This is a genomic window from Chroococcidiopsis cubana SAG 39.79, assembly GCF_003991895.1.
Lineage (GTDB): Bacteria > Cyanobacteriota > Cyanobacteriia > Cyanobacteriales > Chroococcidiopsidaceae > Chroococcidiopsis > Chroococcidiopsis thermalis.
On the sequence record NZ_RSCK01000012.1, the window covers coordinates 57,672 to 114,928 of the forward strand.

Below are 57,257 nucleotides of genomic sequence, written 5' to 3' on the forward strand. Positions count from 1 at the left end.
GCGGATCGCGAGGATCGTCGGCATTGACAATTGAGGTGGGAACCCATTTATCTTTGTCTGCCTTGTTGGGATTCATGTAAGTTAATCCCTGTACCATACCCTGGGTTAACAGGCGTTGGAAAGGTTCGTCAAAGTTGAGTAAATTGCGATCGCCTTCAGTACCTCCCTTTGGGCGATCGCGCAAGACTTTGGTAAAGAACCGCGAGTACAATAAGTGTAAAATTGCGTGTTCGATTCCTCCAACATATTGATCTACGGGCATCCAGTCATTGACTCGTGCTGAATCGAAGACCAGTTTGTCATTTGTAGCATCGGGAAAGCGCAAGAAATACCATGACGAATCGATAAATGTATCCATCGTGTCTGTCTCTCGTTTCGCAGGCGTGCCACAAGTAGGACAAGGTACGTTAACCCAGCTTGACAACTGCGCTAAGGGCGAACCACCGCGACCCGTAAATTCTATATCTTCTGGCAACCTTACGGGTAAATCTGCTTCTGGTACGGGTACGATACCGCAGTTAGGACAATGAACGACAGGAATGGGTGCGCCCCAATATCTCTGACGAGAAATCAGCCAATCTCGGAGGCGATATTGAATTCTGGCTTTACCCCAGCCTTGTTTCTCGGCGTATTCAATGACCGCTTGTTTGCCTTTTACTGAATCTGTGCCATCAAAAGAACCAGAATTCACCATAATTCCTGGTTCCGTATATGCTTCTTGTAGAGGTGTTACACGTAACGTTTCTACATCATTGTTGGGTGGCACAATGACAACCTGAATCGGCAGATTATTACCTTGAGCAAACTGAAAATCTCTGGTGTCGTGGGCGGGAACTCCCATGACTGCCCCAGTACCGTATTCATACAATACGTAGTCAGCAATCCAAATCGGAATTTCTGCACCTGTAAACGGGTTAATTGCCATTCCACCTGTAGGAATTCCGCGTTTGGGTTTATCCTCAGCCGTGCGTTCTAATTCGCTTTCGGCTGCAACCTCTTGGATAAATGCTTCTACTGCGGCTTTTCTGTCTGGCGTTGTCACCTGACGAGTCAAAGGGTGTTCCGGCGCAAGAACAACATAGGTAACGCCGTAAACCGTATCGGGACGAGTGGTAAAAACGCCGATTTTCTCCGAACTACCAACTATGGGAAATTCTAAATATGCCCCTGTAGATTTCCCAATCCAGTTAGCCTGCATCAGCTTGACTCTTTCGGGCCAGCCTGTCAATTGGTCGAGGTCTTGCAGCAATTCTTCGGCGTAGTCGGTAATCTTTAAGAACCACTGTTTGAGTAATTTTTTCTCAACTTTTGCCCCGCTGCGCCAAGAACGCCCTTCACTATCAACTTGTTCGTTTGCCAATACTGTTTGGTCAACGGGGTCCCAGTTAACGGCTGCTTCTTTTTGGTAAGCAAGTCCAGCTTGCAAGAATTGTAAGAAGATCCATTGCGTCCACTTATAATAATCTGGCGAACAAGTGGCAAGTTCTTTATCCCAATCAATTGACAAACCCAGCCGCTTTAATTGATCGCGCATTTGGGCGATATTGCGTTGAGTCCACTTGGCAGGCGGAATATTATTTTTAATGGCAGCATTTTCTGCGGGTAAACCAAAAGCATCCCAACCCATAGGGTGTAGCACCCGATACCCTTGCATTCGTTTGAGGCGAGCAATTACATCCGTAATCACATAATTACGAACGTGACCCATGTGCAGGCTACCCGATGGATACGGAAACATGGATAGGGCGTAGAATTTAGGCTTATCTTGGTTTTCTTCAGTTTTGTCTATACCTTGTTCTACCCAGGTTTTTTGCCACTTTTCCTCGATCGCTGCGGGATTATAACGGGACTCCACGAATGAGACTCCTATTGATGCGTTCGTGTCTGTCTCAATATTTTAAATTACTGGTAATGGGTAATGGGTAATTGGTGATGGGGAAGTCAAAATTCAAAATTCACGCATTAATTCCGAATTCTTCCCACGCACCACTCATTACACCCCACACCCCACACCCCACACCCTACACCCTGTTCTCTGATGACAAATGACGAAATCATAAAAGTCTTTGTATATGGTACGCTCAAGCCTGGCGAGGCAAATTATCAACAGTTTTGTGCGGATTATGTAGTGGCAGCACGAGAAGCGCTCGCTTTGGGTCAACTATTCGATTTACCTTTCGGATATCCAGCCATGACTCCTGGTAGTTTCAAAGTCTATGGAGTTCTGCTTTCTTTTACCAATCCAGATGTTTTACAGCAGCTTGACTGGCTAGAGGATTACGACCCGCAAAGGGCGATCGCCGAAAACGAGTATTATCGGCAGCAAATAGAAGTCTACGATACTTCTCTAGCGCCTTTAGGTAAAGCTTGGACGTACTTGATGACCCTAGAACAAGCACGCACTTTTGGTGGCGTTCTTCTTCCTGACGGCTGGTGGAGCAGTCACAAATCAGTGACCAGTGACCAGTGACCAGTAACCAGTTATCAGTGGCTAGTGGCTAGATTCCTTTCCGATCGCTAGCCGCCAGTCAATAGCCACTCACAACTCACACTCACTTCAATTAAAATTCTTATTTTGTGGATGTTGTTGTGGCTCTATTGGTCGATTATTTTGATTTTGTCTTTCACCATTTGGTGAAGGAATCACGATCTTGGGGATTTCTACCACTGGGTCGTTGATAGCGACCATAAGTGGCTCAATTTTGGAGAGTCGGGCAAGTTGTGCGATTGGTGAGTTTGGTAGGGTAGCGATCGCGCCTACAAACACAGCTGCAATGGCAGTACCACCCCACACGATTGCCTGCCGTTGCGATCGACGGTGTATCCTTTGATAGACCTGTTGAATAGTTTGTTCTACAGGTTCTTGTGTCGGTACTGGCAGCGTTCCAATTCCTTGACGGAGGTTAAGCAAGCGCTCGTACAGCCGCTTGGTTTCTGGATCGTGTTCTAGCCATGTCTCTACCTCTCGCCTTTCGGCAGCGGTAACTTCCCCGTCCAGATATGCGCTCAGTAACTCGAAGCGATCGCGCTTCAACATATCCATAGCACCGATTAATTGATTTGCCTCAATAGTATGGTGTTTATCTATTTCCCCTGAGTCGGGGCGATTGTCGATCCAACGTTTTTCATCAGAGGTCATTTTAACATCATCACCCACTTATTCATAGATATGCCTAGATCTGTCTTTTCACCAAGCTACCGAGTTTGCTGATATTTCTGAAGATTTTAAAGATTTGAGTTAGAGTTTCGATCTACTTGCAAACGTATATTCTGGTGTCATTGCTGTCTATCTTCAGACTGATTGATTATTGACCGTTAAGATAGTTTTGCAGTTGCGATTGGAGTCTAGCTCTAGCTCTAGCAATTCTCGATTTGACGGTTCCTAAAGAAACGTTGGTAATTTCTGCAATTTCTTCGTAGGGCATTCCTTCAATTTCTCGCAGCACGATAGTTGTGCGAAATACTTCGGGTAGATCTGCGATCGCCTCTTGCAACTGCTCGTAAAACTCTCGCGTTGTCAACTCTTCTTCCGGGCTAGGATTATCTCCGGCGATTTCCCAGTCCATCTCTCCATCTTCGGCGACGCGGGGAGTATCTAGAGATAAGGGATGTTTAACTCGCTTACGTTTGCGTAATTCATCGTAGAAGATATTGGTGGCAATACGACTCAACCAGCCTCGGAATTTAGCTGGCTCATTTAGCCGCTTGATGTTGCGGTAAACGCGAATCCAAACTTCCTGAGCTAGATCGGCTCTATCTTGCCAATCAGGTGCTAAATGATACAACATGCGCTCTACATGGGGCTGATAACGGCGTAACAGCTCGGCAAATGCAGCCTTGTCTGGACGCAGCCCAGCCTGACAGCGCAAAATGAGATCGCGATCGGATAGCTTTTCTACTGTCACTGCCGCTGGAGTAACCGTTGCGTGAACTGTTGACCAGCATACAGGAATTGATTGACTCATAAATGCCAATGGCTCGAAAACATTCCCGATTCATAGACTGCCCCACTTTACAGAAGTTCCCTACAGCAAAGCGGAATCTGTCTCAAGTTAGAGACGTGAATCTGATACCAGTATGTTCCCGAAGCCGGGGGCTGAAATGGGGTGTGGGGTCTGGGGTATGGGTGACAAGGAAGACAAGGAAGCGATTCTATCCACTATTCACTATTCACTATCCACTAGCCACTTACCAATTACCCATTACCACTCCCTAAAAGCTAGTTGCTGTCGGAGATCGCGGGGAAATATGACCTTCATTAAGGAGGATTTAGGATTTTCTACGACCCGATAACTGGGCTTCGCAGGTTCGTGACCGATCGGTACACCGACTCCAAGCAACAACTTGACGCACATGGTAATTGCGATCGCTAACATCAGCTTTTCTAACATTGCCTTTGTCCCCCACAACCACTAGCTGTACTTCACTTACAGTCACAAAACCGAGCGCCGACTTGAAACAACTGAAATCTAATTGCCAGAATTCTTTAGATATTTCTAGTTTGCCTATTTCCATCCTAAGATAGAAGCAAATCATAATACTATCTTAATATTTTCTTGGCTTTAGATGAAGATAGATTAAACTTAGTTCCGTCAAGCGATTGACAAGACTAATTTGTCTCCCACGTTAACGGTGGAAGACAATCTACGCTCTGTCATTGGCAGTCTGTATATTTGTTTTTGGCAATTAGCAATTAGCAATGAGCGATTGGCTAAGAAATCTGTTGCTCGAAGTTAGGTGCGTAGGCTTGGAGTAGCATACTGACTTGTTTCACTACCTCTTTACCACCACTACTTTTACCGAGGGCTTGGCGTTCTGGGAAGAATTCGGGTCGGTCTAAGCTGCGGGCGATCGCTTCATCGATTTGTTGTACAATTAGCGCTGCCAGTTCTTCTTTTGCCCGCTGGCGCTGGTAATTAGCACCTTCTTCAGTCGTAGCATATAGGGGAGGAAGACGATTGAGTGCATAGGCAGCGATATCACCTACGTCTAGACTGTGACCACTGGTAACTTTAATTTCTGCTACCCGTGCGATAACTTCAGTCAGCACTAACTCTTCCATGACGTTGATAAATTGTTTGCGCTGCACCGCTACAACTTCGCCAGTCAAGAGCGAACCCATCAACTTATCTAACGCCATATACTCTTCTATGGAAAGCTCGGAAGCAGTGTCACAGATTCTACCCACCTCTGCTTCCATGGCTGGTGTTAAATAGCCATCTTGAAGGGCTTGCTCGACAATTTGTTGAATGCTCATAACGCTGCTTTACCTATTTTGCTTTCCTATAGTTAAACTAACCCTGGATTGATTTTGCCCTGCTACAGCACAAAAATTAGCACCCTAAGTCTAATTCATTCCTTGTTCCCGCCAAGTTGTCGGATCGACTGCTTCCCCTTGAACGTAAAATCCCCAATGCAAATGGGGTCCAGTTGAAGCCCCCGTCGAACCTACCGCGCCAATCGGTTGTCCGGCTCTAACAATATCTCCTTCTCTGACATAGATTCGGCTTAAGTGCAGGAAAACACTCGTTACTCCTTGACCGTGATCGAGTCCAATTATATTACCGTGAACTCGAAACCCTTGAGATTCTAAACCGATTAAGGAAACTCGCCCTGCGGCAGGCGCAACTACGGGAGAACCTACCGGACCTGCATAGTCAACGCCACGATGGTAGTAATCTTTAGCAAATTTGCCATTGTAATAGCGCCGCACTCCGTAAATCGTACTGACTCTGCCGCGATTGGGCTTAAGAAAAGGACCATTCCAAAATTTTTGCGGGGTAACGAGCGATTTAAAAGCTGCTACTCGACTCAGTTCGAGTTCGGTTGCTTCTAGCCCAGCCTTCCCGGGTCGAAAGTTGATTCTCTGCACGGGAAATTTACGATTTGCCACCCATACGGCTATATTTCTAACTTTACCTTCACTGCTGATCTGAATCTCTCTTTTTCCTACTTTTTGTAAAGGTGTGGTAGGAACAAAAGCGCGAAATACACCAGGAGCAATGACGAAAGCTGGATAAGTTTTGCGATTGACAGTCACGATAGGGCTGACGTTGATATCGGGGTTGTTTGGTCTGACGACTACCGACAGCGTATCGCCTAAATGAGGCTTAGTGGGAGCGACCCGTACCTGCAAAGCTTGGGCTGGTAAGGCTGAGACTAAGGCAATACCCAGTGAGAGTAAAAAGCAGTGGAGAACTGGTAGTTGGTAATTGGTAGTTGGTAGTTGGTAGCTGGTAGTTGGTTGACCGCTCCCTTGTCTCCCTTGTCCTTTGCTTTCCGGCTCCCTGCTCCCTGCTCTCTGCTCCCTGCTCCCTGTTAATTGATTCATATACTCGCAAAAGTCCAGACTGATTGACCAACTAGATTAACTTTATGGTCTCGATCCCCTATGAAAGCTGTATCGAGTTTTTACAAAAGTAGATATGTTGTAATCGCTCCCAAATAAACTTAAAACTTCTGTATGCTGAAGTTTATATACCTTAATAGTTCTTTTATAAGTTTGTGCAGGAAGATTTTAGATTAATAGTTGACTTGGTTTTGGTTTTGGCAGTAGCGGCAGGCGGCGGCTTACTGGCGGCGTTGTGCCGTCAACCAGTACTGCTAGGCTATTTGCTGGGTGGCATGGTTGTAGGACCAGCTGGACTAGGACTGATTAAGGAGTTAGTTCAAGTTGAAACTCTCGCTCAATTTGGCGTTGCCTTTCTGCTGTTTGCCTTGGGTGTAGAGTTTTCATTTGCTGAATTAAAAAAAGTGCAGGCGATCGCCCTTGGCGGAGGAGGATTGCAGATTGCTCTCACAATTCTGGTCACGGTGTTGGTCTGTGGAGTTGCAGGAGCTTGGGAAATCTTACCTGCTAAGGGCGTATTTTTGGGGTCAATTTTATCTTTATCTTCTACCGCTGTCGTCCTCAAGTGCCTGATGGAACGAAACGAAACGGCGAGTTCTCACGGACAGGTGATGTTGGGAATTCTGGTCGTCCAAGATTTAGCACTGGGATTGATGCTGGCAGTTTTACCCGCACTAGACCAACCGCCGCAGTTAATTGGTATAGCGGTAGTAACGGCACTGCTGCGAATTGGTTTATTTGCTGCCGGAGCTGTTGCCGCAGGAATTTGGCTGATTCCTCCTCTATTACGCCTGTTGGCACGAACTGAAAGCAAAGAATTATTTTTACTAGGAGTCGTAGCGCTGTGTCTGGGAATTGCTCTATTAACAGAGCATTTGGGGCTATCGATTGAAATGGGGGCGTTTGTCGCCGGATTAATGATTTCTGAAGTGGAGTATGCCGACCAGACTCTAACTTATGTTGAGCCACTGCGAGATATATTCGCGACGCTGTTTTTTGCCGCGATTGGAATGCTGATCGATCCCGTGTTTTTGTGGCAAAACTTGGAGTTAATTTTAGGGCTGGTGGCTTTGGTTTTTGTGGGTAAGTTTGCAATTGTCATGCCCTTAGTCATGCTTTTCCGTTACCCATTGAAAACAGCTTTGATTGCGGGATTAGGATTAGCTCAGATTGGAGAATTCTCGTTTGTATTAGCGAGTGAAGGGCGATCGCTCGGTTTGGTGTCCCGTCCCGTCTACCTGCTGATTTTGGGTACGACTGCCGTTACGCTCGTTCTTACGCCTTTCGTGTTGCGACTCGTGCCAAAGTTATTGGAATTACCTTGGTTGAAAAAATTCATCGAGGGGCAAGATTTACCACTCGAAATTTCAGCCAACACGCCTCAACAAAATCACGTTGTCGTCTGCGGTTACGGGCAGGTTGGGAAAAACTTAGTGCGCTTATTACAAGAACGCGATCGCCCCGTAGTCGTAATCGACCAATCAGAAAGCCGAATTCAGCAAGTCCGCGAGGCGGGCGTACCTTATGTATATGGCAATGCAGCTAGTTTACACGTATTAGAAAAGGCAGGGGTCGAACGAGCTAAGTCGCTGGCGATCGCCCTACCCGATCCGATGAGCAGCCGCCTGTGTCTGAAGCGGGCGTTGGAATTATCGCCCGATCTCGATGTGGTAGTACGGGCAACTAAGGATAAAGATATTGAATTACTCTATCAGTTGGGGGCGAGAGAGGTCGTACAGCCCGAGTTTGAAGCGAGTTTGGAACTAGCCAGTCATTTGCTAACACAAATTGGTTTAGCACCGATTTCGATTCAGCAAGAAATGCAGCAAATTCGCAATCATCATTATCTAGAGTTACGTCCAGAACGGACGGCGGCTCAAGTTTCGCGCGAATTGCAGCAGGCTACTCAAGATTTAAATAGCCGTTGGTACGCCTTACCAGCAGGTTCGCCACTCACGGGTATGACGCTAGAAGAAGCGGACTTGCGCTACTTGACGGGGGTGAGTTTGATGGCAATTAAACGGGCAAACGGGCAAGAGGTCGATTATCCCAATGCTAAGACGATGTTGGAAAAGGGCGATCGCCTATTGTTAGTGGGAGAAGCAGAAGAATTAGCCGCTTTAGAGGAATTGGCTCAAAGCGAGGCAACTGTACCAGAAGCCAATGCTGCTTGTCATTGGTTGATGGTAGCTGCTGATAGCCCCGCGATCGGTCAAACTCTAGGAGATCTCGACATTCGCCGTCGTTTTGGCATACAAGTCCAAGCCATTCGCCGCGACGGTAAATTTCTGCGGTTTCCCGATGGCAATATGGCTTTACGGGCAGGCGATCGCTTGCTATTGTGCGGCGGTTACTTGGCAATGACACAGTTGCAAAAATTGCTAGCCGTCACTTCAAGTCCGCTCTCCAGCGTACCAGTGGTGAAAGCTATAGAAGCAGAAGCTTTGCGGGAGTATTTGCCGTTGGATAGTTGGCGGGAGTGACTAGTAACTGGTGGCTAGTGGCTAGAATATCTAGTCACTAATCGCCAGCTGCTAACCACTTATTCGTCTCTTATTTCCCTAACTCTCGGTCTGAGGTAGGCGATCGCTTGTCGCCAAATTGTAGTGGAGCGATCGCTTTCATCAATTAGGCAAACGCAATTAGAATCTTGCCAGCCTAATCTACCCGTCAGCGAGTCGCCTGTCATGAGTTTCATTTCTACGACAATCTGACTTTTGATCAGAGATTGTACCTGCCGAATACTAGGTAATGCTGTATCGTAGTCGCTAGCCATGTTTATACTTAACTTTAATTCCTATATATTGATAGTTCCCTCGATTGGGCTTTCAGTTGTCATTGGAGAAGTCAAAAGTCAAAAGTCAAAAGTTAAAAGTTAAAAGTTAAAAATGGGGAGTCGGAAGTCAGGAATTGTTGACCCACTCCCTACTCCCTACTCCCTATTCACTGTTCTAAACATGACTATCGAATTTGTTAAATATCACGGGTTAGGTAACGATTTTATTTTGATTGACAATCGTGCCTCTAGCGAACCAATCGTTACGCCAGAGCAAGCTGTCAAATTATGCGATCGCCATTTTGGGATTGGTGCTGATGGTGTCATCTTTGCACTACCTGGAACCAACGGTGCTGATTACACCATGCGGATTTTCAACTCTGATGGCTCGGAACCGGAAATGTGCGGTAATGGAATTCGCTGTTTTGCCAAATTTTTAGCAGATTTAGAGGGAAGCACGAATCCTACCTCTCGCCTCCGCATTCATACTTTAGCTGGTATCATCGTTCCCCAACTCACTGCTGATGGTCAGGTCAAGGTAGACATGGGAGAACCAAGATTGTTAGCCGAGGAAATTCCGACAACTCTTGTCACTGCTGGAGAGAAAGTTATTAACCAATCTCTAAACGTTGCAGGTCAGACTTGGTCAGTTACCTGTGTCAGCATGGGTAATCCTCACTGTATTACCTTTGTTGATGATGTGGCTGCTATTCCCCTAGAGGAGATCGGACCCCAGTTTGAACATCATCCAGTTTTTCCCCAGCGCACGAATACGGAATTTATTCAAGTTACAGGCAGAGATTACTTGAAAATGCGGGTCTGGGAACGCGGTGCTGGGGCAACTTTAGCCTGCGGTACGGGTGCTTGTGCTTCCCTGGTGGCTGGAGTGTTAGCAGGAAAATGCGATCGCATTGCTACTGTAGAACTTCCAGGTGGCTGTCTGCAAATTGAATGGTCGCACGACCAAAAACTTTACATGACGGGTGCGGCAGAGCGCGTGTTTGCGGGGAAGATCGAGTAATCTGACCGCAAAAACCCAATCGCGTATCTCTATGGCTTGACATTACCAATAAGTGTATATACACTAAAAATATGTCAGAGCAAAACGCCCAATTCAATTTAGTTCAGTTAGGCAATGTTGCTAATACCTGTACCTGTTTTAATCTCCGCAAAGCCACTCGCGTTGTGACGCAATTCTTTGACGAGCAGCTCAAGCCGAGTGGATTGTTAATCACTCAGTTTACGATATTAGTAGCGATCGCTCAAGCAGGTTCAGGAACGATCAACGATCTAGCCGATCTCTTAGTTATGGATAGAACAACGTTGACGCGCAATCTGAAGCCACTAGAAAGAGAAGGTTTTGTTGCTATTCAGCCAGGTGAGGATCGGCGGATACGGGTTGTTTCTCTGACTGCAAAAGGTCGCAATGCATTGGCTGTAGCATTGCCTTTGTGGGAACGGGCGCAAACTTCTGTAATTGATGGATTAGGTCAACAACAGTGGAATTCCTTACTGATTGCTTTGAATGATACTGTTTCTTTAGCGTATGAGAACTAATTGTACCAAAAAGCACATGCGCTCGTTCTTTCTATTTAAGTGTATATACACTTAAATGAAAATACCACTTACATTTAGCATTCTATTCAACACAAGGAGTCTACATGAGTACGAAGAGTAACGTTAAGAACGAAACGACAGAACGCTGGTTTGTTTTAGTATTAACGATTTGGGGTGCCGCCGTATTTGTTACGGGATATTTTGGGATTCTCTCAAACATTAATACAATCTGGGTTCCACTGTTAGTGATAGCAGGTATTACTATTCCAGTTTTAGCGTACTATTTCAGTGAAGATTTTAGGTCGTATATTTGGTCTATTGACCTCAAACATCTCACGATTTATCATGTATGGCGAATTGTTGCAGCAATAGTATTTTTCGATTATGGAAGCCAAAATTTGCTGCCCAAACAGTTTATTATCGACGCAGAATTTGGAGATTTAGCAGTAGGTTTATTAGTACCAATTATTTTGTTCTTAAGAGAAAGTTACACTAAGTATCTTGTATTTCACATTTTTGGAATGTTAGATTTTGCGATTGCGGTTGGTACCGGTTTCACATTTAATGTTCTACTGAACGATCCTTTAATGAGGAATGTAATTACTTATCCGATCGTGCTTATTCCCCTCTATGGCGTATGTATCACGGGGGCGCTGAGCATTATGACCTTGGATAGGCTTTTGAAAAGCAAGTACTATTCTGAAAAATTGATAAATGATTTTCAAAAATAAGTGCATACACACTTAATACAATACCTGAAATTCAAGCGTAGAGTTGGTAATGCCCACTCTACGAAATTCAAGTAGAGAAGCCCTTACAATTGTTTTTTAACGAGAGGCGATCGCCAAAAACCTCTCTATCTTCTAAACTTATTTCTTGATATATTTGTTGAGTAAACTTTTCAAGAATATAATCTGTAATCAATGGACTCTGGATAAACTTTCCTCCATTTTTATCGATTAAACAACGACGGCAAAGAGAATTTAAAGTATTAACAAGCTGCTGTTTAGAGAGAATAGAAAGTAAATCGTCTTGAAGTTCTATTACCGTAACTGGTTCTCGCTCGATTGCCAGCCAATACATCACTTCCGCTTCTAAATCGGACAAGCGATTAAACTGAGAGTCTAGTAAATCTCGAATTCCATCAAGGATAAAAACTTCTGCTCTCCAGCATTGCAAAAACTGAGAAATATTACCGTCAAATAAACATTGAATAGCAGATGCAACTATTTTGAGGCTGAGCGGATTGCCACTGTAATAATCAACTAGTTGCCGCCATTCTTCAGGAGTTCCCCAGAAAGTATTAATCGTCTGATAAATAGCATTAATTTCAGTAACTTGTAGTCCAGTAAGTTGCAGCGATCGCACTGCAAGTTTTTCTCCTGAATAAGCGACAATTTCTTGAGGTGTTTCTCGGCTAGTGAGAATTAAGCAACTTTGATGAATTTCTGTACCCAAACGCTCGATTAACTCCCCATAACCTTCAAATCCTTCTCGACAACAGCCCAAGCGATCGTTGCTAGCCAGAATTGTTTCCCAACTATCTAAGATTAAAAGACAGCGTTGCTGGCGTAAATAAAAGAGTAAAAGTGAAATGCGATCGCTTAATTTTTCTGGAAGATAAAGCTCATGTCTTTGAGTCAGTACTTGAATTATGTCTGACAATAATTCAGACAGGGAAGGTGCGGATTGTAGCGATCGCCAAATCGTATAGTTACATTTATCCTGAATCTGAGCTATTAATTTAGCAGATAAAGCAGTTTTACCAATCCCACCCATTCCTACAATTGCTACCACACGACAGCGTGAACCTAAAATCCATTGTTTTAGTAAAGCTAATTCAGTACTGCGTCCGTAAAAAAGAGAAATATCAATTTCTAGTTCCAAGTTTTGGAAGTCGGGATTCGTAGGGGCGGTTTTATCAAAAGATTCACGGCTTACGTCAATAGATTTTTGCTCAAAACCCGCCCGTACAGGGGAGTCAGGAGTCGAATAGGAAGTAGGATTTAATTGTGAATTGTATTTGGTTGGTGTAGTATTAATACCACTTGTAAATTGTGAATTGAATTGTCTGTCTGATTCTGTACGTGCAAAGCGGAAAGAATTACGTTTTAGTACGGCAACCAAATTATTTTTACTTACCTTTTCTCCCAAAACATTACTGAGAATTCGCCACAGTTGGGAGCCTGCATCTTTGAGATAACCAGCATCATAGCCGGAAGTTTTAGCAATTTCTGTGTAAGAATGTCCTATCAAAGACTGTTGCAACAAGATTTCCTGCACTTTGGATAAGTGTTTTTTTTCCAGAATTTGCTCGACAATCTTTAAGCCTAGTTCGACATCCATTATCAGTTATCAGTATCAGTTATCAATGACTAGTAGCTGGTAGCTAGCGGCTCAATGCTTTTATCTAATCACTACTCGCTGCCTAATAACTAATCAGAATAACTACTAATATTTCTTTCAGCAGTAATTTTAATATTTTGTTAATTGACAAATAGTCAGCACAAATCCATTGTTGTACCCAGTCACAAAACGCTCGTGCCATTCCGACTTCTGACTTCTGACTTCGATATGACTTTTTCTGACTGACATACTTGATGACTTTTACCGACTGTCAAAGCCAGAGCTGAGAGTTTAAGGTTTATTTCATCGGTGCATAAAGGTTGCTGCTGCAAATTGAGCCAGTCGCAAGTTTAGGCGCTGGGTACTCCTTAACTGCCTAGTTAATTCTGGTGTGTGGACGAGCTTTCAATTGTGGTGTGTGAAAGCGTTTCTGAGTGAGCAAACGGTAGCAGGAGAAACCTCACGAGAAATATCAAATAACACAGCTAATTACTTTTTTAGTAGCAAGAGGACGATCGCGACAAACTGCGATCGCAATTTGTAGGTTAATACCTGCTGAAGACGTGCATCTTCTCCTCTAACTGCTGTAAGTCAGGCTGGCACGCAAACAATCAGGAAGTATAAGTCTAGGATAGGTATGAACTCTCCCACAATCATCAGATTTTGTCAAGTTGGCGCGATCGCCGGATCTTTGTGTATTGGTATGGTGAATTTTCCCACCCAAGCACAACCAAGTCCCGTACAGCAACAAGCTTCGGTTTCTGGAGTCAAAACCCTACCGAGTCAGCAGATAATTTACGTTAACTCTGCAACAGGTATAGATGCTACCACAGCAGGTAAAGACCCCTCAATTCCGTTGCGTACTATTACTTTTGCTTTACGACAAGCACAACCGGGAACCCTAATTCAGTTAGCTGCTGGTACTTACTCGGCTCGCAGTGGTGAAGTATTTCCCCTAAAACTCAAATCGGGTATAACGCTCAAAGGCGATGTTGCGACTAACGGTCAGAACGTTGTGATTAATGGTGGCGGACGCTATCTCAGCCGCACATTTGCGCGTCAGAATGTTGCTGTCGTAGCCGAAAAAGATAGCACAATTATTGGTGTGACAATTGGTAACTCCAACTTACGCGGGACGGGATTGTGGATTGAATCAACTAATCCCACCGTACAGTACAGCACCTTCACCAACAACCATCGAGAAGGAATTTTTGTGACTGGGACTGCTACACCTAAAATTGCGGCAAATGTCTTTGTGAAAAACGGTGGTAACGGCATGTCTTTGGCTAACGAAGCTCAAGGAGAGATTCGCAACAACGTGTTTCAAGACACTGGTTTCGGACTAGCAATAGGTGGTACGGCTGCACCTGTAGTCGTGGAAAACAAAATTATTCACAACAGAGATGGAATTTTTGTTTCTCAGGAAGCGCGTCCGGTACTACGCAACAACGCGATCGAAAATAATCAAAGGGATGGAATTGCGATCGCGGCTTGTTCTCAAGCACAGATCGATTTAGCTGGTAGTAACACTTTCAGTAACAACGGTCAATATGACATTCACAACGGTGGTGCTAATCCAATAGTTTTGGTTGGTGGTACGGCAAAAACCGCTCGGGAAAAACCGCAAAATCATTGCTATTAGGTCATTGGTTGACGGTTGACGGTCACTAGCCACTAGCCACTAGCTTAAATACTGCATCAAGATTTTTTCAATTTGAGCAATGCCTATGGGTTTGCTGAAGTAGTCGTTGGCTCCAGCTGCTAAAAAGCGATCGCGTTCTCCTGCTTCTACCGAAGCGGTAAGAATAATCGCAGGTAATTTTTGCCACTCTGGTTGCTGGCGCAAACTGCAAAGCAAATCCATTCCTGACACACCGCCTGGTAGCTGTACGTCTAATAGCAGTAAATCTGGCTGGTAGAGATATAACATCCCCTGAAAGTTATGAGGGTGTTTGAGATGCTTGACTTGGTAGCCAACGATCTCAAAATAATCTTGCAATAGTAGGGCGCTGCGATCGTCGTCTTCTACAATGAGAATCCGTTTAGCGATTGGCGATCGACAGCCGTTAGCAGGACGTTTACGGGATAGCTTTGGTTCGGTTGGGGATAGGAGCGATCGCTCCTTGGCTGGCTCTTGACGTAGATCGTTTGAGTAAGCGTTTGGCAACCATAGGGTAAATTCACTGCCTTTACCTACAGTCGAGCGGACAGTGACATCGCCGCCGTGCAACCGCGCTAACTTACGGGTTAACGATAAACCCAATCCCGTGCCTTCATACTGTCGGTTTAATCGACTATCCAGCTGTTTGAACGGCTGAAATAATAGGTTTAGCTGCGATCGCTCAATGCCTATTCCCGTGTCTGCAACCTTAAAAGCAATTCCCTGGTTGACTTGTTCTACCCGTAGGGATACTTGCCCCTTGGGAGTAAATTTAATTGCATTAGCGAGTAAATTTAATAGCATCTGCTTGACACGGCGCTCGTCAGCAATGCAGCTATCGATTTGCGGATCGATTTCACTGAGTAATTGCAACTGCTTGGCAACGGCGCGATCGCGCACGACACTCAAACAGTAAGTGCATAAATCCCGAACATTTAGCCGCACCAGCGTGAGTTCTTCCCTACCTGCTTCAACTTTGCAGAGGTCGAGGACATCGTTAATTAAAGCTAGTAAGTGTTCGCCACTGCTGTGAATGCAACTCACGTATTCTTTTTGCTTAGCATTAAGACTACCAAATAACTCTTGCCCTAGCAGCTGCGATAGCCCTAAAACTCCATTCAAAGGCGTGCGTAGTTCGTGGCTCATAATTGCTAAAAATTCGCTTTTCGCCCGACTACCTGCTTCTGCTGCTTCCTTGCTATCGCGTAAATGATTTTCTATCTGTTTGTGAATGGTAATATCTTCTACTAAAGCAATGACAAACTGAGGTCGATTCGCACTATCTCTCACTAGTGAATGATTCAGGCGACACCACACCTGACAACCATCTTTACGAGTGTATCGTTTCTCGATCTCGTAGCGATCGCGTTGACCCATGACCAGTTCGTAAAAAAGTTTGACATCTGCGGCAATATCATCTGGATGAGTGTAGTCAGTAAAACTCATTTTTAACAGTTCTTCCCGACTGTAACCCAGAATGTGACACAGGGCTGGATTGCTATCAATCTGCCCTCCTTTCAAGTCTGAAAGACCGATCCCAATACTGGAATGTTCAAAAATGGCACGGAATTGCAATTCGCTTTCTTGAAGCGCCACTTTTGTTTGCTGGCGCGCGATCGCACCACCAATGCTACCCGCTGCGGCGCTGAGGATTGCTCGTTCGGTTTCCGTCCACTGACGTTCTCGATGGCAGTCGTCAAAGCCGACGAAACCCCAAAATTGACCTTCGAGAAAGATCGGCACGACTAAAATGGAGATAATCTGTTGCCGATCTAAAACTTCGCGTTCGTGCGCCGGTAAATTTTTGACGAGTCCACCAATTGGTTTACCTGCAACTAAGTTGTCATACCATACAGGAGAGCAGGTCTGATAAGACAGGCTTTGCAATTCTGGATTGTCGATTTGAGCGATGACGGTAGAACTAGTCCACTCAAAACGCTGACTCATTAACAGTTCGCCCGTGCTGGGATGAAGATGATTTTCAAATACGTAAACTCGATCGACATCGCAGGCTTGACCCAAAGTTTCCAAGGCTAGGTCGATCGCAGCAGAGAAATCTGTGGTAGTTAACAGGTGATTGTTAGCGGTGGCAACAGCCGCCAACAGGCGATCGCGTTCTTTAAGGGTAGATTCTGCCTGCAACCTTTCCGTGACATCTCGTCCAATTCCTACGTAGTAAACTGGTTCTCCCAAGCGATCGCGCAGGGGAAAAGCAAATAACTCTACTGTCACCAACCATCCTTGCCGACGGCGCAGAGTCACTTCTCCCCGATAATTATCACCATTTTGCAATTGAGTAGAAATCTCCGCCACCTGTGCTTTCGACGAGAAAATTTCGTCTTTTTTCTGTCCGCACAGTTCCTCATCTTCGTACCCTAGTAGAGTGCGGTGAGCGGTGTTTTGTTCGACAAAATTGCCTTGAGAGTCATAAATTGCGATCGCGTTATTAGAATTCGCCACAATTTCTTGGTAAAGGCTTAACTTTTCCTCGGCTTGCTTCAGCTGGGATTGAGTTTGTCGCCACTGAGTTTGCCACTGCTGGCGCTCGATTGCATAGCGCAATGCCCTCAGCAATCCCTGCGCCTCTACTTCTGCCTTGACTAAATATTCCTGCGCTCCTTGGGCTAATGCTGTTTGGGCATTTTCTGCTTCGTCTTCTCCTAAAACAACAATTGGCATGTGCGGGTAAGCTAACCGCAATTGTTTGAGTTTTTGCCCAGCTCGATCGAGTTCGAGTAGGACAACACTAGCTGATTCTGTTTTGAGCTCCGCTAAAGCTGCCTGCACCCGCTCTTGCCAAACGAGTTGTAACGGGGTTTGGACTGCCCGTAGCATTTCCCGAATTCTTCGCTCCAAACTAGGCTGCCCCACTAATAATATTTTCAGTGGAGCTGGGTTTACGTGCGTTACAAATTGTCGTTCAGGATTGCTCATTCAGCCCAAGAATTTTAGTAGTTTCGCAGTGAGGCAATTTTAGCTGCGATCGCCAACTCTACTTTTTATCGTGCCTCCGATCTAAATTTTTCTCAGTCGTGAAATTCTTAGTTATTTTTTCAGTCAGGTTCTTCAGCCAGTAGGTGTGTTAGTGACATTTTTCTGTATGTTTTCTTTAATTCTTTCATTAGAAAACAAATAGCTTTTTAGCGTCAAGAGGCGATATATAAGTTTTCCATCAACTATTCGGATGTAATACCAGAGATTGATTAATAGCAGTGCTATCTCAAGTAGAATTTGATTATAGTTAATAAATATTTGTGCTAATTGTATAATTTTTTGCTTAAAAGCTGAAGTTTAACGCTGAAGTTACAGGATTCAAGTTGAGATGTAGGAGCGACTGATGAAAAAGCAAGATCTCAGAATAGTCTCGCTGATTCCTAGTGCTACCGAGATTTTAGCAGCATTGGGTCTAACAGACGTGGTGGTCGGGCGATCGCACGAATGCGATTTTCCTCCAGAAATACTCAACCGTCCGGCTTGTACGCGGGCGCGAATTAACTCTAACGGTAGTAGCGCTGAGATTCATCAGGATGTCGATCGACTAATCCAATCAGCACTGAGCATCTACCAAATTGAAACCGACCTCTTAGAACAGTTACAGCCAACCCACATAGTCACTCAAGACCAGTGCGATGTTTGTGCCGTAAGTCTGGGTGAAGTAGAAAAAGCAGTTGCTAACCTAACGCATTCTCAACCGCAAATCATCTCTCTTCAACCCAACGTTTTAGCAGACGTGTGGGCAGATATAGAGCGTGTAGCTCAGACGCTCGGAGTCGATGCAAATAGATTAATTGAAAATATTCAGTCGCGGATTGAAGTTTGTCGGCAAAAGGTTCGCGGGCTATCGGTGTCGGAATTACCAACAGTCGTATGTATTGAGTGGATCGATCCTCTCATGGTAGCAAGTAACTGGATTCCCGAACTAGTGGCGATCGCCGGAGGTCAATCCTTATTTAGTGTTTCCGGTCAGGCATCCGCTCAAGTAAGATGGGAAAACCTGATAGCTGCCGATCCAAGTATTATTGTGGTCATGCCTTGCGGTCTTGACCTCAACCGTACCCAGGCAGAAATGTTGCCTTTAACGCAGCGCCCAGAATGGCAGCATCTACGAGCAGTTAGAAGTGGCAGAGTCTATGCTACTGACGGTAACGCTTATTTCAATCGTCCGGGTCCACGCTTAGTCGATTCCCTAGAAATTCTCGCCGAGATTCTTCATCCAGAAATATTTTCCTACGGTTATAAGGGAACTGCTTGGGAACAAGTTCAGTTACCAGTTACCAGTGACCAGTGAGCAGTTATTAGTTGCCAGTTACAGACGCTGGAGCAGGCTACGACCGTGGGTATCCGTACCGCAGGTATTTAACAAGTGGTATTGTTGAGCCAGAGCGCGTACTTGTTGAGTTTCTTTCGGGCTAGGTCGCCAGGGATGGGGATTGTTGTAGGCATAATATGTTTCTACCCCATCAATTCCCAGTTGGTTAGCAGCAGCAATAAGATCGAAAGGCGATCGCTTGTAGCGAGCTGGGTGAGCTAAAACTGCTAATCCCCCCGCTTCATGGATTGCACTAATAATGCTAGCAGCACAATATGCTTCTCCGGTTGCAGTACGTCTTTGGAGATAGGGCTGCATACGTGCGTGTTGGGGATCGAATGCATATGCCAGAATATGCACTTCTGTATCTAACAATCCGGCATTAATCTCAACTCCACTCCATAAGTGAGGCACGCAGTTTTCTAAATCTGGATGATGCAATTGCCATTGGGCTAAATAACGCTGAGCAGCTCGATACCCACCTATAGTATGGTGGTCGGTAATTGCCAATCCTCGCAGCCCGATTGAAATTGCTTGCTCGATCGCTTCTTCCGGTTCTAACCTACCGTCAGAATATACCGTGTGCATGTGGAAGTTGAAAGTTAGCGGGCAACTTTCAGCATCAATTGTCTGAAAAACTCTCTGCAACTGCTGGCTCAATAAATTAAAAGTCTGGGCATAATAGACAGCCATAACCGCCTCAGAACGAATAGACGTTCGTTTAATTTCTCTAACATACTGCCCACTTATATCTGTGTATCACTCGTTACCTATTCCGCAATTGGAAGTTAATTTGGAGCGATCGCAGCGATCTGGGGGAAGACTTTCTTTTCAATATGTTAAGACTAACTTAGCAAAACAATACACTTAATGGCACGATTCGGCTGATGAGAATTTTCGATGAGTCAATTCAGCTATCAGTTACCAGTTATCAGTTATCAGGGAAGAAAGGGTGTGGGGTACAAACTAATGCGTGAATTCCGAATTCCGAATTCCGAATTTATTACACCCATGCTACGGCAGCTTCCCAGCCCTTACCTTGGCGGATAATTTCTGGTTCGTCTGTCGTCATGTCAATAATTGTCGAGACTTCATCTTCTGGCTCCGAGCCATCATCGACGATCGCGTCTACTATGTTGTCTAGGCGATCGAATAACTCGACTCGCGATAAGTTAGCTTCAGCCGGAGCAGAGCGCCCGTTGCCATTTTGAGGCAAGTGAGCTGAGGTAGAAATAATCGGATTACCCAAAGTATTTAATAAAGCAGCACAAATTTTATGATTTGGGACTCGAATGCCCGTCGTTTTGCGCTTGGGATTTTGGACTAATTTCGGTACGAGCTTGGTGGCGGGGAGCAGAAAAGTATAAGACCCTGGGATTAAATGCCTCATAATCCGGTAAGCAGGATCGCTGACGATCGCATAAGTTGCCACATTAGAGAGAGAAGGACACAAAAAAGTTAGCGGCTTATCATTTGATAGCTGTTTGATCTGGCGCACTCGCTCCACTGCCGATTTAGAATTAAGGTCGCAGCCGATCGCGTAGACAGTATCAGTCGGATACAGCATGACTGCACCATCGCGCAGCGCTGCGATAATTTCTTCCACGGTGCGAGTTTGAGGATTGTCGGGATGAATTGTGTAGACTGTAGCCATGATCGGGGAGTAGGGAGCAGGGAGCAGGGAGTAGGGGAACAGACAAGGGAGAAAAGGGAGACAAGGGGGAGAAGTCAAAATTCAAAATTTGTCTCTCGCCACTTACCGCGCACCACTTGCCACTTCTTCTCACGCACCACTCACCACTCACTACGCACCACTAACTTATGACAAAACTAGCTTACCTCGAATGTCCTACTGGCATTGCTGGTGATATGTGCTTAGGAGCGCTGGTAGATGCTGGCGTGCCGCTAGAATACTTACAAGAACAGCTTAAGGGTTTAGGAATCGAACGAGAATACCAACTAAGGGTTGAATCCGTTCACCGTAATGGGCAGTTAGCAACAAAATTTCATGTCGATTTACTAGGTAACGAGCATCACCACCACAACCATCATACCCATCATCACGGTCGTCATTTGCCCGAGATTGAAGATTTAATCCTCAAAGCTAATTTACCGATTCGTGCTGAAGCTTGGAGTTTAGCTGTTTTTCGTCAGCTAGCTGTTGCGGAAGGAGCAGTGCATGGTATTGCGCCAGAGAAAGTCCACTTTCACGAAGTTGGTGCGGTGGATGCCATTGTAGATATTGTCGGTACTTGCTTGGGTTTAGATTGGTTGGGGATAGATAAAATTTACTGTTCTGCCTTACCCACGGGAGGCGGTACAATTAAAGCTGCCCACGGACTAATGGCGGTTCCCGTACCAGCGGTATTGAAGTTGTGGGAAATGCGGGCTTGTCCAGTTTATAGCAATGGTATCCAAAAGGAATTAGTTACGCCTACGGGAGCCGCGATCGCCACCACTTTAGCTACAGATTTTGGCTCTCCACCCACCATGACGATACAGCGGATCGGACAGGGTGCGGGTTCCATTAATCTACCGATTCCTAATATTCTGCGCTTGTGGCTGGGTGTGGAGACGTTGCATGATGCGCCCCTACAAGGATCGAATACTAGCCCCTTTCTAGAGGCGATCGCGGTACTGGAAACCCAGATCGACGATCTTAACCCCCAGGCGATCGGCTACGTCTTGGAGGCGCTGCTAGCGGCTGGAGCGTTGGATGTTTTTACGCAGTCAATTGGGATGAAAAAATCTCGCCCTGGCATTTTGCTCACTGTAATTTGCTACCCTGACAAGGTGACCGATCTTGAGGCGATCGTCTTTCGAGAAACTACAACTTTAGGTATTCGCCACTATACTCAACAACGGCTGGCTTTACAGCGCGAAATCCAATCTGTAACAACCGACCACGGTACGGTGCGAGTTAAAATTGCTTGGACTGGTACAGCCACAGAGCGTCAAATTACTAACGTCCAGCCAGAATACGAAGATTGCTGGCAAATTGCTCGACGGCACGATCTCCCTTGGCGAGAAGTTCATCGATTAGCGCTGCAAGCTTGGTACGAACAGAATTCGGAATGAAAATATTTCAGAAATTTGTGCTGAGCGAATTCAGCTAAACTTAAACATACCATTTGGTATGGTATTGTATGAATATCTCAGCAAAGAAGGAGAATGTCATGAACTGGTTTCTTTTTGCTGCTGCCGTTATCTCGCTAATTACTTTCCTCGCTCATCTTTTTTGGGGTGGACGTGAGGTGGTAATACCATTACTTGATGCCTCAGATCTCCAAGAAATACCCAAGCTGACAATGTACTACTGCTGGCACATTGTGACGATCGCGCTGTTATTTTTGACCTGTACGTATGCCTGGGCTGCACTGTTGCCAACTAATATTCCTTTAGCTCTAGCTGCAACCAGTATTCCAGCTGCTTGTGCGTTGCTTAATGTGGGATTAATAACTCTACGCAGGCTAAAACCGCTTGATTACCCGCAGTGGGTATTCTTCATCCCCATTACTCTACTGGGATTTTTAGGTTTGTTCTCAACATGACTACGGCTGAACGATTGACCCGCAAAGACTGGCTCGATACTGGCTTGCAACTATTGGGTTCTGAGGGGGAAAAAGCTTTAACCATCGAACGCCTTTGTCAAGTGACCTGTCGGACAAAGGGTTCCTTTTACCACCACTTCAAGAATCACGACGAATTTATTAACGCACTACTTGAGTATTGGCAGTCCGAATATACAAACCGAATTATCACAACCGTCGAGCAACTTGACAATCTGAGCGATCGCCGTCGAGAACTCGACCGTCTAGCAGCAGGAATAGACAGACATATTGAGCGAGCAATTAGAAATTGGTCGGGAGTCGATCGACGAGTGCAACTCGTCCTCAAGCAGGTTGACGAGCAGAGAATCCAATACTTAGTCGGCTTAATTAGTGAGATGGGACAAATTGACGAAAAAATTGCACTTGAACTTGCGATTGTTGAGTATTCTACTTTTGTCGGACTTCAGCAATTATTTCCAAATGCCGATTCTCACTGGCTAGAACAAATTTTTAATCGTTTCAACCAAATGGCTTCTGCTTACTGTGTGGCTCTTCATAGAAAAGAACTTGAGTAAATTAGTCAAGTCACTGAGTTTGTTTTTAGCAAAAAATAGGGTGAGCATAGACTCACCCTCAGCAACAGAACTTATTCAAGAAAATTAGTCAACTGCATCTCTAGCAGCTTGTCCGGCGCGGTCCAAGCTACGTTGAGTGTTTTGAGCTGCCTCGTCAGCTTTGCGTTGAGCGCTCTTGCCTAAATCTCTAGCTGTATCTTTGGCATCTTCAGCAGCACGGCTGACATTTCTGTCTGCTCCTCGTAGGGCATCAGAGGTGTTGTCTTTGATATTTTCCGTACCGCGCTTCGCGCCTTTGGCTAGGTCTTCAGCAGTACCTTTGATCTTGTCTTGGAGACTCTCGGTATTTCGGTTAACATTCTTACCGAAATCTTCTGCGTTCTCACCTTTTTTACCTAGAATTCGCTTGGTGTTTTCGCCAACATCACTTGTTTGGTCGATGACGTTGCGCTCGGCATTTTCGATTAAGGCATTAGCCTTTTTGTTAGCTGCCTTCTCTAAATCTCTGGCTCTGGGATCGACATCGCTAAATTCATTCATTGTCGGTCCTCCCTCAAACTTATTCACCACGCCGGAATCGGGAGAAGTTGCCGTACCACCTGGAACTTCTGGTCTAGGATTCTCCTGTCCTGGGACGGCTAATTTCCCAGCAGGGACATTCTGTCTTCTTCCAGTCACAACTCCTGCATCAGGACTCTTTGCTTGTACAGCACTAGAGCAAGCAGTGCTAACGAAGAGTAAAATTCCTGCCATACAGGTGACTAAAATTCGTCCCAGATGGACTTTTTTCACAGCAGTTACGATCCTGTTCATGTTAATACTCCCTTTAATTGGATAGAGTTATTTGTGAGAGCAAGATGTTTTTTGTTCTTGTTTCGCCACACAATTTTGCTACTCGATTGGAACCTATTGACCTAAAGCAGGATTGCTTTGAGCTTCTGGTCTTCTGCTACCTTCTGCTGCTTTTTCTTGAGTAAACTCCGATGCCTCTCTAAAAGCTTCTTGCACCTTTTCTAAACGGTTACCGAGCCGCTCTCCTAAATCTTCATTTCTTTGGTTCAACCCGCCTGCTTCGGGTTGTTTAAAGTCTTTCGCTGTTTTGATTGGTAATTCAGTTTCTTTTGCTGCTCTACCGGCTGGGGTTTCTGCTCCAGGGTAAAGAAGTCCTTCGCTGTTAGCTGCTACAAGCAGAGAATATCCATCTAAACTAGCGCGATTGGTTGGCGATTTATCGGGTGTCTCTTTAACTGTGGGATCGGTAGTATATTTATCTACGTTGTTGTAGTTAACCCCAGGATTTTTGTGAGGATTGTTATTGCCACCCGCTTGTACAGCAGGGTTATTAGGATTTGCACCTTGGGCTGTCGTTGCATTGCTACAAGCTGCGCTGAAGATCAGTAATACGCTGACTAGGCATACTGTCAGCACTTGGCGCAATCTTAGTTTTTTGAACAAAGTAGTTAACTTTTGCATAAAACCCTCCTATTTACTGAACCAGTCCGCCAAATGCCCTTGGTCTAAGTGCTGCAATAAACACTAGTACTGTTAATCTCAGCCGCGTGCTAAATTTCATGCTTTCAATTAGACTTACTTATATGTGTGTCAAGAGCATTTTGGCGTTATTGTATAAAGTGGCTCGAATTTGACCAACGATTGCTAATCTTAGGCATTTACGAACGATCGCTACCTCTAGCAAAGGGTGCATTTTGCAATCGCTATAGTTCAATTTGTTTCTAACTCAAGAGAGATTCACATTGGAAACTGAATGCAGCACATTTTGTCACGCCTGAAACCTTACTTGCGCTGGATAATACTAGGCGGGACTTTATTTTTCTTAATAACAGCTTTCAAAAACAATTGGCAAGAAGTAGCAGCAATTCGGATTGCTACTTTAGGATGGCTAACTTTAGCGATCGCTTTATGCGTGACTCTACTTGCCCATATCTGGTCTGGATGGGTCTGGACTTGGATATTAGAGGAATTCAACCAGACCGTCAATATTCCTCAATTCGTACGAGTGTATTTGCAAACAAATATTGCTAAATATTTACCAGGGAATGTCTGGCATTACTACGGTCGAATTTCTGCGGCAAAAACTGCTGGTATTCCTACCAGCATAGCAGCTTTAAGCGTATTGTTAGAACCTCTATTAATGGCGGCTGCCGCAATCCTGTTGGCTTTGCTAGGAATCCAATCGGCGATCGCTCTAACTCAAAGTTATATCCAATTGTTACTATTTTTTGTTTTGGCTGGGGTATTGTTAGCAATTCACCCTCATTTGCTAAACTTGGCGATGCGGCTGCTCAGTCGAATGAAATTTAAATCGACTACTACAAATACAAGCGATCGCGTTCTCTGTCAAATTAAACGCTATCCTTGGCGACCTTTATTGGGAGAATTGGGTTTTGTGGGATTGCGAGGAACGGGTTTTTTACTAACTCTACTAGCTATAATTCCGCTATCAATAGAGCGTATTCCTTTATTATTTGCTGCTTTTAGTTTAGCTTGGGTACTGGGATTAGTAATTCCTGGTGCGCCTGGAGGTCTAGGAGTCTTTGAAGTCACGGCGATCGCTTTATTGCAAAACAGTTTTTCTGTTGGTGCAGTCATTAGCGCGATCGCTTTATATCGCTTTATTAGTATTACTGCTGAAGCTACTGGAGCGGGATTGGCTTGGTTAAATGAGAGATTGATAGTTAGTAATTGATAGTTGGTGGTTGGTTACCTGCAAATCATCAATGATGAATGACAGATAGTAGCAATTTTCAATCATTGGCAAATAATAGATATTTTTATAACTATGTGAATATTTGTTCGCCCTACAAATATCGATAAAAATCAGGTGAGCAATGCTCACCATACAAATGTTCTACAAATTTAATAAGATATCATTTAACTGATATTGTCATATTGTCTGCATAAATTGCAAAGATAATCGTGAAAATTTCAATAAAATTAGTCATCCAAACGCAACTTTCTGGAGACTTTTCATGATACATAATTAAGTCGGCAACACAAGCTTCTAAACGTATTCGTGCGGGTTGACAAATTAAGACAATCTTTAATAAAAGTATGACAACCGTGAGCGGATTACCTTGCGATATCAATGATTCTAGTAGTGGTGAAGGCTGTTTTCGCTTATCTGTTGTTAAATAGTCTATCAGTTTATTGCATGTTTTCAGCAACATTGTATCGGTTAGTAGCTGATCGTGCCAGGTTTCATATAACGAATCTAATTTATGCCATAAATTGAGTTTTAAGGTATCAGAAAACTCCTGACTTTCTCCATAGCAGAGTAGATAGTCTTTTAAACTTTGCTTAAACTTTTTGTAGTTCTGTCCCTGAGTTGTTTTGCTAAATACGTTAGCCATGTTTGTATAGCTATAAGTATCGCGTTTAGCTACAATAAGCTTAATGACTCGGAGAATTTCATCTCCTACATCTGTCGGATTTTGAATTTGGCTGTCGATTCCAGCAGATTCAAACCGTGCCATATACATCGCCAAGTCAAACTTAAATCTACACCGTAGTTGTAATGCTCTATTTCTAGCTGCTTCTCGTTGTTCGATTGGGTTTCTTAAGTCGTTGTATTGAGTTGAGAGCAAGATTGGTGCATAGCGAGAATTCCAACGAGCGTGTTCTTGAAATTTAGCCTGAGCATACAATTCTAATTTTTGATAATCGTCGCTTTTAGCAAAAGCTTGCATCCAACCTCTTAAGCGTTCGACCATTGGCGAAAGAGACTTTCGCTTAGTAATCGGATCGTTTAAAATTTCCAGTAGCTGTTGGATGTATTTAAATTTTCTTTTAGAAACCCAGTTATTGACGAGAATATAACACGACCGTTTGAGCGTATAATGAAATTCTTGGCGATCGTTGGCAAATACAATTTCATATATAGAGCGGATGACATTGGAGTTAATTGGGTCATCATCTTGAATAAATAAATGTCTGAATTCCTTCAAAACATTTTCAGGCGACCACTGCTTAATAATATCTAACAAGTAAGCATATATAGTTTCCTGTGCTTCTTCAAAGTTGCTTGTTTGCCGCGAGGTAAGATTGCTTGCAGTTTGTGCTTCGCTGGACGAACCAGTAGCATCGAAGATAGTAGGCTTAACCATACAATGCCTTTCCATGTAGGAAGCGATTTTGTTCGCGCTCGAATTAGGTGTTATATAGTATGAACTATAGTTTAAAAAGTTTTAGTACAGTAGAGTATTTCTGTGCAATTTTATCGTAAACATGTGGTAAACAAACATCCGTAAAATTACGGGTAGAGGGGTTCGAGAAAGGAAGATTTCTGAGTAATATTGCGGGATAGTTTATAGCTATTTCAATGGAAAAGTTGGCAGACAATTGCAATCGGAGCAAACACGTAAACACGTAATTAAAGCACAAAAACCTACGCTGTTAGCGTAGGTTTTTAAAGTATCTTATGGGGGCGGAGGGACTTGAACCCTCACGACCGTTTAAGGTCAACGGATTTTAAGTCCGTAGCGTCTGCCATTCCGCCACGCCCCCTTAGCTATCAGTGTGAGTTTTGACAGGGTTGTCTACCCCGCTTTACTATTCCAGCACTAAAGGGGAATTTATGCAACTAAAAAAAGAAAGTAGGTGTGGAGATAAGGGAGACAAGGGAGATAAGGGAGAGGGGGGAGACAAGGGAGACAAGGGAAAATTCGTAAGTCGGAACAACTTACCACCTGCCACTCACCTCACCGATCGCTGATAACTGATAACTGAAGAGCGGTACAATATCTAAAAACAGGGAATACACCTTAGTTAACAGAGAACTCGCCTTAGGCGATCGCTCGTTCATTTGTACCTACTTGGGAAAAAATTTATGATGGTAGCCCTACTGTACTTAGCTTTGGCAGGAGCATACTTGCTTGTCGTCCCAATTGCACTACTGCTCTACTTAAATCTCAGGTGGTATACGGCTACTTCCTTCGAGCGCGGTTTTATGTACTTTATGGTATTCTTTTTCTTCCCAGGTTTATTGGTTTTATCGCCCTTCCTCAACTTTCGACCCAAGCGCCGCCAAATTCAGACATAGGTAAAGAATTACATAGGAGTGGTTGACACAGTTGCAATGCGACGAATTGACGCGATAGGAGTGACTCTAGGAGTCTTTGCTGCTGGAGGCTTAGCATACGTTGCTTTAAAAGTTGCTGGCTTAGATAATCTAGAAGCTGGGATCTGGAGCCAGCTATTATTAGTAGGTGGTTTGATTGGATGGCTGCTAAGCTATATCTTTCGCGTGATGGGGAAGAAGATGACCTATCACCAGCAGCGAAGTGCCTATGAAGAAGCTTTCTGGCAAAAAAAGTTAGACGAACTCTCACCGGAAGAACTGGAAAAGCTGCAAGCCGAACTGGAAAAAGAAGAAAAGATTAATTCGTAACCCCTAATTTATGACTGCTATTTCCGAGTGTTTTAAGTCTTTGCGCGATCGCCATGAGTGTGCCTTGATCCCATTTATTACAGCAGGCGATCCTGACTTAGCAACGACCGCTGAGGCACTACGGGTTTTGGATGCGGCTGGTGCAGATATTATCGAATTGGGCGTTCCTTACTCCGATCCACTGGCTGATGGACCGACGATCCAAGCAGCAGCTACCCGCGCTTTGCAACGGGGAACAAAGTTAGAGCAAGTCTTGGAGATAGTCGCGGCTGTCAAGTCAGATTTGCGATCGCCAATTGTTTTATTTACTTACTACAACCCGATTTTATACCGAGGGATCGAGCCGTTCTTTCAACAGATCTCTCAAGCCGGGGTCGCAGGGTTAGTCATACCAGATCTGCCTCTAGAAGAGGCGGAATACGTCTTGCAGGTGGCAACCCAATATGGGGTAGAAGTTATACTACTAGTGGCTCCTACCAGCTCGCCAGAACGAATTGAGGCGATCGCACGGCATTCCCAAGGATTTATTTATTTAGTGAGCGTGACTGGCGTAACTGGGATTAGAACTGGATTAGAAGCACGAGCGCAGGACTTGTTACAACAAATTCGGCAGATGAGCGATAAGCCAATCGGAATTGGCTTCGGCATTTCTCAGCCAGAACACGCAGCACAAGTAAAACAGTGGGGTGCAGATGCAGTCATTGTGGGTAGTGCCGTAGTGAAGCGTCTAGCTGAAGGGACGCCAGAGCAAGGACTCGCCGCGATCGCCGAATTTTGCCGCAGTCTCAAAGCTGTTATTGCCAACAAATAATTTTGCCACCTGCTCCCTACTCCCTGCTCCCTTACCCCTGATAACTAATAACTGATAAAGAACGAATTTGAACTCACCAGGCAAACTGATTGTATTTGAAGGTGTTGAAGGTAGTGGCAAGACAACACAAATTCAAGCCACACAATCCTGGCTTCAGGAGCTTTTCAGCTCTGCGATTCCTAAACGAGATGTCATTGTAACGAGGGAACCTGGAGGGACTCAATTAGGGGCAGAACTGCGCTCCTTGCTGCTGGAATCTAGAGGTGAAGCACCCATACTCAGCACGACTGAATTGTTATTGTACGCCGCCGATCGCGCTCAGCATGTAGAAGAAACGCTCAAGGTGGCGATTGCCTCTGGCACAATTATTCTGTGCGATCGCTATACCGATTCCACGATTGCTTATCAAGGTTACGGTCGCGGTTTAGATTTAAATTTAATCCATCAACTCAACGCGATCGCAACTGCTGGTCTGGAAAGCGACTTAACAATTTGGTTAGATCTCGATGTAGAAGTCGGTTTATCCAGAACTAAAGGACGGGGAAGCAACGACCGCATCGAACAAGAGGCGATCGCCTTTCATCGTCGCGTTCAACAGGGATATTCAGAATTAGCTCGACAAGATCCGCACCGCATTGTACGAGTTGATGCTAGTTTGAGTGAAAGCGAAGTTCGTCAACAGATTCAGACGATTTTGCGCCAAAACTTAGCTGAAATACTGCAACAATGAACTCAACACGGAGACACGGACAAGATCGTGCTGTTGTCATAGGAGGGAGCATTGCTGGTATGCTGGCTGCACGGGTACTAGCAGATTATTTTGCGACTGTCGCGATCGTTGATACAGATATGCTACCCAGCCAGCCTCAATCTAGAAAAGGCGTACCCCAATCAGTACAACCTCACGTTTTGTTTGCCAAAGGGTACAGAATATTAGAAGCACTTTTTCCGGGAATCGGTGCTGAACTCTCTACTGCTGGCGCACTATCAATTGATTGGTTGCGGGAGTTTCATCACTTTACCTACGGTAACTGGAGTGCCAACACGACATCTGCCTCAGAAATCATTTCCTGCACTTGCAGTCGTCCGCTGCTAGAGTGGGCAATTAGACGGCGTATTTTAGAGATACCTAATATTGAAATTATTGCCAAACATCGCGCAACGGGTTTGGTGCGCGATTCTCATGGCGATCGCGTTACAGGTATTCGCCTACGTCCCGTGAGTGAAGTCACAGAGAGCGAACTAGTCGCTACATTAATTGTCGATGCTAGCGGTCGTCGTTCCCAAGCACCACAATGGCTAGAAAGCGCGGGATTTACCCCACCAGATGAAACCGTCGTCAATCCATTTCTCGGTTATGCAACGCGCCGCTACCGCGCTCCGGTAGGATTTGATGCAGATTGGAAAATTATGTTAATATCCCAATCTCCACCAGAGAATACACGATTGGGATATTTAGCCAGAATCGAGGGAGGAGAATGGATTGCTACACTAGGCGGCTACAGCAAAGATTTTCCGCCATTGGACGATGAAGGCTTTTTAGCATTTGCCCGCAGTCTCCCCAGTCAGAGATTTTACGAGGCGATCGCATCTGCCGAGCCTGTGTCACCTACCTACGCTCATCGTGCGACTGCTAACAGACTGTACCACTACGAAAAAATTAGGCTACCGCAAGGTTTTGTTGCTTTAGGCGATGCAGTTTGCGCCCTGTGTCCGATTTACGGGCAGGGGATGACAGTCAGCGCTATGGGAGCGATCGCATTACGCGACTGGATAAAGCAAGGATATGGCTCTCATGTAAATGCTTTAGATTTAGATACCTCAGACTTTCAAAAACGTTTGGCTAAACAAAATTCTCTTGCTTGGACTATAGCAACGACTCAAGACTTAGGCTTTCCCAAAACGGAGCAGCACCCAACTAACAATTCAAATAAATCATCGTCAGGCAAGCTAGGCAAGTTCATGCGTTGGTATAATCGGCAGTTGATGAAAGGTACGAGTTCTAGACCAGAACTACATGCCTTGGTGTTGGAGGTAGGGCAAATGCTCAAATCGCCACTTAGCTTCTACCATCCCAAGATCGTCTGGCAGGTGTTGACAGTTATCAGTGACTAGTGACTGGTGGCTGGTGGCTAGATGCTTCCGATTTGCGACTTCTGTACGGGCAGGTTTTGACCCAAGATTTACTGCCTCAGTTGTCGAGCTATTTGCTAAAACTACCCTTACGACTTCTATAAGGGCGGGTTTTGACCCAAGATTTACTGCCTCAGTTGTCGAACTATTCGCTAAACCCGCTCCTACGACTCACGACTTACAACTTCTCCATGACCGCTTCTTTTGCCCAACTCATAGGACAGCATCAAGCAGTAGAATTATTGACTCAGGCGATCGCGCAAAATCGCGTTGCTCCAGCTTATTTATTTGCGGGACCGGAGGGCGTGGGAAGATGCATGGCAGCCAAATACTTTGTAGAACAATTATTCTGCTCTCAAATTCCAGATTCCAAGCAGCAACAAGTGCGCCAGCGCTTGCAGTTGGGCAATCACCCCGATGTTTTGTGGATCGAACCGCCTCAGCCTGAAGAAAAACGCAAAGCAGCACCAGTTATCCGCATCGAACAAATTCGCCATATCGAGCAATTTCTCAGTCGTCCACCTCTGGAAGCACCTCGTGCTGTAGTCGCGATCGAGTCAGCCGAATCTATGACAGAGGCAGCGGCAAATGCGCTATTAAAAACCCTGGAAGAGCCAGGACAGGCGACAATTGTGTTGATCGCTCCCTCTACTGCATCGTTATTGCCAACACTGGTATCGAGATGTCAGCGCATTCCTTTTTATCGCTTGGACTCTCAGTCTTTAGCTCAAGTACTACAACAAGTCGGCTACGCGCATATTTTGAGCCAACCAGCTATTTTGGCACTAGCGCAGGGCAGCCCAGGGGCAGCGATCGCGGCTTGGCAAAAGCTAGAGGGAATTCCGGCTGAATTACTGGCAAAACTTCAGCAGATTTCTCCATCTTGCCATGAAGCTCTAGATCTTGCGCGTCAAATCGATCGCACTCTGGATTTAGAAACTCAAATTTGGTTGGTAGACTATCTTCAGTATTGCTACTGGCAAAAGTTTTTGGCTAGAGAAATGCAGCACTTTCCCTTGGAAAAACTGGAGACAACTAGGCGTTACTTACTCTGTTATGCCCAGCCTCGACTTGTTTGGGAAGTAACGTTACTAGGTTTGACAGATGTAGAGATGTTGCGGGAAACGCCTTTATATCTATAAAATCACCCTATAGATAGTTGCTAATTTTGCCGTTGGCAAAAAAGCCCAAGGTGATCGCAATTGTTAAGAGTTACAAAAATTGCGCTCTACTTTTGCCAAGTTTATGATTAATTTGCCAACAAGTGGATCTTTTTGCCAAAATTGCAATGAAAGAAAAATCTTTAGAAAGAGGTGTCGATGGTTTTCTGATTTTGCTGTTGCCGATAGCATTCGCGATCGTCATCTTCTTTACAACTTGGCCTTTACTGCTGGGGCTAGCAATCTTTAGTATTGGTTATAAAGTATGGCAGTACTATCAGTGGCAACAATGGAGTCGGCAAGTTAATCCCATTTTTTTGCAAGTTATTCAAGCTAATCAAGGTCGGATCGCACCATTAGATTTAGCAATCAAGGCAAATTTGTCTGCTGCTACAGCTAAATACTATTTAGATAGTAAAGCAGCCGAATTTGGCGCTCAGCGACAGGAATATAAAGACTTAGGGACAGTCTATTACTTTATCACCTCCAGCACTTTAGGCAGTATGCTGGACAAGAGCGAACCGCTTAAGGAGTTAGAGCCAGCAAAAGAAAAAGCTCAGAATGCTCAGCAAATTGCCTCACAGTTAGTTAAGCAAGCCGAATCGCTTCCGTTAGAAACTGTCTCAGCTTTTTCTCCTACTCCTAATGCTCCAGAAAGCGCAACCTCCATACAATTGCCGCAGCCGGACGACATCGCAGTAGCTACAGAACAATCAATATCCCACAACCAAAATCAACCTTTACCCCAAACCCTGATCCAGTCAGAACTGGCTAAGCGGCTGAATGTCTATTCCAGCACTGTGTATAAGCGGCGAGACGATCCAGATTTTCCTGAGTGGACTCGCAGTCGCGATCCTGATGGCATTTCTTGGGGATTTTCGGCTGAAACTAAGGAGTTTTATCGAATTTAGCGAGTGGTTGGTGGCTGGTGGCTAGTAGTAGAATTCTTCATCTAATCACTAGTCACCAGCCACTAGTCGCTGCCTCGACGAGCTGATAACTGACTTCCTCTAGCCTCGGAAATAGAGTTTAAATCGTGTTTTGCCATTTTTTGCAGCAATCCCGCGAGGATGTGGTTGACTATACCGATTCCTTCGTAAATCCAGCTAGTGTAAACCTGGATTAGGCTAGCACCAGCGATAATTTTTTCCCAAGCATCTTCAGCCGTAAAAATTCCTCCAACACCAATAATTGGTAACTGTCCTTGAGTTTGTTGGTAGATAAACCGAATAATTTCTGTAGAGCGATCGCGTACGGGTAAACCGCTGATTCCTCCAGCTTCTTCGACAATTGATTTGCCAGTTTTAGCAATTATCTGCGTTTTTAATCCATCCCGGCGGATTGTGGTGTTGGTGGCAATAATTCCAGCCAATTGATAAGTTTGGGCAATGTCAAGAATATTGACGATCGCTTCCCACTCTAAATCGGGAGCGATTTTCACTAAAATCGGTTTTCTTCCCTGATTTTCCTGTTGTAAAGCATCTAAAATTAAGCCTAACTGAGCTGCGTCTTGGAGCGATCGCAACCCTGGAGTGTTTGGAGATGAAACGTTCACCACAAAATAGTCACCCCAGGCTTTCAACAACCGAAAACTGTTGAGATAGTCGGCTGCGGCTGATTCTAAGGGAGTAATTTTTGATTTGCCTAAGTTAATGCCTAAAGGTATTGGTCTAAAAGTAGGAGAGTTATTGTTCTCAGCTAACCGTTGCGCCATCACCTCTGCGCCATGATTATTAAAACCCATGCGATTGAGAACGGCAAAGTCTTGAGGCAATCGAAATAGACGCGGACGAGGATTTCCTGGTTGAGGATGAAATGTCACCGTCCCCATTTCGGCAAAGCCAAAACCAAAATTCGACCAAATATGAGCCGCTACCCCATCCTTATCAAACCCAGCAGCTAATCCCAAAGGATTAGGAAAGTCGATTCCCCAAAGTTGCTGTTGCAATCGCTTGTCTTGCAAACCTGTAGATTTTTGCAGTTGTTCTAAAATCTGTTTCACACCAGGACGCGCGCGATTTCGATCCAGCCAATCTAAAGAATGAATGACGCGATCGTGCATCCACTCAGGATCGGCTTTAATGCCATCAAATAGAAACGGTCTAATTGCAGATTTGTAAATATCCACTTTTTCAGTTATCAGTTATCAGTAAAGAGTAGTGCGTGGTGCGTGAAGAAAGGGTGTAGGGAATTGGTAGTTGGTAGTTGGTAGTTGCACCTTAAGCCCCTCTGCTCCCCTGCTCCCCTGCTTCCTTGTCCCCCTTGTCTCCCTTCGCCCCCTAATCCCCACTCCCTTCGGTCGTGGGATCCCCGAGTTCCCCCTTGTCCCAAAACAACCTAATCCCCATTCCAAAGTCTCTCTACAGTCCAATGACGATCGCTTGATTGATAAATCCTCACACCCGGAATTTCGGCTTGAGTGACGAGTTGTTCGACCTCATCAATTGTAAAAGCTGCGTGCAAAGAATCGCGAAATAAATCTTTCTGGCGATCGCTGTATTCCGTACCAATTCCTTCAACTAACCGATCTATAGTCGCCGCATCACTTGGACGAATTTAAATCTCTAATACAAATGGCTCCTTTGGGTTGCAATACTCGTTTGAGTTCTTGCAAAAAAGGCAAGGGGTTCGGTAAGTGATGAACGAGGCTGTTAGAAATGATTAGATCGAAGTAATCGTCAGGGTAAGGTAGGCGCTTAGCATCTACTATTTCCAAACTAATTCGCTCTTGCAAGCCTGCGGCTTTGACGCTCTGAAAACCTAATTTCAACATATTTTCTGCCAAGTCAATTCCCCATATTTGCCAATGAGGATGCATTTGACTGAGAATAATTGGAATTCGAGCTGTACCAGTCCCCGCATCGAGAACTTTAGCTGTGTCCATCCGACATAACTCACTTGCGGTTTGAGCAAAAGCAGTGTTGACTTCTACGAAATCCATCGCATCGTATTCAACTGCTTCTTCCCAAGAGTCCATCACTTCCGGTTCTAGAATTCTGAGTAATTTGTTATTGGTCATTGGGAAGTGAGTAGTAAGTAGTGAGTGGCTAGTGACTGGTGACTGTTGACTAGAAAAGAATCCAGCCACTGGTTCCACTGTCAACTGATAACTTTCTAACCAATAGAGGCTAGCAGTTGCAATTTGATGGTTTCTTGCTAATGTTACCGTATCTAAGCCATAGGTGGAAAAGGTGGTGTAGGAACCTAAAAAACCTACCGAAGCGTTGCACAAACCATGAAGTCAGATAATAGCGGCTCAAAGCTCCAGCGCTCGCACCAAAACTAATCGCGATCGGATTGCGAATTGCTGGCTGTTGCAGTGCTAACAGTTGGATTAAATCTTTCCAACTCATAATCATGAGTAGTTGGTAGTAAGATGGGCATGGCTCACCTTACTATAAAATTATCTGTCATCTACAAACGATCGCTCGCTACTACAGCGATCGTAGTCAGTAGTTCTGGAACGCAACAGTTATGAATACCAATATTTTTGTATTCTAGTTATCAGATATTCTTAAAATACTGTTTTTTAACGTTTGATTCTCGATCGGTCTTCATATTTATTACTACCGATAGATTCAAAATCTGTATAGATAGTAGCAATTAAGTAATTTCCTTGAGAAAAAATTGTGGCATGACACAACAATGTTCTCTCACCCCTCATAAAGGTGAGTAGATCCGTACTCAAGGGGGAGGTTATCTGCCTCCTAAATCTGAATCAAGGTCGATACAATTAGAGTGCGCTTTGAGTAATGTTGTTGCTATACAAATTCAGCGTTAATAACAGCATTACAAGGAGAAAATATATGCAGAATCAGTTCAGAACAGTTGCACTGCTAGGTTTATTAAGTGGTTTATTAATTGCAATCAGCTACTGGATTCTTGGTGGTAGCGCTGGTGTTATAACTGGTATTGCCATTGCTGCAATTACTAACCTAGTATCTTGGTATCAGTCAGATAAGATCGCACTGGCAGCTTATCGCGCCCGACCGATTAGTCCCCAGCAAGCACCAGGACTATATCAAATGGTAAAACGGTTGTGCGATCGCGCTCAATTGCCGATGCCTGCACTGTACCTCATTCCCTCGCGGGCAGCGAATGCTTTTGCAACTGGACGGGACCCCGAACACGCAGCTGTTGCTGTAACGGAAGGAATTTTAGAATTATTGCCAGAAGATGAATTAGAAGGTGTCATTGCTCACGAATTAACTCACGTCGCAAATCGAGATACCTTGACGCAAGCAGTTGCAGCGACGATCGCAGGGGCAATTTCTTTCTTAGCTCAAATGGCTAGCTATGGTTTATGGTTCTCTGCACCAACATCTAGAGATAATCGCGGTGGTGCCAACCCGATTGGAATATTACTGACAGTTGTACTTGCGCCTGTTGCAGCAACAATTATTCAACTCGCTATTTCGCGGACGCGCGAATTCTCGGCTGATGCTGGTTCGGCACGGATGACTGGCAATCCTCGGGCTTTGGCAAGAGCGCTACAGCGGTTGGAAAGTGCTGCTAGACAGGCACCGATGGTGGGTAATCCTGCTTTTGAACCGCTACTCATTGTTAATGCTTTTTCAGGACAATTCATGAGCGGATTGTTTTCCAGCCACCCTTCAACTGAAGCACGGATCGAGCAACTTTTAAAATTGGAAAGAGAGTTACCGCAGTCTACTAAGTTTTCCTTCGGTCAGTAGTCATCAGTTAAGCAAGCAATAGATCGCAAGTTACTCATTTAGGAGATCGAACCATGACTAATGAAATTGGCAATCAAGAAGACAACTCCGTGAGAATCGAAATCATTCCCCAAGATAGCAGCGCTCTTGTTGACGAGCAAATGCCTGGGGAAAGCGATGAAATTAAAAACGAAACCAAAGCCTTGATTGAAGCAATTAAAACCCGCGCTCAACTAGAGGCACAATCTGCCGGTTCTTTCACTCGCGAAACGTACATAGAAGCTGTTCGTAAGGCAAGGGAGTTTGTAGAACGGAATCAGCCTTTGATCGAAAGAGATCGCCTGGAGAACTCCTACGAACACCTCAAGCAAGAAGCCGAGAAGAACTGGGAATCAGTCGCCAGAGAAATACACGAATTTGGCGATCGGCTGGCAGATGCAGCTAAAGCCGCTTGGGATGCCTTTACTGCTCCCCGTGGTTCTAACCGCTAAGTATTTAATGAAAGAGTGTCTAGTATAAAATAGCCCTGTTTTAGAGCAGGAGAGTGGCGATCGCTACTCTCCTGTTTTTTATTGGTCAGATCGATAGAGTTCGATGTTTAACTCGTTTATCTAAATTTGCTGACAATCTTCAGAAAATCTTCGTAAAAACTCGTACCAGCCCTGTAGTAATTTTTAAAGTATCGAGTTTCTCAATTCGATGAACTTTTTGCGATCGCCAAAAATCTGCCATAGCTGTTGAAACTCGCCTTCAGCAGCTTTTCTCCGTGCTGTTTTCAGAACTAATTTATATGAGAAAATTCGGATTTAGGGTTGTACTAATCGCAATGGCTGTGTCAATGTTCGTCCTCGCCATTGCCTCTAAAGGAAGTTTTGCTCAGGATTCTCGCCCCATTACTGCCAAAGCAAAGATCTTCGGTCCCGATATTGCTGGAGAATTAAAGCTACGACAAATTAGTAATGGAGTTACTCTTGTCGATCTTTATCTGAAAGGAGATCCTGGCGTTCTTACACCAGGATTACACGGCATTCACTTCCACGAAAAAGCTATTTGTGATGAAGGAGCAGAACCCCGATTTAGTACTGCTGGCGGACATTTCGATCCAGGACCATTCGGTAGCTCCTTACCTGTCCAAGAAAATCACCCTTATCATTTAGGAGATTTACCAAATATAGATATTAATCAGAAAGGTGAGGGCAGACTGATAACTGCTACAAGTCGTATTACCCTTTACGAAAGCCCCGTCTCTCTATTTGATGAAGATAGCAGCGCTATCATCGTTCACCAATTACCCGATTTAATGATATCTGGAGGCACGGCAGCACAATCGGGCGGTGGTCGGCTTGCCTGTGGCGCGATCGAACAAAGCTAAACTGTTTTAATTCTCCAGCAGATAATTGGCAAGGAATAAGTCAAAAGTTAAAAGTTAAAAGGAGCCAGTGCGTTGGGCGGCTCTGCCGACAGTCCCGCAACTGGCGTTCAAAATTAGCTATTCCCAAATGACAAATGACCAGTGACAAATGACTAATGAATCTTTCTTTGCCGATTATCTAGCTGCTAGCGTACGCCTTGCCGTACCGCTAGCATTTGCAGCTTTAGGAGGTCTTTATTCAGAGAGATCGGGCGTATTAAACATTGGCTTAGAAGGGATGTTGCTCGCTGGTGCTTTTGCTAGCGCGGCTGCAACATTTTACAGTAACAACGTTTGGCTAGGCGTATTAGCGGCTATTCTAGCCGGAGGTATGGTAGGGCTACTGCACGCACTACTGAGCGTGTCTTGGCGTGTCGATCAGTTAGTTTCTGGGTTGGCAATTAATTTAGTTACTGCTGGCTTGACATCTTTTCTGGCGCGGCTGATTTTTAGTGGTGGTGCGCAGAAATTACCAGGTATTGAGGCGATCGCCATTCCTGGGTTAGTCAATATTCCCATAATTGGTTCTCTATTATTCGCGCAAAATATTCTAGTATATTTGCTTATTTTTCTGGTTGTATTTACGAATTACTTATTGTTCTACACTCATCCTGGCTTAACCCTGCGTGCTGTAGGGGAATATCCCCGTGCTGCGGATACAGCTGGAGTTTCCGTACAACTGGTGCGTTATTTCAGCGTCATTCTCAGCGGTTGTTTGGCGGGGTTGGGAGGAGCATACTTAAGTTTGGTACAGGTCAAGTTTTTTGCTGAGGGGATGAGTGCCGGTAAAGGTTTTATTGCAATCGCCGCCCTAATTTTTGGTAAATGGCATCCCATTGGTACTACTTTGGCTTGCTTGCTATTTGGCGCTACCGAAGCTCTCCAACTTCGCATTCAAGCTCTGGGTGTTAATATTCCCTATCAATTTTTGGTCATGCTACCTTACGCGATCGCCCTTCTCGCCCTAGTCGGCTTAGCCGGAAAATCTTCTCCCCCATCTGCTTTAGGTCTTCCCTATCTCAAGGAAAAAAGTGAGTAGCAACCAGTGTAGAGACGTTACATGTAACGTCTCTACACTTCATCTCGTGCCAAATAAGCGATCGCCTGCATCTCCCAAGCCAGGAACGATATAACCATGTTCGTCTAAGCGATCGTCAATTGCCGCAGTATAAATTGGTACATCAGGATGTTGAGAGTGGAAATGTTTGATTCCTTCTGGCGCAGCTAGCAAACAGACAAATTTTAAAGAGTTAGGGTTAATAGCCTTGAGGCGATCCACGGCGGCTATAGCTGAATTTCCGGTTGCCAGCATTGGATCGACAATTAAGACATCTCGTTTTTCCACTTCATCGGGAACTTTGAAATAATACTCAATCGCTGTTAAAGTTTTAGGATCGCGATATAAGCCTATGTGTCCTACTCGTGCGGAGGGCATCAACTCCAACATTCCATCCAAAATTCCTTGCCCTGCCCGTAAAATCGATACTATCACTAGCTTTTTATCGGGAGCTAGCATTGGCGCGTTTGTAGAGGCAATTGGTGTATCGATCTGTTCGGTTTTGAGCGGTAGATCCCGCGTTACTTCGTAAGCTAGTAACAAGCTGATTTCTTTTAACAACGTGCGAAATTTTGCCGTACTAGTTTCGGCTTTCCGCATCAGCGTCAATTTGTGTTGGATTAATGGATGATCGATCGCATGAACTTCGGCTTGCATATTGGAGCAATAATAGAGCTAAATACTTCTTAAAATAGCTGGCGAAAATATAGCAATCTTCATCATATACTGTATTTTTTGGAAACGATTCACTATTAGAGCAACAGAATCGCTTGCGAGTTATTTGTCAATCTCGATCGAGCAATAGTCAGTTATCTAGCAATTACTAGCTAAAATATCTCTCCTTTTTGAGCATGAAACTCAGACACTAACTGACTCATAAGATCCTTCGGATCGCCCTTCTAAAATCTCCTTCTAAAACATTTCGCGGCTTTACTAAAACGATACATCAAAAATATTTCTGCTGTAGTTAAAAATACAGAATTTTTTCGAGCTAGACGAAAAAGAGATGATTTAAGACAAAATTCAACATTGAATCTTGACAAATTAGTATGTTTAATGCATCGTTACTTGATATTATATTAGTGATTTATCCAATCATTTCTAAAAAATATCCTACCATTGAGAGCAAATGTAAATTAATATAAATTATTGCACGATATTTGTACTGAGACTTGAGAAATAAATAGAGGTTCATAAGTGTCCATTGGGTAAATGAACCGCTACTCACAGTATATGGGTGGAAGTTCGTACTGATGACAGGCTAGCTAGGGTCATGACACGCATGGGGAGAACGTTGACAAGACTTCCAAATGTAAAGTTTGATGCCTCTCTGGCTAGGAACTCACTCTATTAGTCACAGCGTCGGTAAGATTGCTGAATAAAAAGAGATGAAAGTTTCATCATTACGACCTGAAACACCACGTACTGCCAACCCAAGCAGCTCCAAAAGGTAGTAGGTAGGAAGAATGCAGGTTGTTATGCAAACTGTAAAGCAGGGATTGGAGGAGTGCCATCTCATGAGTAAGTTGGCAACAGACCTGATACAAAGTTGGCGATCGCATCTAGGCACTGAATGTCCAGAACAAAGCGATGCCACGAGAGAGAGTATCATTCGTTGGTTAGTCGGCAACGCGATCGAAGATTGGGAACAACTTAATACCAACGAACAAGCGATCGCCAAACAAGCGATGGAATATCGCTTTCGCATCTTCAAGCAACGTTATTTGGGAATGCCACCAGAACGCGCCTATCGTCAATTGATGACGAGGCTTTGTAGTTTGGAGTTGTTGCGCAATAAAATTCGCACGCTCGTATCTATGAGTCGCGATCGCCAGCGGCAAGTTACAGAAGTATTGCAAGAAGTACTACAAGAATTATTGCAAAGCGATCGCTACATGCAACAGCAAATAGCTTGGATTGCTGAGTGTACGGACGACCTAAAATTACGCAACGCTCTGCTATTTGCTAGTTTAGAAGAATATTGCTTGCGCCCGATCCGCAGTCAACCCTTATTGGTCTATCGCTTTGTCAATTATTTGCGCCGCACGGCACGGGGAGGAGTCACACAAGTTCCTGTCAATAATAAATTACGCCTGCTGTCTGAAGAAATACTAGGCGATGATAGCGATAACTCCTTTAGCTTGTTAGATCCCAAAGCAGTCGCAGACTATCAAGAAGAACAAAGCTTAGAAGAACAGCAAACCGCGCGACAGCTAGTGAAACAAGAATTTTCTAGCTATCTCGAAGAAAATCTGGGAACTACTGCCGCACAATGGCTCCAGCTTTACTTACAAGGTAAGTCGCAAGAAGCGATCGCTGCTCAGTTAAACATCTCAGTTAAAGAGATCTATCGTTTGCGGGAGAAAATTAACTACCATGCCGTACGAGTATTTGGACTCAAACATAAACCAGAACTCGTGAGCGAATGGCTAGAGACTTCCCTCATAGAACACAATATGGGACTGACACAAAACCAGTGGGAAGACTTTTTAAAGCAATTAACTCCAATTCAACAACAAATCGTCCAGTTGAAAAAAGCGAATCAGAATAATGAAGAAATTGCGAAAACCTTGAATTTAAAGAGCCATCAGGTTATGACTGAATGGGGTAAACTCTACTTGATAGCTCAAGAAATGCGCAGCCAAGCATGAGGAATTTCACCTCAACTTATTATTTCCGTTTCTCCATTCAAATCTCTGTAAACTAAAGTACTTAACCGTTGCGTGTTTTCACTGAACGCGAATATATTAGAGTTTAGTATACAGAAAAATATTCTAATTTTATGGTAGAATCTCATTCCCAAAATGATGAGCCAGCAAGCGGTAGATTCCAACTGAATACTGAGCAAATCTACAGCCTCATTGATAGAATGCTGCCTTTTGAAGCTTGCTTATATCATCAAGTTTTGCCTGTAGCTGTAGAGGGACAAAATCTGATTTTGGGAATGGTAAATCTAGACGATACTGCTGCCATAGAATACGTCGAACGGATCGCTGAATATTTAAAATATACTTTAGTCCCCCAGGCGCTCGACTCAGAAGACCACCGCCAGCTCATGTCAGCCTACTTAAATCGCTCAAAAAACAACGATTTAAGCTCAGATAAGCTGCACTCCATTGCTGCGGGATATCCTGGTGCGTCTGCTGCTAAACCTACAACCGAGAAACCAACAGGACTCAGCCCGAATGACAAACCGACGCTTATTTTAGCTGACGAGCGAGAAAATATTGCAGCCCGGAAGACTTCTCAGCCACAAACGCCACAACCCACACCTTCTCGATTGGGTGAAACTAAGACATCGCAATCCCAACCATCTGCTGTTAGACATTCTGGTTTAGGTGGAATTAAATCGGCACAATCTCAACAAACTGCTGCTAAACCATCTGGTTTAGGCGGGATCGGAACGCCAAAGTCCCAGCAAAAATCTCCAGCCAACCCAACTCCATCAGGTTTGTCGGCGATTAAAGTACCAGCTAGTTACTCTACTAACTCAGTCGAGTCCCTCAAAACCCTACCTCCCAAGAAACTCGTACGAGAATTACTCGGACGGGTTTTAGAAAAAGGCATTGGACGGCTTTATTTCGAGCGTAAGTCGCTACAGCAAGGGCGGATCGTGTGTAGCCAAGATGGAAACTTGCAGTGCGTGCTAACAGAGGTTCCAGCAAAGCTGTTTCAGGACGCGATCGAACAACTGAAAGAATTGACGCACATGCCTCTTGCGCCAGCGAAGGAAGCAAAACAGGTAGAGATCGAGCGTTTTTATCATGGCGAACGAGTATTATTGCGCCTGCGCGTCATGCCAGGTAGCAACGGCGAACAAGCAACTTTACAAGTTTTGCGCGGAGAAGCCTTAGAGTTTTATCAACAACAACAAATAGATACTTTGAGCCGCGACGCAATGGCGATCGCCAACCAGCTTCAGAAAAAGTTGCGCCAACTACAAGAACGAGCTAGCATCGACGCTGAAGAACATGGCGAACGATACCAATCTCTCCTCGCTCTCAATCAAATTATCGAAAACGTAGAGCGGCAATTGGAACAGCTGAAGCAGTGACCTGCATTATGAGGGAGCAGGGGGCTTCAGGAGCTTCAGGAGAAGGGGAGACAAGGGAGACAAGGGAGAGGGGGAGAGCAATTCTGGTTCCACTAGCCACTCCTCACTAGTCACTCTCTACAGTCAATCAACCAACAACCACTAAAGAGTTGTTAGATTTATCCTAAGTCCAACAACTCACTACCATTGATGACTGAAGCTACATTAACTCAAGTTGGTAAGATTTCTAGCTTTACACCAACAATTCATTATCAAGTTGCCATGCCTCAACCAGAAAATCATCTGTTTGAGGTTGTTTTGCATTTAAGCGGTTGGAAATTGCCAGTATTAGATTTAAAAATGCCAGTGTGGACACCAGGTTCTTACTTGGTGCGAGAATATGCCAAACATCTACAAGATTTTTCTGCCAGCGCGGGAGAACAGACTTTAGCGTGGCAGAAGTTAAGTAAAAATCACTGGCAAGTAGAAACAGGCGATCGCCCTGACATTACTGTACGTTACCGCATCCATGCTAACGAGCTATCAGTACGGACGAATCACCTCAATGCAACTCACGGCTATTTTAACGGTGCGGCTATCTTCTTTCGCCTCCCAGGACTAGAACAGCAACCGATCCAAGTCGCGATCGCACCACCGAGATCGGATTGGCGCGTCACGACTCCTCTACCAGCAGTAGCGGGGCAAACTAACACGTTTACTGCCACAGATTTTGATACGTTGGTAGACAGTCCGTTTGAAATTGGCTGTCACCAATCGCATCAGTTTGAGGTGCTGGGTAAGTCGCACGAACTGGCAATTTGGGGTAAAGGTAATGCCGATGCTGCCAAGATGATTCCCGATATTAAAAAGATTATCGAGGTGGAAGCAGAACTATTTGGTGGTTTACCTTACGACAAATATATATTTTTGTTGCATCTAGCATCGCAAAATAATGGCGGGTTAGAGCATAAATTTGCTTGCTCGTTGATTTATTCTCGCTTTGGATTTCGCGATCGCGACAAGTACGAGCGCTTCATGCAACTTGTTGCTCACGAATTTTTTCATCTCTGGAATGTCAAGCGAATTCGTCCAAAAGCATTAGAAGTTTTCGATTATGATAACGAAAATTACACGCCATCGCTGTGGTTTTGTGAAGGGACGACTAGCTATTACGATTTAGCTATTCCCTTACGGGCGGGTATTTATAACGATAAGACTTATTTGAAGAATTTGAGTAAGGAAATTACTCGCTTACAAACTACGCCAGGACGACTCGTACAGCCTGCTTCTGAGTCGAGCTTTGATGCTTGGATTAAGCTGTATCGTTACGACAATAATACTAACAATTCCCAAATTTCCTATTATCTAAAAGGGGAATTAGTCTCGCTTTTACTCGATTTATCGATCCGAGAGAAACATCAAAATCGGCGATCGCTAGATGATGTAATGCGTCTGATGTGGCAGCAATTCGGCAAGGATGAAATTGGTTTTACTCCCCCACAGTTAAAACAAGTTATTGAATCTGTGGCTGGAACAAATTTAGATGATTTCTTTAAACGCTACGTTGATGGTACGGAAGAATTACCTTTCGATCGTTATCTCGAACCTTTTGGTTTGAAATTAGTCGCAGAAGATGAGGAATTCTTACCTTATATAGGTATGAAAGTGCAAGCAGAAAATGGCAAGGACGCGATTAAATTTGTAGAGATCGATGCACCAGCGCAGCGAGCCGGAATCGAGCCTGGGGATGAATTACTAGCAATTGATGGCTTAAAAGCAACAGCAAATAATCTGAGCGATCGCCTGCGAGATTACCAACCAGGAGACGCGATCGAAGTTACAGTTTTCCATCAAGAAGAACTATGTACTCATACTGTGACTTTAGCTGCTCCTCGTCCCAGTCGCTATCAAGTTGTTCCAGTAGAAAATCCCTCTCTGACTCAAAAACACAACTATGAGGGATGGCTTGGGAGTCGCTGTTAATATCTCCTCTTTAAAGAAAGGCTGTTTCAAAGTTCGAGCAGCCTTTTGCACTGTTACCAAGAGAATCGGTTTAAAGCCGCGTCCTGCTGTGCTGGGGAGTATGTCAAAGCTATTGTAGATCGAAAGCCGACAGCACTCTACCCAATTCTCAAAGTGGTAGCGGCACATTCTTGAGTTCCCTTGTTATCCTAGTTAATAAGTTTTGGGAGCAACAAACTCAAACAGCACGGACTTAACCTGTTGTTGGTTAATAGCGCTCTGTCGTTAGCAGAAGACAGGGGACAGGAGAAGAACAGAACTTTTCTGAGATACGCGAAAGGCACTATTGAAGGATATATTTTTAATAATCTACTTCAGATTGTCTTATCGGAATATACATGAAGTCTTATCTCGCTGCTGCCGTTCAAATGACTAGCGTGCCTGACCTAGAAAAAAATTTGGTACAGGCTGAAGAATTAATCGAACTTGCCGTCCGTCAAGGCGCGGAGTTGGTCACCTTGCCGGAAAACTTCTCCTATTTGGGACGAGAAGAGGATAAAATTGCCCAAGCAGCAGCGATCGCCTCGAAAAGCGAAAAATTTCTCCGAACTGTCGCGCAACGGTTTCAGGTAACAATTCTCGGCGGCGGGTTTCCCGTACCAGTTGACGATCGCAAAGTTTACAATACAGCCTTACTGATTGGACCAAGTGGGGAAGAACTCGCCTGCTATCAAAAGGTACACTTATTTGATGTCAACTTACCTGATGGCAATACTTACCACGAATCCAGTACCGTACAAGCTGGAACGCAGTTACCAGTGGTTTATCCCTCTACAGAATTAGGTCATCTAGGGCTTTCCATTTGCTACGATGTCCGCTTTCCCGAACTCTACCGCCACTTAGCATACAAGGGAGCCGATGTGATGTTTATCCCAGCGGCTTTTACGGCATACACTGGGAAAGACCATTGGCAAATCTTGTTACAAGCTAGAGCAATTGAAAATACTTGTTATATTCTTGCCCCCGCGCAGACAGGGAAACATTACGCCCTACGTCAGTCTCACGGACATGCAATGGTTATCGATCCTTGGGGAGTTATTTTAGCCGATGCAGGCGATCGCCCAGGAGTGGCGATCGCGGAAATTAATCCCGTTCGTCTCGAACAAGTTCGCCGCCAAATGCCTTCGTTACAGCATCGGGTATTTGTTTAACTAGTCATTGCATCAACGACCGATCGCATAAGCAAAAATGTAAGGTGGGCAATGCCCACCCTACGCTTGTCTGGCAACGTTGTATTGAATTACACGGTTGCAGCCTTTTTGGTGATAGCGTTTAATTCGCCCTTAGCATACTTAGCAGCAAAATCATCGGTAGAAATTTGCTTGATCTTGCTAGCGTTGCCAGCAGCGCTAAATTGCTGATAGCGATCGGCACAGACTTTTTGCATGTACTTGATGGAAGGCTTCAGGAAGTGGCGGGGGTCAAATTCTTTAGCATCTTTAGCTAGAGCTTCCCGTACCGCAGCAGTGATTGCCAAGCGGTTGTCGGTATCGATATTTACCTTCCGTACTCCACTCTTGATTCCTTTTTGAATCTCTTCTACTGGCACGCCGTAGGTCTCGGGAATTTTTCCGCCGTACTGGTTGATTAGAGCCAGTAAGTCTTCGGGTACTGAGGAAGAACCGTGCATGACCAAGTGAGTGTTGGGCAAACGACGGTGGATTTCTTCAATGCGGCTAATCGCCAAAATTTCGCCTGTTGGCTTGCGGGTAAACTTGTAAGCGCCGTGGCTGGTTCCAATTGCCACTGCCAAAGCATCCACTTGAGTTTGCTCTACGAAATCAACTGCTTGATCTGGATCTGTTAACAATTGATCGTGGGACAACTTACCCTCAAAACCATGTCCGTCTTCAGCTTCACCCATGCCAGTTTCTAAAGAACCCAAGCAACCGAGTTCGCCTTCTACGCTAACGCCTAGAGCGTGAGCTACTTTTACAACTTCGCGGGTAACGTTGACATTGTATTCATAGCTAGCTGGGGATTTAGCATCAGCTTCTAGAGAACCATCCATCATGACGCTGGTAAAGCCATTTTTGATTGCTGAATAGCAAGTAGCAGGCTCGTTACCATGATCTTGATGCATGGCAATAGGAATATAAGGATAAGTTTCTACTGCTGCCAAAATTAGGTGACGCAGGAAGTTTTCACCTGCATACTTACGAGCGCCACGAGAGGCTTGTAGAATCACGGGGCTGTCTGTTTCTTTAGCAGCCTGCATGATTGCTTGGATCTGCTCCATGTTATTCACGTTGAAAGCTGGAATGCCGTATCCATTCTCTGCCGCGTGATCCAACATCAGCCGCATTGGTACGAGCGCCATACAATGTCCTCCTAGTTTTGTTATCAGCTAGTTGCTTTGAACAAGCGTGTTTATTACGCTAATCTTAAGATAAATTTCAGATCATTACTAGAGACTTAGATTTAGAGATGAGGTAAGGTGCTGGGATACCTTCACCACGATCGCTTCATTGCTACCTTGGAGCCAAAGCCAATTTGTCCAGCGTCTACTGTGACTTGAACGCTAAACAAACATATCGAGTTAAAAATATGGGTCGCCTGGGATTCGAACCCAGAACTATTCGGTTAAAAGCCGAGTACTCTACCGTTGAGTTAGCGACCCTTTTGCGTTTTTGCAACTTTACTAGTTTACCAGAGGCCCCTGGATTTATGCAAGCACTTAGTCAAAGTCACTACATTTCGCGCCAGTTGCCAGAAAAAAATTTTCTCCCTTACTCCCTACTCCCTGCTCCTTACTCCCTTCCCTAGCTAATTGGGATACCAAAACATCCCCTTAATCCCTTCAGGATCGGTCATAAAACCCATACCCCGATAAAAATCTACCACGTGGGGGTCGGCAAACAGAGTAATGTTGCTGATGTCCTCAGCACGAAGTTTTTTAATTGCGTATTTCATCAATGCCTTACCTAGCCCCTTTCCCTGAAAGCTAGGATGCACGACGACATCCCAAATAGTAGCGTTGAAGGCATGATCTGAAGTAGCACGGGCAAATCCAATTAGCCTTCGCTGAGTTCCTCGTACTTGCCACATCGACACGACGAGAAAGCTGTGCTGAATCGCTTTTTTAACCTTACGGAGAGGACGACGCGCCCAACCGACAGCATCGCAAAGTTCTTCCAACTCGTAAAGGTCGATGTTGCGATCGGTGCTAAAAACAATACTTTCACCATTTAGAGCAGAAAAGCCCATAGATTCGACGGCTTCCTCCTCTACTGGCGCTGTCTTGGTTCCGGTAGCAGTTTCAGAACCGCTAAACCAGCCTTTCCAAAAACCCATGCCAATGCAATTTATGAGATAGAAACGATATTGACTACACGAACTAGTATGATACTTCTAGTTTTTCTAGTTTCGCTGTTCTTACCCAAGTTCTAACGTCTACTTTCCCACCACCCGATTCAAGCGACAGTTTGGTTGTCAAATGAATGCCCTAGTATGAGAGACACAGAATTAGAGTTGAAGTACAACTAGCTTACTCATAACCAGCCATTTTTAACTTTAGCACCTTAAAGGAATTAGGGGTAAGAGGCAAGCGGCAAGTGGCAAGAAGGAAACTTCTAGGGCAAGCGTCCTGTCAAAAGAAAGAAGTAAAGATAAACTCTACAACTGCTGAGGTAGCGTTAAGGCTAGGATAGAAGCATGGCAACCATAGAGATTGCGGGAGTGCGTCACGTTTACGAGTTGACTGCACCGACGACTTTTCCCCATGCTTTGGTATTCGTTCACGGTTGGCTTCTCAGCCGTGCCTACTGGCAACCTCTGATTGAAAGGCTGGCAGTAGACTATCAATGTTTATCTTACGATTTGCGTGGCTTTGGTCAATCTCACGCCATTTCTTCTCAAGAGAAGGCTGAAGCAGATACTCGGGATCTGGCGTTAAATGGCTCCAATGCTACAAAAGAAGATAATTCTCCCTATTCACCCACTGCTTATGCTCGCGATTTGAAATGTTTATTGCAGGAACTTAACATTTCCAGCGCTTGGTTGATCGGTCACTCCCTTGGTGGGACGATCGCGCTCTGGACGGCTCAGCAAATGCCCCAGTCCGTACAGGGGGTCATTTGCGTGAATGCTGGTGGCGGAATTTATCTGAAGGAATCTTTCGAGCAATTTCGCGCTGTTGGGACTCAGTTGGTGAAACTTCGTCCCCGTTGGTTGCCTTTATTACCGTTAGTGGATTTATGGATGACGCGGGCAAATGTCGCCAGGGCGATCGCCCGCTCGTGGGGTCGTCAGCGCATTGTCGATCTGGCGATCGCTCATCCAGAAGCAGCTCTAGGAGCGCTTCTAGACTCTACTACGGAGACTGAAATTAATCGCTTACCACAGATCGTGTCACAACTCCAACAACCAGTTTATTTTCTGGCAGGAGACAAAGACAAGATTATGGAACCAAAATACGTCCGCCATCTTGCCAGTTTTCACCCCTTGTTTCAAGCCTGTGGCGAAAATGCGATCGAAATTCCTGAATGCGGACATTTGGCAATGTTAGAACAAACAGATATGGTCGCCGAGCAAATTCGAGCTATAGTGACGCAGTACAAATAGTCCTCACCCCCTCCAAAACAGCATGAATTGGCAGCTAGAAGAGTCAGAGTTACAGCAAATTGCTATTATCGTCTTGAGTTTAGCCGATAAGTGTCGGGGAGATAATCTCGCTCTTTTAGCCTTACTGCGACAGTTAGAGCAATTGCATCGGGAAATTCGGGATGGTTTATTTCAAGAATCTTTGCCAGATAATCGTCAAGCACTTTACGCTTTACTAAAAGACGTTGAAACTACGGGCGGTTGGCCTTATATCGAACGGCTAAGAATACAACAGTTGTTGGCAAACTGGCAGTTAGAAGAGGGCAAAGGAGATAACTTAAGTGTCTAGTGACTAGGTATCAGGTAACTAGATTCTTCAAGCCACTGATACTAGCTGCTAGTCACTGACAACTAACTACCGATCGACTATCGATTTTTATTACTCTGTAACTATAAAGTCAACTACTCAAAGAAGTTTAGTAGTAAGCTTTGAGAGTATAATGTTGGTATACTTACCATAAGAAAACGCAACATAGTATAAAATTTTCTTTAAGTTAACCGAAACTATATGTAGACTTGTAAAGTCTAGGATTGATAAATGGGAAGTAAGCTTCCCGATTGTGGTGCATGAGGAGTTGAATATGGCTGAAATTCGCGACCTAGCTCTCCAGGCAATTAAAACTGGATATCTGACATTGGAAGCTGAAGAGAAATTGCGTTATCTGATGTCACATCACTACGGACAAGAAGATTTTCTGGCTTTCATGCGATTGCAGGAAGCCGCTATGCAAGGCAGGGTTAGACAGGAATCGCGGGAGCGGCTAAAGCGAAGGCACTTGAGCGTAGCGATCGCATCACGGACGTAACTAAGTCTGGCGCTAAATTATTTTTCTGAACGGGACGAATCGTCCTCGTTATCCACCTTCCAGTCTTCGTCATCCACAAATCCCCAATCATCGTCATCGTTATTTTGAGGGCGGTTACTGGGTGGCGGCGAAGACGTATTTTGTTGTTTGTAGGGTGGGGTAAGAACGCGGTACTCGGCATCATAGACTGATTCGGTTCTACCTATACCTGAATTTTTTGGTTCGCGAGCGCTATAGGAGTAAACTGAAGCAGAGCGATCGCTACTGTTGGGTTCATTAGGTTCGTTAGTATCATTGCTAGTTGGGCGATTGGTCTCATCGCTAGCATAGTTTTTTTGCCGCTCTTGGGGTTGACGCTGAGTGTCTTGAGGAACGTAATCCCAGTCATCATCAAGGTTGCTACTGCGTTTTCTGTCCGCAACAACGCGATCGGTATACTCTTGGCGATCGGGGGGATCTTGCGTGGCGGGTTCTGTATCTTCAGTAAAGTTCCAATCGTCATTAGCTGTAGTGTCCCATCCGTCCGATTCTTGCACGGATGGTTGAGTTGGTCGTGGAGAACTAGCAGTATAGCTGTAGGTATTTGTTTTAGGAGGGTCTGGCGTTTTGTTAGGATTTTTCTCTTCTGAAGCAAACCGAGTCGAAGTTTTTGCGGCTCGACGGCGCTGCTTTTTCGCTCTCGGTTGGGCAAAATAGCTAGCGATTTGAAAACAACTGGCAATGAATATTGAGGTTATTGCACCAGCGGCAACGCTAAACAAAATCCAGATTGACAAAGGTAATGCCTGAGTTTGTCCGCCTAAAAATACCAAAGACAGTACTGGTGTCCAGTTTTGCACCAGCAGTACCGTCAGACCTCCCAGTAATATCAATAAAAGAAAGAAGCGGATGGCAGCCATAATTTTGAGGGGAGACAAGGGGACAAGGAAGACAAGGGGACAAGGAAGACAAGGAAGCAGTTAATTTTGAACGCCAGTTGCGGGACTGTCGGCAGAGCCGCCCAACACACTGGCTCCTTTTAAGTTTTAATTTTTAACTTCCCTATTCCCTACTCCCTGCTACCTACTCCCTATTATCGTCCTTGCCATCGTTCGATTGGAATGCAGTCGATATCGAGTTGATCTAAGGTACGAGCAACGACAAAATCCACTAAGTCTTCGACAGTTTTTGGATTGTGATACCAAGCAGGGATTGCTGGCACAATTCTAGCGCCTGCCTCTGCTAGCGTGGTGAGGTTGCGGAGGTGAATCAGACTAAAGGGGGTTTCTCTAGGCACGACAATCAGCTTGCGCCCTTCTTTCAACTGGACATCAGCAGCGCGTTCGAGCAAGTCGGAACTCAAACCATTGGCAAGCTTTGCTACCGTACTCATACTACAAGGCATGACTATCATGCCTAGCGTACGAAACGAGCCGCTGGCAATGTTAGCGCCTACATCTCCCCAAGGATGGCAGCGGAGTTTTCCTAGAGATTCTACCCTTGCCTGCTGTCGCCAAAATTGCTCTTGTTGCAAGGGTTCTACAGGCATCCGAATATTTTGTTCCGCCTGCCAAACCATATAGGCTGATTTGGAGGCAACTAGCTCGATCTCGTAGTCTGCCTCCAAGAGATATTTCACCGCTCGGACGGCATAAATTAATCCTGATGCCCCGCTGACGCCCAGGATCAGCGGTAGATTATTCCTCATCGTCAAAATACGTATCTGAGTCGTCGCTCAAGTCGTTATCGAGGGGTGAGGTGTCCTCTAGCCGATCGCCACTAAGCATTCGATCGCCGTTGACTGTCACTAAGTCGATTTGCTGGCGGTAGTAGTCTACGCTCTTGACTTGTACGGAAACGCGATCGCCTAAACGATATGCAGCACGGTTTTTCCGCCCAAATAAAGCTTGTTGTCTGCCGCGATACTCGTACCAGTCATCTTTGAGAGAACTGACGTGGACTAAGCCTTCAACTCGCAACGTTCTGCCTTTAGTGTCGGAGACTTCTATTTCCACGAAAAAGCCGTAGGACTGGACTCCGGTAATAATGCCTTCAAACACGTCGCCGATGCGCTGTTTCATCAGTTGAGCTTTTTGTAACCCAACTAAATCGTCTTCGGCTTCCTGAACTTCCTTGTCTCGCTCGTTCAACTGCGCGATCGCACCTGCAATATAAACTTCTAGCTCCTGCTGCGTTTCTGGAGGCAAGACGTTCCAGCCAATTTTGCCATGAGAGGAGCTATGACGTAAATTTATGCTGTCTTTTGCCCGTGTAGTCCGGCGATCGCGCCCTTGCTCGAATATTGTATGTAAAACTCGCTGAACGATTAGATCGGCAAACCGCCGCAAGGGAGCGTGAGAGTGGGTGTAGCCAGGTAGAGCTAAGCTAAAGTATGGCTGGAATTTACTGCTGTAAGCACTCGGCTTTAGCGTATCCCGTAACAAATAAGTCAAGACTTGTTCTGCTTGGGGCGATCGCGCAAACTGCTCGGTAAATTCTTGGTAGTCTCCTGCATGGACGGCATCTTCTCGATCTAAGCCCAGCTCTACTCCTAAGTTAGCTGCTAGCTTGATTGTTTCTTGCACGTCTTCGACATCGGGAGGCGGTTGAATGCGATAAATCGCAGGCACGCCCAAAGCGTTTAGATGCTCGGCAACAACTTGATTTGCTAATAACAACAACTCAGTGACCAATTCGGAGAGTTTGGGTTCTCCTTGAGTCAGAACTCCTAACCTGCCTTCGTCGTAGTAGGAGTACTGACGAGGTGGTAAATTGAGGGCAAAGCTACCTCTAGCTTGTCTTTGCTCTTGCAAGGCTTTGCTTAATACTGCTAGCTGCCCTACTTTTTCTACCACTGCGGCTGGTAGTCCTAGTTCTGCACTGCGATCGCTGAGAATATTCTCTACAACTTCAGCATCGAGTTGGTAATCGACTTGGATCGCGCTCGGTTGAATTTCAAACTCCACAATTTGTCCGGTTGCTGCATCCAAAGTTAGCAGAACGGAAATGGCACGGCGATCGCTTTCTGGCTCGAATGCACTCCGTTGCGCCACCGCATCGGGGAATAAAGGCAGAATTTTTTCTCCCAGGTAAACGCTGCTGGAACGTTTCAACCCTTCACGATCTAAAGGCGTATCTGGATCGATAAAGTAGGCAAGATCGGCAGTATGAACGCCTAATTGCCACTGTCCCGTCGTCGTTTTTTCCAAAGTAAAAGCATTTTCAACATAGGTCGTATCGTCCGCTGACTCTCGGAAACTTAAGGTGAGGAGCGGACGCAGATCGCTTCTAGTTTTGAATTCTTTGCGGCTAATTTGAGCTGGTAATTCGACCGCTGCTTCAAGCACGGATGAGGAAAAGGCACGGGGTAGGTTGTGCTTGCACGACACCAACTCTACATCTGAGGCGGCTTCGGCATCGCTACCTAAAACTTGTACGACTCTGCCTAAAGGAGGATATTGGGCAATGGGATAGCGGAGGATTTCTACATGTACTAAATAGTCAATCGCTTGTGCTAAGTCGTGACCGTCGGGTTGCAGTTCGATTTCAAATAGGAGGCGATCGTCTAGAGGAACAGCTCTAAAATTAGTATCTGTTTGCTTGATTCTTGCTAACAGACTTTGATTTGCCCGTTCTAAAATGAGTTGGACTTCGCCTTCGGGACTGCGACGACGGCTACCTTCTTTCGTCAGTTTCACTAAAACGCGATCGCCATTCCAAGCATTACTTAGATGACTTTCGCGAATGTAAATATCTTCTGCTCCCTCAGCTTCTTGAATTGCAAAGCAAAAGCCTTTACTAGAACAACGAAGTTTAGCCTCAATTGTTCCTTCTTCTCTTACCCGACGATACTTACCGTGTTCCTTAACCAAAACACCGATTTTTTCCAGTACGTCTAGGGCAATAAATAACCTTTGAATACTACTTTCGTCTTGATAATCTAGTTTTTTTTCTAGGGCTTTTGCTGCAACTAATTTATCACTTGTGAAATTACCTAGTAGTGTAGCGATTGAAAACTCCATGTAGCGAGCCGACCTCCGGTCAAAATATCATACTTCTTGTTGTCTGGGTTAGGCAGTTAGCTATCTCTTCCTGCCTGTGGAAAATACGCTTTTTCCTTTTATCTCTACCATTAGCCAGATCTTTACCACTGGGCGCAACTTTGGCTTTGGTAGGGTGAAACAGTTGGGACTTCTAACAGCAGTATCTCACCCAACTCCCAAAATAACCTTTGTTACTAGGAAAGGCGAGAGGGTTGCATCATCAAGGTCTATACTCTACACAACGGATGTAGTAATGCTGCGTGCGAGTCGGTTGCCTCTCACCAACGGATATATAGCCACAAGTAAATCGCAGCTAGGCAGTGAGATAACGAGGATTGAAGTGTCAAAAGATGTAACACTTGTGATGCAGTAGGATTTGCCCGATTGAGTTGGAATACCATTTACTCAGTTTTGTTACACTCTCTTCAAAAAGTCGGTAACATTTGAGTAAGCAGTACGCCATCTACTAAAATTGGCTATCCCCATTCTATTTTAGGAAACAAGCGACATATAGGAAAGGGGCTAGGGGCTAGAGTGTCTTGGGACAAGGGAGAGGGGGGAGACAAGGGAGAGGGGGGAGACAAGGGAGAGGGGGGAGACAAGGGAGAGGGGGGAGACAAGGGAGACAAGGGAGAATTTTGATATATTCTTCTCATTCTGGCTCCTGAATTCTGACTCCTGGCTCCTGACAAACAACGAATGACGAATAACAAATGACAAATGACAAAAGCTTAATTTCAGAGTTATTGACAATTTATCAGGGTAAGTTTGTCGTGCGGGTAGCGGTACAGGTTGATGGTATTGTTCGTGCTACTGGGATGGCAACAGCAGAAACGCTGGAAGCAGCAGAAGATAAGGCGAGAGAAAGAGCGATCGCTTGTTTCAACCACAATTTTCTCGCCCCAATTGCCCCAAAAAATCAAACAATTTCTGCATTACCTACGCCACCAGAAATACCCGTGGCGCAACCAGCTGCATCTCTATCTGAACCCAGCAGTTCTTCTAGTCCTCCTACTCCTACTGAATCGCAGTTAGATTTTAGCTACACGCCAGAATTAGAACCCCTTACAAAAGAACAAAAATCGACTTCCATCACTACTGGTGGTAGAGGCAACAGTAAATCGTTAGCCACCAATTCCGAACCACCACTGGAAACAGATATTTTTGGCGGAGATTTTGCTGCTGACTTATTCGCTGCTAGTAGCAGTAAACCGCCTTTATCCAAAGACAATTATGAAAGCGCAGATTTGTCCTCTAATTATGAATCTCTAGCGATCGCAGATGATACAACAAGAGAAGAAACTCAATCATCTGCGGACTTAGCTACGGAATTACAAAAGATTGAGGTCAAACTGAAGGAAGCAAAGCTGAAGGCAAACGACGAACGCGAATGTTTGGAAACTAACTACGGTAAAGGGTCGCGCTACGAGTTAACAGCCCTACAAGCACGGGACTTCAATCGCTATTTGGAGTTATATAGTCAAACAACTCAAGCCGTCAAAGAGCTACAGGAACTTGGATGGGATGCTAAAGAAGGTCCTAAATACCTGCAAGCAAAATATAGCAAGAATAAGCGGCATCAATTGACCGAGCGGGAATTACAGGGATTTTTGGACTATTTGCAAACCGAGCGCGATCGCATTGGTGTAAGCTAGAAACGCGCAGTTGCGCGTTTCTACAAAACAATCTAGCCAACCGCTGCCATCGGTCGTCTACCAACAGCTTTCTTGTCGATAACTTGATCGATCAAACCATAATCCATCGCTTCTTGGGGCGACATAAAGAAATCTCGCTCTGTATCTTGCTCGATCCTTTCTAGCGGTTGACCTGTATGTTCGGCTAAATGCTCGTTCAACTTCCGCTTGTGGTACAAGATTTCTTTAGCTTGAATTTCAATATCAGTGGCTTGTCCCTGCGCGCCACCGAGAGGTTGATGGATCATGATTCGCGAATTTGGCAGGCTCATGCGCTTTCCTTTCATGCCAGCACTGAGTAGA

General features: G+C 44.9%; 52 protein-coding genes, 2 tRNA genes and 3 pseudogenes (2 of these 57 cut by a window edge). 31 read left to right on the forward strand and 26 right to left on the reverse strand.

The genetic code is table 11. The features are described 5' to 3' along the window. A protein-coding gene (gene leuS / locus DSM107010_RS10440) for a leucine--tRNA ligase (RefSeq protein ID WP_106166760.1) crosses the window boundary here: on the reverse strand, nucleotides 1-1,855 show its 5' portion. It extends 755 nt beyond the left edge of the window; 1,855 of the gene's 2,610 nt are visible here — the first part of the coding sequence; it begins with the start codon at nucleotides 1,853-1,855; its stop codon lies off the left edge, out of view. A gap of 183 nt (nucleotides 1,856-2,038) precedes the next feature. Here leuS and DSM107010_RS10445 point away from each other — a divergent pair, with 183 nt between their 5' ends. After that, nucleotides 2,039-2,470 carry a gamma-glutamylcyclotransferase family protein gene (locus tag DSM107010_RS10445; RefSeq protein WP_106171653.1) on the forward strand — a complete coding sequence of 144 codons (432 nt, stop codon included), beginning with the start codon at nucleotides 2,039-2,041 and terminating at the stop codon, nucleotides 2,468-2,470. An 87-nt stretch (nucleotides 2,471-2,557) separates the two neighbouring features. Here the strand turns inward: DSM107010_RS10445 and DSM107010_RS10450 are convergent, their stop codons facing one another. The 5 genes from DSM107010_RS10450 to DSM107010_RS10470 all read right to left on the reverse strand — a co-directional run bounded on the left by DSM107010_RS10450 (nucleotide 2,558) and on the right by DSM107010_RS10470 (nucleotide 6,331). Then, the gene (locus DSM107010_RS10450) at nucleotides 2,558-3,139 is read right to left on the reverse strand and encodes an anti-sigma factor family protein (RefSeq protein ID WP_015156754.1); all 582 of its coding nucleotides are present in this window, start codon (nucleotides 3,137-3,139) and stop codon (nucleotides 2,558-2,560) included. 166 nt (nucleotides 3,140-3,305) lie between these two features. Continuing rightward, complete coding sequence (locus tag DSM107010_RS10455; RefSeq protein WP_015156755.1) at nucleotides 3,306-3,965, reverse strand: sigma-70 family RNA polymerase sigma factor; 660 nt, start codon at nucleotides 3,963-3,965, stop codon at nucleotides 3,306-3,308. 237 nt (nucleotides 3,966-4,202) lie between these two features. Further along, nucleotides 4,203-4,391, reverse strand: a complete 189-nt coding sequence (locus DSM107010_RS10460) for a hypothetical protein (RefSeq protein WP_015156756.1) — start codon at nucleotides 4,389-4,391, stop codon at nucleotides 4,203-4,205. A 320-nt stretch (nucleotides 4,392-4,711) separates the two neighbouring features. Then, nucleotides 4,712-5,257: a late competence development ComFB family protein gene (locus DSM107010_RS10465; RefSeq protein WP_015156757.1), complete on the reverse strand. Its 546-nt coding sequence runs from the start codon at nucleotides 5,255-5,257 to the stop codon at nucleotides 4,712-4,714. Nucleotides 5,258-5,347: 90 nt separating this feature from the next. Next, a complete protein-coding gene (locus DSM107010_RS10470; RefSeq protein ID WP_106167849.1) occupies nucleotides 5,348-6,331 on the reverse strand; it encodes a M23 family metallopeptidase in 984 nt (327 codons plus the stop codon). Nucleotides 6,332-6,504: 173 nt separating this feature from the next. Here DSM107010_RS10470 and DSM107010_RS10475 point away from each other — a divergent pair, with 173 nt between their 5' ends. Continuing rightward, nucleotides 6,505-8,832 (forward strand): cation:proton antiporter domain-containing protein, encoded by a 2,328-nt coding sequence (locus DSM107010_RS10475; RefSeq protein WP_015156759.1) that lies wholly within the window; start codon nucleotides 6,505-6,507, stop codon nucleotides 8,830-8,832. 59 nt (nucleotides 8,833-8,891) lie between these two features. Here the strand turns inward: DSM107010_RS10475 and DSM107010_RS10480 are convergent, their stop codons facing one another. Beyond that, entirely contained in the window at nucleotides 8,892-9,125 is a 234-nt protein-coding gene (locus tag DSM107010_RS10480) for an Hfq-related RNA-binding protein (protein ID WP_015156760.1), read from the reverse strand. Between the two features lie 181 nt (nucleotides 9,126-9,306). Here DSM107010_RS10480 and dapF point away from each other — a divergent pair, with 181 nt between their 5' ends. From dapF to DSM107010_RS10495, 3 genes are all read left to right on the forward strand, one after another. Next, a complete protein-coding gene (gene dapF, locus DSM107010_RS10485; RefSeq protein WP_106167850.1) occupies nucleotides 9,307-10,146 on the forward strand; it encodes a diaminopimelate epimerase in 840 nt (279 codons plus the stop codon). Between the two features lie 71 nt (nucleotides 10,147-10,217). Continuing rightward, complete coding sequence (locus DSM107010_RS10490; RefSeq protein ID WP_015156762.1) at nucleotides 10,218-10,682, forward strand: MarR family winged helix-turn-helix transcriptional regulator; 465 nt, start codon at nucleotides 10,218-10,220, stop codon at nucleotides 10,680-10,682. A gap of 104 nt (nucleotides 10,683-10,786) precedes the next feature. Further along, a complete protein-coding gene (locus DSM107010_RS10495; protein ID WP_106167851.1) occupies nucleotides 10,787-11,413 on the forward strand; it encodes a hypothetical protein in 627 nt (208 codons plus the stop codon). A 67-nt stretch (nucleotides 11,414-11,480) separates the two neighbouring features. Here DSM107010_RS10495 and DSM107010_RS10500 read toward each other — a convergent pair whose 3' ends face one another. Then, entirely contained in the window at nucleotides 11,481-13,028 is a 1,548-nt protein-coding gene (locus DSM107010_RS10500; protein WP_127022911.1) for a helix-turn-helix domain-containing protein, read from the reverse strand. A 637-nt stretch (nucleotides 13,029-13,665) separates the two neighbouring features. Between DSM107010_RS10500 and DSM107010_RS10505 the strand changes: the two genes are divergently transcribed. Continuing rightward, nucleotides 13,666-14,670 (forward strand): DUF1565 domain-containing protein, encoded by a 1,005-nt coding sequence (locus DSM107010_RS10505; protein ID WP_106167853.1) that lies wholly within the window; start codon nucleotides 13,666-13,668, stop codon nucleotides 14,668-14,670. Nucleotides 14,671-14,709: 39 nt separating this feature from the next. Here DSM107010_RS10505 and DSM107010_RS10510 read toward each other — a convergent pair whose 3' ends face one another. Beyond that, nucleotides 14,710-17,622 (reverse strand): PAS domain S-box protein, encoded by a 2,913-nt coding sequence (locus tag DSM107010_RS10510; RefSeq protein WP_127022914.1) that lies wholly within the window; start codon nucleotides 17,620-17,622, stop codon nucleotides 14,710-14,712. Nucleotides 17,623-18,025: 403 nt separating this feature from the next. Here DSM107010_RS10510 and DSM107010_RS10515 point away from each other — a divergent pair, with 403 nt between their 5' ends. Further along, nucleotides 18,026-18,976 (forward strand): cobalamin-binding protein, encoded by a 951-nt coding sequence (locus DSM107010_RS10515; RefSeq protein WP_015156767.1) that lies wholly within the window; start codon nucleotides 18,026-18,028, stop codon nucleotides 18,974-18,976. Between the two features lie 18 nt (nucleotides 18,977-18,994). On the opposite strand, the gene DSM107010_RS10520 is transcribed toward DSM107010_RS10515, so the two are convergent. Together DSM107010_RS10520 and DSM107010_RS10525 are read right to left on the reverse strand one after the other, a co-directional pair. Next, complete coding sequence (locus DSM107010_RS10520; RefSeq protein WP_127022917.1) at nucleotides 18,995-19,690, reverse strand: PHP domain-containing protein; 696 nt, start codon at nucleotides 19,688-19,690, stop codon at nucleotides 18,995-18,997. 310 nt (nucleotides 19,691-20,000) lie between these two features. After that, nucleotides 20,001-20,651, reverse strand: coding sequence for an L-threonylcarbamoyladenylate synthase (locus DSM107010_RS10525; RefSeq protein ID WP_015156769.1), 651 nt, complete (start codon nucleotides 20,649-20,651; stop codon nucleotides 20,001-20,003). A gap of 167 nt (nucleotides 20,652-20,818) precedes the next feature. On the opposite strand from DSM107010_RS10525, the gene larC reads away from it, so the two are divergent. The 3 genes from larC to DSM107010_RS10540 all read left to right on the forward strand — a co-directional run bounded on the left by larC (nucleotide 20,819) and on the right by DSM107010_RS10540 (nucleotide 23,123). Beyond that, nucleotides 20,819-22,075, forward strand: coding sequence for a nickel pincer cofactor biosynthesis protein LarC (gene larC, locus DSM107010_RS10530; RefSeq protein ID WP_106168198.1), 1,257 nt, complete (start codon nucleotides 20,819-20,821; stop codon nucleotides 22,073-22,075). A gap of 98 nt (nucleotides 22,076-22,173) precedes the next feature. Then, the gene (locus DSM107010_RS10535; RefSeq protein ID WP_015156771.1) at nucleotides 22,174-22,548 is read left to right on the forward strand and encodes a hypothetical protein; all 375 of its coding nucleotides are present in this window, start codon (nucleotides 22,174-22,176) and stop codon (nucleotides 22,546-22,548) included. Beyond that, nucleotides 22,545-23,123 (forward strand): TetR/AcrR family transcriptional regulator, encoded by a 579-nt coding sequence (locus DSM107010_RS10540; protein WP_106168197.1) that lies wholly within the window; start codon nucleotides 22,545-22,547, stop codon nucleotides 23,121-23,123. Before DSM107010_RS10535 ends, DSM107010_RS10540 begins: the two co-directional genes overlap by 4 nt. Nucleotides 23,124-23,207: 84 nt before the next feature. Here the strand turns inward: DSM107010_RS10540 and DSM107010_RS10545 are convergent, their stop codons facing one another. Both DSM107010_RS10545 and DSM107010_RS10550 read right to left on the reverse strand, forming a co-directional pair. Continuing rightward, complete coding sequence (locus tag DSM107010_RS10545; protein ID WP_015156773.1) at nucleotides 23,208-23,936, reverse strand: DUF6658 family protein; 729 nt, start codon at nucleotides 23,934-23,936, stop codon at nucleotides 23,208-23,210. Between the two features lie 93 nt (nucleotides 23,937-24,029). Continuing rightward, entirely contained in the window at nucleotides 24,030-24,596 is a 567-nt protein-coding gene (locus DSM107010_RS10550; RefSeq protein ID WP_015156774.1) for a DUF6658 family protein, read from the reverse strand. A gap of 292 nt (nucleotides 24,597-24,888) precedes the next feature. Here DSM107010_RS10550 and DSM107010_RS10555 point away from each other — a divergent pair, with 292 nt between their 5' ends. Then, nucleotides 24,889-25,830 (forward strand): lysylphosphatidylglycerol synthase domain-containing protein, encoded by a 942-nt coding sequence (locus DSM107010_RS10555; protein ID WP_127022920.1) that lies wholly within the window; start codon nucleotides 24,889-24,891, stop codon nucleotides 25,828-25,830. 181 nt (nucleotides 25,831-26,011) lie between these two features. On the opposite strand, the gene DSM107010_RS10560 is transcribed toward DSM107010_RS10555, so the two are convergent. Both DSM107010_RS10560 and DSM107010_RS10565 read right to left on the reverse strand, forming a co-directional pair. Further along, nucleotides 26,012-27,247, reverse strand: coding sequence for a hypothetical protein (locus DSM107010_RS10560; protein WP_106168195.1), 1,236 nt, complete (start codon nucleotides 27,245-27,247; stop codon nucleotides 26,012-26,014). A 315-nt stretch (nucleotides 27,248-27,562) separates the two neighbouring features. Next, nucleotides 27,563-27,647 (reverse strand) — tRNA-Leu (locus DSM107010_RS10565). Nucleotides 27,648-27,717: 70 nt separating this feature from the next. Here DSM107010_RS10565 and DSM107010_RS38315 point away from each other — a divergent pair. From DSM107010_RS38315 to DSM107010_RS10600, 8 genes are all read left to right on the forward strand, one after another. After that, nucleotides 27,718-27,855 (forward strand): hypothetical protein, encoded by a 138-nt coding sequence (locus DSM107010_RS38315; protein WP_158631767.1) that lies wholly within the window; start codon nucleotides 27,718-27,720, stop codon nucleotides 27,853-27,855. 114 nt (nucleotides 27,856-27,969) lie between these two features. Then, nucleotides 27,970-28,182 (forward strand): NAD(P)H-quinone oxidoreductase subunit L, encoded by a 213-nt coding sequence (gene ndhL, locus DSM107010_RS10570; protein ID WP_015156778.1) that lies wholly within the window; start codon nucleotides 27,970-27,972, stop codon nucleotides 28,180-28,182. 36 nt (nucleotides 28,183-28,218) lie between these two features. Next, a complete protein-coding gene (locus DSM107010_RS10575; protein WP_015156779.1) occupies nucleotides 28,219-28,530 on the forward strand; it encodes a DUF3007 family protein in 312 nt (103 codons plus the stop codon). A gap of 10 nt (nucleotides 28,531-28,540) precedes the next feature. Continuing rightward, on the forward strand, nucleotides 28,541-29,341 hold the full coding sequence (gene trpA / locus DSM107010_RS10580; protein ID WP_015156780.1) for a tryptophan synthase subunit alpha: 801 nt from the start codon (nucleotides 28,541-28,543) through the stop codon (nucleotides 29,339-29,341). A gap of 67 nt (nucleotides 29,342-29,408) precedes the next feature. Next, the gene (gene tmk / locus DSM107010_RS10585; protein ID WP_106170765.1) at nucleotides 29,409-30,071 is read left to right on the forward strand and encodes a dTMP kinase; all 663 of its coding nucleotides are present in this window, start codon (nucleotides 29,409-29,411) and stop codon (nucleotides 30,069-30,071) included. Beyond that, the gene (locus DSM107010_RS10590) at nucleotides 30,068-31,456 is read left to right on the forward strand and encodes an FAD-dependent oxidoreductase (RefSeq protein ID WP_106170763.1); all 1,389 of its coding nucleotides are present in this window, start codon (nucleotides 30,068-30,070) and stop codon (nucleotides 31,454-31,456) included. Before tmk ends, DSM107010_RS10590 begins: the two co-directional genes overlap by 4 nt. Nucleotides 31,457-31,665: 209 nt before the next feature. Beyond that, entirely contained in the window at nucleotides 31,666-32,616 is a 951-nt protein-coding gene (gene holB / locus DSM107010_RS10595) for a DNA polymerase III subunit delta' (protein ID WP_015156783.1), read from the forward strand. Nucleotides 32,617-32,762: 146 nt separating this feature from the next. Beyond that, nucleotides 32,763-33,545 carry a hypothetical protein gene (locus tag DSM107010_RS10600; RefSeq protein WP_106170947.1) on the forward strand — a complete coding sequence of 261 codons (783 nt, stop codon included), beginning with the start codon at nucleotides 32,763-32,765 and terminating at the stop codon, nucleotides 33,543-33,545. A 62-nt stretch (nucleotides 33,546-33,607) separates the two neighbouring features. Here the strand turns inward: DSM107010_RS10600 and DSM107010_RS10605 are convergent, their stop codons facing one another. The 3 genes and pseudogenes from DSM107010_RS10605 to DSM107010_RS42890 form a co-directional block, all read right to left on the reverse strand. Continuing rightward, nucleotides 33,608-34,762, reverse strand: a complete 1,155-nt coding sequence (locus DSM107010_RS10605; RefSeq protein WP_015156785.1) for a quinone-dependent dihydroorotate dehydrogenase — start codon at nucleotides 34,760-34,762, stop codon at nucleotides 33,608-33,610. Nucleotides 34,763-34,971: 209 nt separating this feature from the next. Beyond that, nucleotides 34,972-35,653, reverse strand: a pseudogene (locus DSM107010_RS10615) (class I SAM-dependent methyltransferase). A gap of 90 nt (nucleotides 35,654-35,743) precedes the next feature. Next, a pseudogene (locus DSM107010_RS42890) lies at nucleotides 35,744-35,963 on the reverse strand (fluoride efflux transporter FluC); the annotation flags it as partial. A gap of 477 nt (nucleotides 35,964-36,440) precedes the next feature. On the opposite strand from DSM107010_RS42890, the gene DSM107010_RS10625 reads away from it, so the two are divergent. From DSM107010_RS10625 to DSM107010_RS10640, 4 genes are all read left to right on the forward strand, one after another. Then, nucleotides 36,441-37,328, forward strand: a complete 888-nt coding sequence (locus DSM107010_RS10625; RefSeq protein WP_015156787.1) for a M48 family metalloprotease — start codon at nucleotides 36,441-36,443, stop codon at nucleotides 37,326-37,328. A 53-nt stretch (nucleotides 37,329-37,381) separates the two neighbouring features. Next, nucleotides 37,382-37,798: a hypothetical protein gene (locus tag DSM107010_RS10630; protein ID WP_106168180.1), complete on the forward strand. Its 417-nt coding sequence runs from the start codon at nucleotides 37,382-37,384 to the stop codon at nucleotides 37,796-37,798. A gap of 335 nt (nucleotides 37,799-38,133) precedes the next feature. After that, nucleotides 38,134-38,679, forward strand: coding sequence for a superoxide dismutase family protein (locus DSM107010_RS10635; RefSeq protein ID WP_106168179.1), 546 nt, complete (start codon nucleotides 38,134-38,136; stop codon nucleotides 38,677-38,679). A gap of 148 nt (nucleotides 38,680-38,827) precedes the next feature. Further along, nucleotides 38,828-39,757 (forward strand): ABC transporter permease, encoded by a 930-nt coding sequence (locus DSM107010_RS10640; RefSeq protein WP_106168178.1) that lies wholly within the window; start codon nucleotides 38,828-38,830, stop codon nucleotides 39,755-39,757. 39 nt (nucleotides 39,758-39,796) lie between these two features. Here the strand turns inward: DSM107010_RS10640 and upp are convergent, their stop codons facing one another. Further along, on the reverse strand, nucleotides 39,797-40,432 hold the full coding sequence (gene upp / locus DSM107010_RS10645) for a uracil phosphoribosyltransferase (protein ID WP_015156791.1): 636 nt from the start codon (nucleotides 40,430-40,432) through the stop codon (nucleotides 39,797-39,799). 821 nt (nucleotides 40,433-41,253) lie between these two features. Between upp and DSM107010_RS10650 the strand changes: the two genes are divergently transcribed. The 4 genes from DSM107010_RS10650 (at nucleotide 41,254) to DSM107010_RS10665 (ending at nucleotide 46,981) form a co-directional block, all read left to right on the forward strand. After that, a complete protein-coding gene (locus DSM107010_RS10650; RefSeq protein ID WP_241994183.1) occupies nucleotides 41,254-42,426 on the forward strand; it encodes a HetZ-related protein 2 in 1,173 nt (390 codons plus the stop codon). A gap of 131 nt (nucleotides 42,427-42,557) precedes the next feature. Further along, a complete protein-coding gene (locus DSM107010_RS10655; RefSeq protein ID WP_106168176.1) occupies nucleotides 42,558-43,829 on the forward strand; it encodes a GspE/PulE/PilB domain-containing protein in 1,272 nt (423 codons plus the stop codon). Nucleotides 43,830-44,018: 189 nt separating this feature from the next. After that, entirely contained in the window at nucleotides 44,019-45,791 is a 1,773-nt protein-coding gene (locus tag DSM107010_RS10660; RefSeq protein ID WP_106168175.1) for a M61 family metallopeptidase, read from the forward strand. A 377-nt stretch (nucleotides 45,792-46,168) separates the two neighbouring features. Then, complete coding sequence (locus DSM107010_RS10665; protein WP_127022923.1) at nucleotides 46,169-46,981, forward strand: carbon-nitrogen hydrolase family protein; 813 nt, start codon at nucleotides 46,169-46,171, stop codon at nucleotides 46,979-46,981. Between the two features lie 89 nt (nucleotides 46,982-47,070). On the opposite strand, the gene fba is transcribed toward DSM107010_RS10665, so the two are convergent. The 3 genes from fba to DSM107010_RS10680 form a co-directional block, all read right to left on the reverse strand. Continuing rightward, nucleotides 47,071-48,150 carry a class II fructose-bisphosphate aldolase gene (fba, locus tag DSM107010_RS10670; protein ID WP_106168787.1) on the reverse strand — a complete coding sequence of 360 codons (1,080 nt, stop codon included), beginning with the start codon at nucleotides 48,148-48,150 and terminating at the stop codon, nucleotides 47,071-47,073. Between the two features lie 228 nt (nucleotides 48,151-48,378). Continuing rightward, nucleotides 48,379-48,450, reverse strand: a tRNA-Lys gene (locus DSM107010_RS10675). Between the two features lie 146 nt (nucleotides 48,451-48,596). Further along, nucleotides 48,597-49,124, reverse strand: coding sequence for a GNAT family N-acetyltransferase (locus tag DSM107010_RS10680; protein WP_015156799.1), 528 nt, complete (start codon nucleotides 49,122-49,124; stop codon nucleotides 48,597-48,599). A 360-nt stretch (nucleotides 49,125-49,484) separates the two neighbouring features. Between DSM107010_RS10680 and DSM107010_RS10685 the strand changes: the two genes are divergently transcribed. From DSM107010_RS10685 to DSM107010_RS10695, 3 genes are all read left to right on the forward strand, one after another. Continuing rightward, nucleotides 49,485-50,393: an alpha/beta fold hydrolase gene (locus tag DSM107010_RS10685; protein WP_106168786.1), complete on the forward strand. Its 909-nt coding sequence runs from the start codon at nucleotides 49,485-49,487 to the stop codon at nucleotides 50,391-50,393. A gap of 22 nt (nucleotides 50,394-50,415) precedes the next feature. Further along, nucleotides 50,416-50,721, forward strand: a complete 306-nt coding sequence (locus DSM107010_RS10690) for a hypothetical protein (RefSeq protein WP_015156801.1) — start codon at nucleotides 50,416-50,418, stop codon at nucleotides 50,719-50,721. Between the two features lie 292 nt (nucleotides 50,722-51,013). Beyond that, entirely contained in the window at nucleotides 51,014-51,238 is a 225-nt protein-coding gene (locus DSM107010_RS10695) for a hypothetical protein (protein WP_015156802.1), read from the forward strand. 17 nt (nucleotides 51,239-51,255) lie between these two features. Here DSM107010_RS10695 and DSM107010_RS10700 read toward each other — a convergent pair whose 3' ends face one another. The 3 genes from DSM107010_RS10700 to DSM107010_RS10710 form a co-directional block, all read right to left on the reverse strand. Beyond that, nucleotides 51,256-52,137 (reverse strand): LapA family protein, encoded by an 882-nt coding sequence (locus DSM107010_RS10700; protein ID WP_106168785.1) that lies wholly within the window; start codon nucleotides 52,135-52,137, stop codon nucleotides 51,256-51,258. A gap of 173 nt (nucleotides 52,138-52,310) precedes the next feature. After that, nucleotides 52,311-52,925 carry a flavin prenyltransferase UbiX gene (locus tag DSM107010_RS10705; protein WP_015156804.1) on the reverse strand — a complete coding sequence of 205 codons (615 nt, stop codon included), beginning with the start codon at nucleotides 52,923-52,925 and terminating at the stop codon, nucleotides 52,311-52,313. Next, the gene (locus DSM107010_RS10710; RefSeq protein ID WP_106217837.1) at nucleotides 52,915-55,239 is read right to left on the reverse strand and encodes a ribonuclease R family protein; all 2,325 of its coding nucleotides are present in this window, start codon (nucleotides 55,237-55,239) and stop codon (nucleotides 52,915-52,917) included. The genes DSM107010_RS10705 and DSM107010_RS10710 overlap by 11 nt, the downstream gene beginning before the upstream one ends. Before the next feature lie 734 nt (nucleotides 55,240-55,973). Between DSM107010_RS10710 and DSM107010_RS10715 the strand changes: the two genes are divergently transcribed. Then, the gene (locus DSM107010_RS10715; RefSeq protein WP_106171153.1) at nucleotides 55,974-56,915 is read left to right on the forward strand and encodes a hypothetical protein; all 942 of its coding nucleotides are present in this window, start codon (nucleotides 55,974-55,976) and stop codon (nucleotides 56,913-56,915) included. A gap of 32 nt (nucleotides 56,916-56,947) precedes the next feature. On the opposite strand, the pseudogene clpP reads toward DSM107010_RS10715, so the two are convergent. Then, nucleotides 56,948-57,257, reverse strand: a pseudogene (gene clpP / locus DSM107010_RS10720) (ATP-dependent Clp endopeptidase proteolytic subunit ClpP); its annotated part runs 311 nt beyond the window's last position; the annotation flags it as partial.

Coding starts and splice junctions, on each gene's coding strand:
- DSM107010_RS10480 (WP_015156760.1), bottom strand. CDS start 9,125: ATGGCTAGCGACTACGATACAGCATTACCTAGTATTCGGCAGGTACAA.
- DSM107010_RS10545 (WP_015156773.1), bottom strand. CDS start 23,936: ATGAACAGGATCGTAACTGCTGTGAAAAAAGTCCATCTGGGACGAATT.
- fba (WP_106168787.1), bottom strand. CDS start 48,150: ATGGCGCTCGTACCAATGCGGCTGATGTTGGATCACGCGGCAGAGAAT.
- trpA (WP_015156780.1), top strand. CDS start 28,541: ATGACTGCTATTTCCGAGTGTTTTAAGTCTTTGCGCGATCGCCATGAG.
- upp (WP_015156791.1), bottom strand. CDS start 40,432: ATGCAAGCCGAAGTTCATGCGATCGATCATCCATTAATCCAACACAAA.
- DSM107010_RS10520 (WP_127022917.1), bottom strand. CDS start 19,690: ATGGCTGTCTATTATGCCCAGACTTTTAATTTATTGAGCCAGCAGTTG.
- holB (WP_015156783.1), top strand. CDS start 31,666: ATGACCGCTTCTTTTGCCCAACTCATAGGACAGCATCAAGCAGTAGAA.
- DSM107010_RS10445 (WP_106171653.1), top strand. CDS start 2,039: ATGACAAATGACGAAATCATAAAAGTCTTTGTATATGGTACGCTCAAG.
- DSM107010_RS10625 (WP_015156787.1), top strand. CDS start 36,441: ATGCAGAATCAGTTCAGAACAGTTGCACTGCTAGGTTTATTAAGTGGT.
- DSM107010_RS10555 (WP_127022920.1), top strand. CDS start 24,889: ATGCAGCACATTTTGTCACGCCTGAAACCTTACTTGCGCTGGATAATA.
- DSM107010_RS10505 (WP_106167853.1), top strand. CDS start 13,666: ATGAACTCTCCCACAATCATCAGATTTTGTCAAGTTGGCGCGATCGCC.
- DSM107010_RS10500 (WP_127022911.1), bottom strand. CDS start 13,028: ATGGATGTCGAACTAGGCTTAAAGATTGTCGAGCAAATTCTGGAAAAA.
- larC (WP_106168198.1), top strand. CDS start 20,819: ATGACAAAACTAGCTTACCTCGAATGTCCTACTGGCATTGCTGGTGAT.
- DSM107010_RS10665 (WP_127022923.1), top strand. CDS start 46,169: ATGAAGTCTTATCTCGCTGCTGCCGTTCAAATGACTAGCGTGCCTGAC.
- DSM107010_RS10655 (WP_106168176.1), top strand. CDS start 42,558: ATGGTAGAATCTCATTCCCAAAATGATGAGCCAGCAAGCGGTAGATTC.
- DSM107010_RS10470 (WP_106167849.1), bottom strand. CDS start 6,331: ATGAATCAATTAACAGGGAGCAGGGAGCAGAGAGCAGGGAGCAGGGAG.
- dapF (WP_106167850.1), top strand. CDS start 9,307: ATGACTATCGAATTTGTTAAATATCACGGGTTAGGTAACGATTTTATT.
- DSM107010_RS10685 (WP_106168786.1), top strand. CDS start 49,485: ATGGCAACCATAGAGATTGCGGGAGTGCGTCACGTTTACGAGTTGACT.
- DSM107010_RS10640 (WP_106168178.1), top strand. CDS start 38,828: ATGACTAATGAATCTTTCTTTGCCGATTATCTAGCTGCTAGCGTACGC.
- DSM107010_RS10690 (WP_015156801.1), top strand. CDS start 50,416: ATGAATTGGCAGCTAGAAGAGTCAGAGTTACAGCAAATTGCTATTATC.
- ndhL (WP_015156778.1), top strand. CDS start 27,970: ATGATGGTAGCCCTACTGTACTTAGCTTTGGCAGGAGCATACTTGCTT.
- DSM107010_RS10560 (WP_106168195.1), bottom strand. CDS start 27,247: ATGGTTAAGCCTACTATCTTCGATGCTACTGGTTCGTCCAGCGAAGCA.
- DSM107010_RS10575 (WP_015156779.1), top strand. CDS start 28,219: ATGCGACGAATTGACGCGATAGGAGTGACTCTAGGAGTCTTTGCTGCT.
- DSM107010_RS10715 (WP_106171153.1), top strand. CDS start 55,974: ATGACAAATGACAAAAGCTTAATTTCAGAGTTATTGACAATTTATCAG.
- DSM107010_RS10550 (WP_015156774.1), bottom strand. CDS start 24,596: ATGCAAAAGTTAACTACTTTGTTCAAAAAACTAAGATTGCGCCAAGTG.
- DSM107010_RS10515 (WP_015156767.1), top strand. CDS start 18,026: ATGAAAAAGCAAGATCTCAGAATAGTCTCGCTGATTCCTAGTGCTACC.
- DSM107010_RS10460 (WP_015156756.1), bottom strand. CDS start 4,391: ATGTTAGAAAAGCTGATGTTAGCGATCGCAATTACCATGTGCGTCAAG.
- DSM107010_RS10705 (WP_015156804.1), bottom strand. CDS start 52,925: ATGAGGAATAATCTACCGCTGATCCTGGGCGTCAGCGGGGCATCAGGA.
- DSM107010_RS10490 (WP_015156762.1), top strand. CDS start 10,218: ATGTCAGAGCAAAACGCCCAATTCAATTTAGTTCAGTTAGGCAATGTT.
- DSM107010_RS10525 (WP_015156769.1), bottom strand. CDS start 20,651: ATGGCTACAGTCTACACAATTCATCCCGACAATCCTCAAACTCGCACC.
- DSM107010_RS10695 (WP_015156802.1), top strand. CDS start 51,014: ATGGCTGAAATTCGCGACCTAGCTCTCCAGGCAATTAAAACTGGATAT.
- DSM107010_RS10660 (WP_106168175.1), top strand. CDS start 44,019: ATGACTGAAGCTACATTAACTCAAGTTGGTAAGATTTCTAGCTTTACA.
- DSM107010_RS10510 (WP_127022914.1), bottom strand. CDS start 17,622: ATGAGCAATCCTGAACGACAATTTGTAACGCACGTAAACCCAGCTCCA.
- DSM107010_RS10635 (WP_106168179.1), top strand. CDS start 38,134: ATGGCTGTGTCAATGTTCGTCCTCGCCATTGCCTCTAAAGGAAGTTTT.
- DSM107010_RS10535 (WP_015156771.1), top strand. CDS start 22,174: ATGAACTGGTTTCTTTTTGCTGCTGCCGTTATCTCGCTAATTACTTTC.
- DSM107010_RS10495 (WP_106167851.1), top strand. CDS start 10,787: ATGAGTACGAAGAGTAACGTTAAGAACGAAACGACAGAACGCTGGTTT.
- DSM107010_RS10600 (WP_106170947.1), top strand. CDS start 32,763: ATGAAAGAAAAATCTTTAGAAAGAGGTGTCGATGGTTTTCTGATTTTG.
- DSM107010_RS10630 (WP_106168180.1), top strand. CDS start 37,382: ATGACTAATGAAATTGGCAATCAAGAAGACAACTCCGTGAGAATCGAA.
- DSM107010_RS10465 (WP_015156757.1), bottom strand. CDS start 5,257: ATGAGCATTCAACAAATTGTCGAGCAAGCCCTTCAAGATGGCTATTTA.
- DSM107010_RS10710 (WP_106217837.1), bottom strand. CDS start 55,239: ATGGAGTTTTCAATCGCTACACTACTAGGTAATTTCACAAGTGATAAA.
- DSM107010_RS10455 (WP_015156755.1), bottom strand. CDS start 3,965: ATGAGTCAATCAATTCCTGTATGCTGGTCAACAGTTCACGCAACGGTT.
- DSM107010_RS10590 (WP_106170763.1), top strand. CDS start 30,068: ATGAACTCAACACGGAGACACGGACAAGATCGTGCTGTTGTCATAGGA.
- DSM107010_RS38315 (WP_158631767.1), top strand. CDS start 27,718: ATGCAACTAAAAAAAGAAAGTAGGTGTGGAGATAAGGGAGACAAGGGA.
- DSM107010_RS10650 (WP_241994183.1), top strand. CDS start 41,254: ATGCAAACTGTAAAGCAGGGATTGGAGGAGTGCCATCTCATGAGTAAG.
- DSM107010_RS10680 (WP_015156799.1), bottom strand. CDS start 49,124: ATGGGTTTTTGGAAAGGCTGGTTTAGCGGTTCTGAAACTGCTACCGGA.
- DSM107010_RS10450 (WP_015156754.1), bottom strand. CDS start 3,139: ATGACCTCTGATGAAAAACGTTGGATCGACAATCGCCCCGACTCAGGG.
- DSM107010_RS10700 (WP_106168785.1), bottom strand. CDS start 52,137: ATGGCTGCCATCCGCTTCTTTCTTTTATTGATATTACTGGGAGGTCTG.
- DSM107010_RS10540 (WP_106168197.1), top strand. CDS start 22,545: ATGACTACGGCTGAACGATTGACCCGCAAAGACTGGCTCGATACTGGC.